This is a genomic window from Lachnospira intestinalis (genome assembly GCF_040095895.1).
Lineage (GTDB): Bacteria > Bacillota > Clostridia > Lachnospirales > Lachnospiraceae > Lachnospira > Lachnospira intestinalis.
This window is the reverse complement of the sequence record NZ_JBBMFS010000002.1, coordinates 57,672-115,342: the sequence shown is the minus strand read 5'-3', so window position 1 is coordinate 115,342 and position 57,671 is coordinate 57,672. Positions and strand designations below refer to the sequence as shown.

The following is a 57,671-nucleotide window of genomic DNA, read 5'->3' as shown; positions in this document are numbered from 1 at the left end:
CAATCTGCGGTGTCCCCGCCATCGCCCGCTTAATACCCGAAAGGCGGAAATTCCCCAGCAGTTTATTATCCCTTGTAAATTTTCTCTCACCTTGAAACACTTTGATATCTACACTTGTCTGAAAATTGCCCGCAGTCGTAAATATCTGGCTGTGTCTTGTAGGAATCGTTGTATTGCGCTCAATCAGACGGCTTGACACACCGCCTACCGTTTCAATTGAAAGCGACAGCGGCGTTACATCCATTAAAATCATCTCAGAAGCCGCAGACCCCGCCATAAGCTGTCCGCCCAGCTTTCCTGCCTGGACTGCCGCACCGATTGCCACACATTCGTCCGGATTAACATTTCTTGAAGGCTCTTTGCCCATCAAGGTCCGCACTTTATCCTGCACTGCCGGGATTCTTGTTGAACCGCCTACCAGCAATACCATATCAATCTGTGACTTTGTAAGCCCTGCATCGTGGATTGCATTTTCAACCGGAATCACCGTCCGCTCAATCAAATCTTTGGTCAGTTCTTCAAATTTACTGCGGGAAAGCTGGATATCCATATGATGTGGTCCGTCTTTTGCCATCGCAAGAAACGGCAGGTTAATATTCGTCGTCATACAGGATGACAGCTCCTTTTTCGCTTTTTCCGCTTCTTCTTTTAACCGCTGAAGCGCTGCCGTATCCTTAGACAGGTTAATTCCCTCCGTCTTTTTAAACTGCTCCACAAGATACTGCACAATGCGCTCATCAAAATCATCACCGCCCAGATGATTGTCACCGGACGTTGCAAGTACTTCAATCACATGGTCGCCGATTTCAATAATGGACACATCGAATGTGCCGCCGCCCAGATCATAGACAAGAATTTTCTGTGCCTGTCCGTTGTCAAGACCATATGCCAATGCTGCAGAAGTCGGCTCATTGATGATACGCAGTACATTTAACCCAGCAATCCGTCCCGCATCTTTAGTCGCCTGCCGCTGTGCATCGTTAAAATACGCCGGTACGGTAATCACGGCATCTGTGACCGTATCCCCCAGAAAATCTTCTGCGTCTTTTTTCAGCTTCATTAAAATAAAAGCAGATATTTCCTGCGGCGAATATGCTTTTCCGTCAATCTTTTTTCTGTAATCCGATCCCATATGACGTTTAATGGAAAAAATTGTCCGCTCTGCATTGACAGCTGCCTGCCTTCTTGCCGGATCTCCCACAAGCATCGTCTTGTCTTTTGCAAAAGCCACAACAGACGGTGTTGTCCGGTATCCTTCCTTATTGGCAATCACTGTCGGCACATCGCCCTCCAGCACTGCAACGCAGCTATTTGTTGTCCCTAAGTCAATTCCAATTACTCTACTCATGACCATCCACTTTCCAATCTTCGTTCTAGCACATAATCCGTAAAAATCATCGTTTGGGGACTTTTAACCCCAATACCACATATATATAATCATACCATAAATCTGCCGGGATAATTATTAATTTAGCGGAAAAAAATAAAAAAAATTATAAAACCGGGATTATCGTAAAACAGCGGTCAATACTCTTTGTGCATTTTTGTAAAATATTTTCTCCAGTTCATCCTCCGAAAGCCCTGTCTGATGAAGTGTTTCATACAGCATGACCATTTTGGCAGGACTGTCAATTTCCATCCGGCTCTCCACCCCGTCAAAATCCGAACCGATTGCCAGCACCTCACTACCTGCAATTTTGCGGATATGCAGAATGTGTGTAACCATATCGCAGATACGGCTTTCACCGTCCGGCGGCTGTGTATCCGAAAGAAAATGCGATGCAAAATTCAAGCCCATAACGCCGCCCGCTTCCGAAAGCTTCCTTATATACATATCAGGCAGATTGCGTGGGTGCGCCGTTATGGCGCGTGCATTGGAATGGGATGCTACAAACGGCATGCCTGTCTTTTTTGCAAACTCCGCCACATTTAAAAATCCGCCGTCCGATAAATGCGATACATCAATTACCATGCCGAGCCGGTTCATTTCTTCAAGCACTTCAAATCCAAACGGTTTTAAGCCCTTCTGCATGATATCCCGGTCTGTGCTGTTTGGGTACCCGATTTCATTTTCATGATTCCATGTCAGGGTTACAAGGCGTACACCGTCTTCATACGCACGGTATAATTTCTGCATTTCTCCGCCCATAACGCCGCCATCCTCAATCGTAAGCAGTATACCCGTGCCTAAATCCTGCATTTTATCGTTCTGCCGGATATCCGGTATATCCCGCCGGGTCAGAACCCTGTACAGTTCTTTTGGGTTGGCATTTAATTCGCGTTTATAAACGGAAACTACACGGTCATACTCTGTCTGTATGGCTTCTTTTCTGTCCACTCCCGTATACGTCCCTGTCGGAATAAAAATGGATGCACACTGAATCACACACCCGCCCTTTTTCAAGGATTTTAAATCTACATTTTTATGATTCCGGACTAGCGTTTCCCCTTCTTTTAACTCTGTGAGCGTATCACAGTGCAGGTCAATATATTTCATAAGCTCCTCTTTTCCAATATGAAAATCAATTTTACATCATATTATCAGACGAAAGAGAATATTACAAATGCGTATTGCTGAAATACCGTCACTACATTTATAAAGTAAAAATGCGTCACGGAAACATAAACTTTTCCGTGACGCTTATTTTCTGCCCTTTGCTGTGCCGGCATCCTCGTTGGGAGCTTTCGCCCCAACTTCATTTCTATTTACTTAACTGAAAATATTAAAATATACTTCTCCCGGTATTACATTGTTCTTACACTGTGTTGTAATACTGCTTACCGTTGCATTGACTGTGCTTCTAATCTGTGCCTGCTTTGAGGAAGACGGTATGGAAGCCGTATATCCGCTTGGCAGCTTGTTAGAAGATGCTCCTGAGAAGCTGAGGATATTGCTGAATTTCTTGAGTGTAAACGGCGGCATATAATAATTGTAGCCGTTGTCATAAGAAATGCAGTTGCTTAAATATGCCGTGCAGGAGCTGTTATTGTTATCAAAGCCTTTACTGCTGTGTCCAAAGGCTAAACAGTTGGTTACGGTTCTTACACAGCTGCTTGTAGTATTCACTGAACCGAACTTAAATCCGTTTGGATTGCCGTCATATTTGCTTTTCCAGTTTGCAATGCTTAAAGTTCCCTGTGTGGTGCGGATAAAGCTGCCGCCTGGCAGAGAGAACTTTCCTTTTTTGTAATTGCTTGCAAAAGAAGAATCCTTCTTGCTGATTAATTCTACTAAAAGTAAATCCGTATCCAGCGCATTTCCGTTATTATAATCGTATTCCCCGGTAAAAATGGTCGGGTCACCGTTGTTCCAGCATGCACAGTTGGTATATGTCAGGTTGTAGGTTAAGCTGTCCTTATCGTAAGAATCCCAGCCGTCATCTGAATTTTCCCATGAATAACAGCCGTAGAATACATTTCCCTTGCCTGCGCCAAGCTTCGGCGCAAAGCCGTCTGCGTTGCCACCAAGTGTATAGACATCACAATTTCTGTAGCTGTATACAAAACGCATGGTATTGCTATATGCACCACCTGTAATCTGCACCCCGGCATCATTGTTGTAACGCACCATGCAGTTTTCAATCGTATTGTTTCCTGCGCTGCTTCCCTTAATCTGGATGCCGTTATCCGGTGCTTTCTGGATAATCAGGTTCTTGATTGTATAATTGCTTCCCGAAATGCGGATGCCGACTTCTGAATCCGTTGTTGCTTTTCCGATATAAGCTGAACGGAATGCTGAAAAGTCTAACACCGGATAGGTACCGTCACTGTTTTTTACACCGATAATAGATACATTGGCATTAGAAGCTTTTAATGCAAGCTGTGCCGTACAGCTGATACTGCTGCCCTTCACATAGACAATGCCGCCGCCCGCTTTTTCAGCCTTTGTCACAGCCGCCGTCAGTTCTGAAAAAGAAGTAACGACTGTTCCGTTGCTGGTATCAGTTGTGGAACTGCCGGAAGATGAACTTCCAGAACCGGATGAAGCAGAACTGTCCACCTGAATCTTGTAAATGTTAATACCGCTGTTTGAGGAATACAGGTACACGTATCCTGATGAACCGGAATAATTATATGAAACCGTTGCAGCCGTTGTGCCTGCATTCATCGTGCCAAGCTTATTTCCAGAACCGTCTGCCACAACGAGTGTTCTTGCCGCACTGCCGGAACTCATACAGGTTACTTTAATGGTGTCTGTTCCCGATACCGGTACTTTGACTGCACGATAGCTTGTCGAACCGCTGCCGCCCAAAGCCAGTGCATATGTATATGCTGTTCCATCCACTGTCTGACTGTTTGCAATCACAGACATGGTCTTTGACGATGTTGCAATCAGTGACAGGTTATCCACTGTTACCGTAGAGGAAATTGTCCCCAGATTTTTAAAACCGGTATTTTTAAAATTCCATGATGTAGAATCAGATGCTTTTGCCGTCATAGGACTGCCTGCAAGCACCATTGCCAGCATACAGACAATACTCATGCCCCATGCCAATACTTTTTTTAAACCCTTTTTCGCTTTCACCTTGTGAAACCTCCTTGTTTTTGCCTGTTTGTTTTTGCGAAACAAAAATCTCATGTGAGAAATGATTTTCCTCTTTATTTTTGCTTTGCCGGCACAATGCAGTCATTGTATTTTTTTACAAACCAAAAGTCAACGGCAATTTTTACAAATATATTTGTGCATTTTGTACATATTTTCTACATACAAAAAGTATTTTCATGCACTTTCTACAATTGATTGTTTTTTGCATTTTTTATTACCTTTAGCGTTTCCAGATACTGCCGTGTTTTACAAAGTTAAAGCTATTTATTTTTGAAAAAGTTTTTTAATGCTATACAATTTTCACAAAATTGCACAGAAAATAATCAAGCCCGCTTTGCGGGCTTAATCTCTTCCCTGTACACACCTATTTTTCATTTCCATGTGGCAGACGGACTCTTAAAAGCTTGCGTTTCAGCATTTTTTTATCAAACGGAATCAGCGGATAAATATAGCTGCATCCTGTCATGGTACGGTTAAAAGCTATCGTTGCCGCTATTAAAAGGATTCCCGCAATATATCCTGCCAGGTTGAATGCCGCCGTCAGACACAGCAGAATAATCCGCATAAATTTCATTGCATATCCCATTTCAAAGCTTGCCTGCGAATACGTGCCTACCGAAACCACTGCCATATACAGCATGGATTCTGCATTAAACCACCCGGAGCTGACTGCATACTCACCTACCACAATACCGGCAACAACGCTGAGCGGTGTTGAAAGCAGGGTCGGCGTATTAACAGCTGCCAGCTTTAATCCGTCAATGGAGAGTTCCAGCAGTAACAGCTGGAAAAACACCGGTACGGTAATCTCATCAGACACTGTAATAAACATCATCCACTCCGGCAGCCACTGCGGATTGTCAATCAGTAACAGCCATGTCGGGGTCAGAAGCATTGTAACCAGTGTCAGCAGAAATCTTGAAATTCTTAAATACGTCCCGATGACCGGTGCAAAATTATAATCGTCTGCCTCTTCAATAATGTCAAAAATCGAAGTCGGCACAATCATGACCGCCGGTGAATTGTCTACCATAATCACAATATTTCCATCCAAAACCGCAGCAGCGGCGGTGTCCGGACGTTCTGAATATTTAAATTTCGGAAACGGATTAATCCATTTATGCTCATATAAACACTCTGCAAGACTTTCTATATTCATTGTCAACGCTTCTACACGTATTGCCTGAATTCGCCTTTTTATGCTGTCTAACAGCTTTTTGTCGACTTTATCCTCCATATAGCAGACAGCAACGTCGGAACGCGAGCGTGTGCCTACCCCCATCAGCTCCAGACTTAATTGGGGATCGCGGATTCTTCTGCGCAGAAGTGCCGCGTTTAAAACAAGTGTTTCCACAAAACCGTCCCTTGAACCACGAAGTACTTTATCCTTCCACGGCTCTGTCACACTACGCATCGGATACGTCCGGCAGTCTAAGGACAGGCACTCTGAAAAGCCGTCAATAAAGCAGACTGTTACTCCCGAAAAAAATGCCGTCAGTGCATCACTCTGCTTAGTAATTTTATTGACTTCTGTATAGGGCATGCCTTTTTCAAGAAAGGAATCCACATCCGATAAATCTTCCGGTTTGAGTGAATAAAAAAACTGCATCAGTTTTTCTATCATATCTTCCTGCACAAATCCATCTATAAAAAAGAATCCTGCCTTTTTTCCACCGATTATAATTTCTCTCGTTAAAATATCAAAATTCTCCTCAATGCGGATTTGTTTTTTCATACTGCGGATATTTTCATCCGCACTGGTTGAAAATTCTGTCCTGATATTATCTGTATTTATTGTCTGCATCGAAATAAATCCTCATTTCATTTCTGCGCTGGTTGCGCTTTTTATCCATAGGATATCCGCCGTCCGTGACTTCATACATCTTTTGAAAAAAAATAACAGAAATCCTATCCGCACGCGGTATATGATTTCTGTTATTTTTATCTTTTTTTAAATTATTGTTTTAAAGTCGCTCTTAATACTCTTAAAGTTCTTCATCGGACTTTTTCTTTCGCTTACTGCCTGCAAATCCTGCCAGCATTGCTGAAACTGCCGCACCGAAAAGATACCATACGGAATGTGTTTTATCTGCTGTCTGCACACTTTCCTGCTGATTTTCTGCTGCATTTTCGGACGGATTATCATTACCATTCTGACTGCCGTCAGCTTCTCCCGTACCGCCCGGCTGGTTATTGTCCGGCTCTGAAGGCGTCGGAGTCGGTGTTGGCTCTGGCGTTGGTGTTGGCTCTGGGGTCGGTGTTGGTGTCGGTGTTGGTGTCGGTTCCGGCGTTGGCGTTGGGTCTGGCGTTGGCTCTGGGTCTGGTGTTGGCTCCGGCGCCGGGGTTATTGTTTCCAGATTTGCCACAGCTTCTATCAGCCTGTGTGCCAGTACGCTGACTTCTTCCTGTGTTGCCGTTGTCCTGTCAAGTGCCTTTGCCACATTTAATGCGGATTCAACTGTGCTGAAATCCTTGTAATCGGCGCTGTTTAAGCCCTCAGCATTCTGAATTGCCCTATCCAGTTCCGAAAAATCTACCGATACTGCTCCGCTTTCTGTGTAATCTGCGGAGGCTGCCGCATATGCCGCTACTGCATCCCAGCCTTCTGCAAATGCCATACCTTCGCCTGCTTCCCTTGCAAAGACCCCGTTGACTGTCAATGCTTCTCCTTCTGCTTTGGCTAGCTGTCGTCTGTCGGTATTAACCGCAAAGCCCGGTCCGTAGGACTGATATTCATAAAAACGTGCTGCACTGTGGGTATTGCCGCTCATATTATCATAGCCTTTTGTCTTAATATGACTGTCCATAAAGCATTTTACATACGTTACACAGGCATTTGACCGCCACGGTCTGCCCAGTGCCACACTATTTTCTGCCACCGAATCTGATTTTTTAAGCAGTCTGCTGTTTATGAATACATAGCCTGTTGTTTTTTTACTTTCAGTACTTGCCGCCGTTACATAGCCTGCCGCATTGGCGACAATATCGCAGTCGTCAAATACTGCCTGTGCACTGCCGAAAATCCAGTCTACATTTCCCTCAATATAACAATTCTTAAAATACTGGCGTCCGCCGCCGTCTGCCTGTAAGGTATCCTGCCATCCGGTCAGCCGTACATTATTAAAAATAAGCTGATCTGCTCTTGTAAGCATTGCAACTGCCTGCTTGCCTTCAATCGTTTCATTCGGATAATCAAAGGTATTCGCAACCGTCAGATTTTCCATGTATGTATGGTGTGCCGCTGCTTCAATCGAAACCGATGCACTGCCTGAGGTTCCGTATGCTGCCCCCGTTACCGGGTCTGTTTTTCCCGAAGCCGCATCATAACACAGCACGGTCTTTTCGCTATCCTCGCCAATTAAAGTGATATACGGCGATGTAATGCTTAATTTTTCGTAATACGTACCGTTCTTTACAAAAATAACTTTCTGTTCCTGATTGTCTGCCGGCACTGCTGCCAGTGCTTCCGCCACTGTTGTATACACCGGTACAGACTCACTGTCAAGCGTTCTGATACCGGAAGCATCTACAACCATATCGTATGATGAAAGTTTAACAAAGTTAAAATTACGGTATGTCTTTATGCCCTGTGTATTTTCAAAGACAACTTTTACTGCATTTCTTCCGTCCTGTAACGGAATCGTTATATCCACCGCTTCTCCTGCTGCCGTTTCTTTTTCAGACAGCAGCCGATCTCCTGCATACACCGATACTTTTCCGGCTTCATCATAGGCAAACTTTAAAGCAGCTTCATTTCCCGTTACCGTATCATTAGACTTTTCAAGCACCGTCATCTGTGCCGCCTGTGAACCGAACATGTATTCGCCTGTGTGCCCTGCCGTTGCCATAATGGATACCGGCGCTGACGGGTTACTTTCGTTATCCCGTCCGACTGCCGCTACCGTATAAAAATACGGGACTTCATTTTCCGCAGTGGTATCCGTAAATGTCGTGCTTTCTGATGTTCCAATCTCTGTATAGCCTTCTGCACGCTGTGTTGAACGGTAAATTCTGTAGCTGACAGCTTCCGGCACAGCAGACCATGTAACCGTATTTGCTGCATTTCCGGATTCTGCACTAATAGACGGTGCTGTCATCGGCAGTACAAAATGTACAGACGAAGTTTCCATAGAATTGCTTTCCTGTCCGCCGCAGACACCTGTAATTCTGAACTGATAGTCACCTGAATTTTCCGGTACATAGCTGTAAGAAGTTTCAGCGGTGGTATCCAGCTCCTTATAAGTTACGCCGTTATCCTGTGATACCTCTACGCGGTACTTTCCGTCTAACTGCGCACCCTCGCCGCTCCATGATACCGTAATGGAAGAACGGTCCTCTGAAATTACCGGTGTATTTACTCCTGTAACAGCCGGTGCTGTTCCGGCATCTTTATAATAATCCTTCTGATTATATAAAATGTTGCCCTCAGCATCCTTTGCCACCCAGTTGGTAATTTCCACATCGGAGCCAACCAGTGCCAGTCCGTATGATACGGCATCTTCTGCTGTCAGTGTCATATCCTTCCACTTGAATTCCTTTTTATCTGAATACGTCTTATTGCCGTTAGCATCGACAAGCAGCGGCTTACCAAGACTTTCAAATTCGGCAAGATAGCCGTTTTCGGTTCTTGTAAAGGTTACGTTATATTTATTATCTGCTGCCACCTCATACTTTGGTGAACCGTTTCCGGCTTTTCCAGTGCCTTTCATCCAATAGCCCGAAAGTGCATCGGTTCCAACCGATGAATCATAGCCCCTGAATCCCAATGAAGCAAACGCATATTTACCCGAAGTCTGGAATGCACCGACAAAAACACCCGTCCTTTTTGCATTCTGACCCGTAATCGAATAATCCTTAATTTTAAGAGTCATGGACATAGATGCAAATGCATCATTTTCCGGCAGTAAAATGTAACTTGTATTGACTCCTGCATCACCTGTACTCTGTGTAATATATCCGCTTTCTGCAGACTGTTCTGCTTTCATTACAGAACCCGCCCCGGTAACAGTTAGCAAATCTGAACCGGATACCTGCGGCTTATATCCGCTTTCCTCCTGACCTGAATTATCCCTATTCTGGTCATACAGTACATTTCCTGACATATCGGAAAGCACCATATCCGTCACTGTGACGTCCGCACTGTAAACTGCCAGTCCGAACTGTGCCATAATATCCGGTGTCAGCGCAGAATCCGAAGCCTTAAAAGTCTTTTCATTGACAGCCGCGCTGCCTTCCTCCTGAAATGTGGCATAATAGGTATTGTCTGCTTTCTTTTCAATGCTTACCGTATAAACAGCCCCTTCTGTCCATGCCTGCTTCGGACTTCCGTTTCCAGCCTTGCCGGAAGCTTTCAGCCAGTACGGTGATACGGCATTTACATCACCTGTACCTCTGAATCCGATTGAATTATAAAGGTAATCTCCGTCCGGCTGGAAAGCACCGGCATACACGCCGGAATATTTTCCATTGCTAAATGAATTGACCTTTAATTTCAACGTCATTTTTGCCGCTTCTTTCGACTGTGGGAATAAAATGTAGGAAACATTTTTTCCTGCCGTTCCCTTATTTCCAACCATACTTGCAGATTCTGCGGTCTGGCTGATTGTCATACTGCCTGCATCCTGTGTCACGGTTACATCTTCCGTATCGCCGTAGGTCTGCAATGTATAATCAATTTTAACATCTTCTTCTGCCTGTGCTGAAATTGTAAGCTTTACACCGGATGTCAGCCTGTCTGCCTTTACAACAATATCTCCGGTTTTGGCATCATAGGTATAATCCTGCTTTGCAAGAACATTTTCTCCTGCTTTAATTTCAATTGCATCCGGAAGATGATATCCGCTGTCTGCCGTAAGCTGCGTTGTAAAATCTGTACCGACTGCCGCATAATCCGCACCGCTTGTTGTAATGTGTTCAAGGTTATAGTCAACATCTGTAAATTCTTCATGAATCGCAATATTTGAAAACTTTGCCGTGCTTAAATTTTCAAGGCTGTTTGCCGCTTTATTCGCATCTACGGCAAATCCCACATAAATGTCTTGTGCCATTTCAATAGTCTTTGAACCGACCTTTGTCCACGTTACACCGTCATCAGATGCATATCCTGTAAAGGTATCGCCGCGTCTTATCAACTTAAACCATGTTCCGTTAAAGTCTGCACCGCTCTTAAAATGCAAATCCCTTACCAGTGGTATTCCCGCTTTTTCTGCACTTGCAGGCGAATCAATCGTTTCAGAAATATCCGAAATTTTACCGTTTGTTTCAAGTCTGCTTGCAAGATAGGTTGACCATGTGGTTTCATTGCTGATTTTAACCATTGACATACCGAGTGCCGCCGTCTTTGAACCGCTCTCTAAGCTTTCACGGAACATCACACCGGTAAATACATGGTTGTCAACGGTTGTTGCTGAATCCAGTTTTGTAATAATTTCTGCATCACCTTTGACAAGCTGATACGTATACTGAAAATCATCGGTTGTGGCATCTGCATAGGTACTGCCGGATACGCAGCCTTCTGATGCGCCTAATTTTCCGGCACCTTTCACTGTCATCACACCATTTTCCAAACTTGCATTTCCCGCTACACCCGGATTGCCAATATCAGTGCTTGTCCACTCGCCTGTGCCAGCTGTGCTGTTAATATGCAGCTTCGATACAGATGACTGGGTCTGATTGCCATCATTATCATAGGCTCTAGCGGTGATATTGTACGTGCCGTCTGTCAACCCCGTATAATCAAAGGTAAATGGTGCGGTATCTGCTGTTCCGACAAGCTGTATACCATTGTAAAATTCTACCTTTGCAATGCTTCCCCCATTGTTTGCCTTTACATCAGCTGTCACTGTTACTGTCTGTCCTTCATCATACTGTGCATTATCCTGTAAATCAAGGGTAATATCCGGATTTGGTGCCGTATAACCGGACTGCTCTACATTTTCAACAAGTCCGTTAAAATATTCTTCTACGTAGGCATATCCGGTTGCCGAATTGATTTTCTTGGAATCACTTGCATCATTCGGATTTAAGCCATGTGCCGTTTCCCATGTATCCGGAATTCCGTCCATATCTGTATCAAATGAAGCAGCCCGTACAGATTCTTTTGCCGGATAGCCGCCGACCTCATCTTCTGTATTCACATATCTTCCCGAATCTGTCCGCGTTTCGGCTACAACTCTCGCATCAATGGCATCACGGTACGGATAGGTTGCACCCGCCTGCGCAAGCACCGGTTCATAACAGTCCGTAGCACTTGTCACGGTGGCACTGTCAAATCCTTCTGCCGTATACGGTGTTTCTGAAACTACAGTTTTATTGGCTCCTTCTGTCACGCCTGACATTTTTGAACCTTTTGCATTGTCAGCGGTAATTTCAGCATTGCCGTCCATGTAGTTGCCGTTTACATAAAATCCGCCCGGTTTTGTGGCTTCACCCATATCAATGACCTGATACCGAACCTGTTCTCTCGTTCCCTGTCCCGGTTTTAAGAAATTGTTGATAAAATTGGTATACGCATAACCACCACCATAGCAGGTGTTATATCCCCAGTTATAAAGAACATTATTGCTTAACTGCAGTGTTGCCGTACTGCCTCCATCCTTTGTCGGATCGCCCATGCATCCGCCGCCGATTCTTGGATTTCTCGATGTATGATTCGCAATCAGGTTATTCTGAAACAATACATTGTCGCCACCAAAAATACCGCCATATCCGTGACGGCCTTTGGAATGTCCTGAAACAGTCAGACTTTCCGATACGATACACCACTGTACTGTTCCGTCCTGTCCGCGGTAAGTTGAAACTGTTTCATCGGTATTCCAGCTAAACGAACAGTGGTCGATCATAAAAGTCTTATTATCCCTTCCCCAGAGTGCATCCATGGAATCTCCGCCGGTATGTACATTTGCCGCACCCGGACGGAAACGCATATAACGGATAATCAGATTTTCAGAATTGCTGATATTTGTATCCCAGCCGGACAGGGTAATACCATCCCCCGGTGCTGTCTGTCCTGCTACGGTAATATTTTTTCTTTCTTTAAAGGTCAGTGTCTGCTTTAATTCTATCGTACCACCCACATTAAATACAATCATCGTTCCGCCTTTATCTTTGGCAAATTCTTCGATGCCATAACGCAAAGACCCTTCTACCGGTGTTTCACCTTTTCCGTAATCCTCCAGTGTTGTAACGACATACACATCATATCCGCGTCCGCCGGTTGCAAATCTTCCACCGCCTTCTGCGCCTGCAAATGCAAGCAGGGTGTTATTTTCCGCCCCATATGCAAATGTTCCCGCCGGCAGGGATATGCCTGATGTTGCCATCAGTCCTGCCAGTGCAAATGCCGTTGCCCTTTTTACGTGATGTCTGTTCGCCCTTCTCCGCTGTGCGCGGTTTTGTGTCTTCTGATTCATTACTAACCCTCCAAATAAATATTTTCCATGATATCAGGGTCAAAAGGTCTAAACCGAATGAGCTTGCTCATAGGTGGGTGCTTTTCTCCCCAACATCTTCCCATATGTGTATCATAATCTTTCACCCCGGCATTTCAAAGATACAATCCATTTTTGTGCAAAATGTATCTTTTGCAATTATTTTTTGCAAAAGTTTTTTGCAAAATATCTTGTTTTTAGTTTTATTTTTCGTTATGATAGACGTGCAGGGTACAATTTTTCATCGTACAAAATGTACTCTGTGTGAAAACAAGGAAATTGGAGTAGTGTGAAAAAGCCTTAAATCAAAACTTTTTCGCACGGCTATATTGTTTCCGAGCGAAAACAAATAGCCATGATTGCAGATGAGAAATCGCCTGCGCGAATTTCTCATCGCATCTTCGCGACAAAGTCGCTCAGAAATGGAGTAGTATGAATGAGCAGTTATTAATATATGGGATTTTACATGAAGCATTTACACGGACAAGTTATGCACCGGAACCGGAAACCGCAGATTTACTGCACCTCCGCTTTCCGTATCCGTTTTTTTGTATCGCTGCATTTTCACTGTCTGGTACATATAAAGCAGAAACAGATTCTTACCGGCGTACACTGGTTTCCATCATTCCAAAATACACCGCCGGACTGGCAGAATTTCCAACATTCTTCTATCGCACGGAAAATCATGAATTTTTACTGCTTTTTAATTATCCTGAAGAATTTGAGCCAGACATCTATATTAAGCAGTCTTATGAATATTTTAAACAGCGGCACAACTGCACAGTCTTTTGGGGCATCAGCCGTCCCTGTGTCAGCCTGTCCGAATTTATCTTTGCAAAAAAAGAGGCACTGACTGCGCTTTCATTTTCGCTGACGGACAGCCATGACGATATTACCGTGTATTCTGACCAATTGTTTTTTACTGCGGGAAATGCAGATCGCTGTTTCTATCCACAGACTGCCGCGGATTTATTAATAAAGGGCATAAAAACCAACAACATTGATTTGATTCGATTTATCCTGACCGTTCTTGAAGATGAAAATACACGGCTTCGCTCTTTTTCTCCCGGACAGATGATTGCTGGGCAAATGCTTGCCCTTCATAATGCCGTAACTGCCACCTTTTGGAGTCTGAATCCGGTAAAGTACGGTTTTTCAGAACAGCTATTTGCTTTCCAGCAGGAAATTATCAGCTGTCAGGGTGATTTTGAATATTATTTTTCACACCTGCATGACCTGTGTCTTTCGGTCAGCTCTGTACTTGCCGGGCAAAGAGTGAGCAAAAAGAAGGAACTCGTTCAGGAAACTGCCGATTTTATCCTGCAAAACTATGCCGATGCCAACTTAAATCTTTCAGGTACGGCACAGCATTTTCAAGTTTCCGAAGGCTATCTTTCGAGTATTTTTAAGGAATACGCCGGTATCTGTTTTGCGGAATACCTTGAAAAATGCCGCATTGAAAAAAGCTGTGTTTTGCTGTCGGACACTGCCTCGACAATTGAACAGATTGCCGAAGATGTCGGCTATAACAGTGTGTATTCTTACCGCCGTGCCTTTAAGCGGCTGTTTCATATCAGTCCGTCCGCTTACCGGGAACAGAAACTGCCGTAAAAAACAAAAATACCCCGAAACAAAAATACCCCGCAGGGACTGTCAGATTTTATCGCTGACAGTCCCCGCGGGGCTTTTCTTTGCTTTTGAACCGACAATGCCTGTTCCGCTTAATGCCAGTAAGGCAAACAGCCATGTAACAGGGGTACTGTCACCGGTTTGGACAGGCGCACTCTGCGGCTGTTCCGGCTACGCTTCTGCCTGTGCCTGCTGTGCTTCGGATACATCTTCTTTTTTCTGTATCGTCACCTCAACACGGTTGCCATCGGCGTCCACTGCCGTAACCTTTACCGGCTGATTACTGCCCTGTATCGTTTAGATTCCATTATCCGCAGTAAGCTGTTTATCTCCTACAAATACTTTCTATAAATTATCATCTTCCACCGTAAACTTTACATTTTCACAATAACTGCCGCCGTCGCTGATTCCGATAAATACAGGCGGCTGTGTGACTTTCTGCACATAAACCTGTACATTTGCCATAGCTGTGTTTCCGGCTTTATCAGTAATCTTTGCATAAACAACCATTCTGCCGTCCGGCTCTACCGTAAATTCTTTTTTGTATAAATTCCACTTTCCGTTTGGCAGTGCATTTAACTGTTCTACACTCTGCTCACCCTCTGCAACATAGTAGACAATATTTGCAATGCCTGTTCCGGTATCGTGTGCCGTAATCTCTACTTTCTGTGTCTTATTAAAGAACTTTCCGAAAGTTATCTGATTCAGCCACTTGTTCCATGTCATGTCCGATATCGTAATACTGCCTTCCGGGATACCTACCACATAGCCTTCGGCACTGACTGCTTTAACCGTAACAGTCTGATTGCCGGTATTTAAAATTTGTATCTGCTTTCCTGTCGCCTGTCTTTCCTGACCGTAGCCTTCTTCCACAGTACCCAGCCTTTTAAACGGTATTTTTTCTTCATACACCTTTCCTCCTTAAATCCTCACATAGTTCTTTTGTATCATCATATTCTATTTATAGTTCTATTATATCATAATGTTTTTTATCTATATATCTAATTTTGTAACAAAAAATGACCTCCGGTCGTCAGATTTTTGCTTTACTTCTAACGACCGGAGGTCTGCTTCATATATTCACTATATGATTTTTATTCTTTTATTTTACTTCTTTTTTCTTTCTGCCTGCCAGCACAACGAATGCTGTCATTGCCGCAAACATCATCAGTACAAATGGAACTGCACGCATGGTGTCCGCAGTTGCAACACCTGTATCCTCTGTCTGTGCATCAGAAGTTGTTGCTGCAGAACCTTCCGTAGACGGCTGTACCGTTTGTGTCGGCTGTACTGTTGTCGGCTCTGAAACAGTCGGCTGTTCCGGTTCTGACGGTGTGGTCGGCTGTTCATTTACTGTCTGATAAACTACCGCAAACGGACTGAATGAGGAAACTTCAACATAAAGTCCGGTATCTGTCAGCTGCGGCATCAGTGTTTCCAGACCATTTTCTGTCAAATGAAGCACTGCAAATGAGTAACCGCTCTTTCCTGTTCCTGCCGGATATTCCAAAGTAACCCCCATCTTGCCGTTCTTAAATGTTACAGTCTGACCTGCTTCATCTGTCAGATTCATTTCCAGATAAGAAATACTGCTGTTTTTCAAAATTTCCGGCATTTCATTTTCGATTGCCGCTTTCATCTGCTGTGCAGCTGTATCGTATGCCTGTCCTTCTTTTACAATATTCAGGCTCAACTTTGTATTCTTTAATACACTGCCGTCTGCACCCACAAATTCAACTGTTTCAGGAACAGTTACTGTACCGCTTCCGTTGACTGTAACCATTGTCTTTGTTTCTGTCGGTATCGCCGGCTCACTTGGCGCTGTCGGCTCTGCCGGTACGGTCGGCTGCTCCGGTGTTGTCGGCTCACTCGGCGTCGTCGGCTGTTCCGGTGTCGTTGGCTGTTCCGGTGTCGTCGGCTGCTCCGGTGTTGTCGGCTCACTCGGCGTCGTTGGCTGTTCCGGTTTCGTCGGTTCACTCGGTGTCGTCGGCTGTTCCGGTGTCGTCGGTTCACTCGGTGTCGTCGGCTGTTCCGGAATCGTCGGCTCACTCGGGGTTGTCGGCTGCTCTGGCGTTGTCGGCCGCTCCGGTGTTGTTGGCTGCTCCGGTTCACTTGGCTGTTCCGGTTCTGCCGTAACTTCCTTACCGTCTACGATAAGCTTTACATCAGAGAAGGTTACATCGGCATTTCTTGCCACGTACATGCCCACATAGACATAATCGGAATCAATAGATGTCAATTTAAAGTCAAATCCACCGGTAATTGTTTCTTCTTTTCCGAATGTGCAGGCATATCCGTCTGTACTGCTTTCAATTTTAACATCAATCACATCACCTGCTGCAATTTCATTTACACAGATTCCTCCTCGTGTTAAAGCACCACTCTTTCTCGCAAAACAGTTCCATACATTTCCCTGTTTTGATAATTTTAGTGGTCCTGCTGCCACATAATCTCCCATCATATCTTTCGTATTCATATCCAGCCATACAGCATCTCTTACCATCAGTCCAAATGAAGCCTGATCATGTACATCGTAAGATAACACTCTCATTTTAGCTGACAGTGTAAATACACTTTTTGCCGGGACTTTATAATAATACATCGCTATACCGTCAGAAGTATCCGTTATTTTTCCCTTTGTACTCTTAATATGGACTGTGTTATTTTCCAGTCCTTCAAGCACATGCGTTGCCTTTGACGGCTTACCGCCAAGGTCGCCAAATACCGAACCGCTCCAGATACCAATCTGTTTCCAAAGCTGACTGACATCTGTAACCGGAGTATATTCTGCTTCCTTATAATCCGGATTTGGCTGCAATACTTCGCTCTTTAACGGTTTTTGGGCCTCCTTAATGTGTTCTGAAAGTCCCGGAATATTCTGTTCTTTCAATATTCTTGTCATCATGTATGCATTATAACGTGCACCATAAATATTCGTATGCGTATTATCTACGCTGGTATCAGAAGACGAGGTCCATGCATGTAAATTCAATGTTTCATCTGCTCCCAGTTCATCATAAAGATTCTTTGTAAGCGTTGTCATATCCACAACGGTTATATCTAAATCCTCACCCATTTTACGAATTGCCTCGGCATAATTTCCTCCTTCAAATTTACCTGAATCCGATGTGATATGCAGATTTGAATCTTCCCATATTCCTGTTGCTGTTCTTCTGACAATCGGTGTACAAAGAACAACTGTAACGCCTTTTTCCTGCGCCGGTTTTACATAATTTACATACAGCGAATTGGCAAATGAACCTTCTGTCAAATAATTGCCATTTGGATTCGTATACCGTCCTTCATCCGCTTTTTCATCATTATGTCCAAAGCCAACAAACAGGTAATCTCCTGCTTTCATTCCCTGCATTAATGTCTGATACTGTTCTTCCTGCACATAGCTTTTTGAGCTTCTTCCTGACAATGCAAGATTTTTCACTGTGAGACTGCTATCAAAATAATGTTCTAACTGTGTTCCCCATCCATACCTTGGATAATAATAGGTGTCATTAAAACTGCATACCGTTGAATCTCCTACGGTCCATACCGTTGCCGCATTGAATGATGGAACATCCGGCTGTTCAGGTTTTGACGGCTGCTCCGGTTTCGTTGGCTGTTTTGGCACCTGTGCCGATACAAAGCTCTTACTGTCACCTGTTGTTCCACTGATTGTTTCCGGCTTTATAACCAGTTTGATAGAACATCCTGTATCCTCCTGCGTAATTGTATAGCTTTTATCCGCATAAGAAGGTACTGCCTTTACCAGTGTTTCTTCTCCTGATGGTGTTATACGATACCATTCCAATACAGATGCATCTGCTTTTTCATTACCACTTAACGTATACAATGCCTTTAAAACAGAACCCGTTTTAAGCTCGCCTTCGATGGCAATATCTTTCACTGTCACTGCCGTGTCTGTTTCCTGTACAAAATAAAACGGCTGCCAGCCCTTAAATGTCTGCACAATATCTGCATATGGATTTTCATTCTTTACTGTGCCTGCCGTTCTAGCTGAAACATCTGCCGCACCGCTTCCTAAAACCGTCGTATTGTATTCCTGATAATTTGCATCTTCCGGTCTGGCACCACTCATTGAATTCCAGCCTACCGCTGTTACTGTATCCTTTGTCTGAAGCTTTGTATTTAAAAATGCAACCGTTGCACTGCTTCTCCATGGTCTTCCAAAATATCCTGCCGCTACATCCCATGCATCATTGGCTGACACATAACAATTTCTGAAAATGTAACCGGTCGTACTTCCATCTGCCGCAGCCGTAATATAAGCGCCCTTTTGTGTATTGCTGTATCCATAATAACTCAGTTCACAGGCATCAAATAAAACATCACCGCCGCCAAAGATATAATCGGTATTGCCATCTATGAAACAGTTCTTGAAATATGCCTGAATATTATTACCTGTATACAGTGTATCCTGACTACTAACAATTCTACACTCATAAAACTCCGACTGTGAACCTTCAACTGCAAGCGCACTTGCACGTTCTGTAGCCTCACCGCTTGCCGCATCAGAATCTTTGGTTCTTTCAAAATTCTTAATATCCGGTCCACCCGGTGTCACACCGTCTGCCAATTCTTCATCTGTAATGTATTTATTAAATGACGATTCAAATGTAATATTCTGTGCGCGAAATGCTGTTGCCGTATTTTTTATATAAACAGCCGCACCCCATTTTTGTGCAGTATTTTTTTCAAATTTGTCATACGCTGCTGCTTCTGAATAATACCCGTCAGCACCAATACTGTAGTATTCGTATCCAATACCATAATACCACGTTAACAGCACTTCTTTTTCCGGTTCATCATTAATAAATGTTACATATGGTGTATCTACAAGAACCTGCTCACGATACACCCCCGGCGCGATATGAACAGTAATACGCTCAGATTCATTAGAAGGATTCATCGCTTTACATGCTTTTACTGCTTCCCGCACTGTCTGATAATTATGCTCTTTCTGGTCATATCCGACATAAATATCCGGTACCCATTCAAGTTTTTCTTTTTTTGTCGTTAAAAATAGCAAATCTCTTGCGACTGCCTGATTTTCAACGACAATATGTGAAACAGTCTGATAGTCCCCTGCCTCTGCTTTTACTTCATATGTACCGTTACGCAGTTTAAGCTGATAACTATTTGCAGAAATCGCTGCATCATATATATACCGGTCTTCCATATTCACAAACTGTAACGCTGTCACTGTATCCGGCACATCCAAACCTGTAAATGCACCTGACACTGTGTAAGTTTCTTTTTTTACGACATGAATATTCTCTTGTGCTGATTGTGTCAGACGGATTTGCGCTGTTCCGTCCGGCTCATAATCGTTAACGCCGTTTAATGTAATCGTATATGTTACATCCGGTTCAATACTTACACTGTAAGCTCCCTGTTCATCCGGTATAAAAACAACATCTTCTTTTTCTGAATTTTGAGGTGCTTTTAAAATAACCCTTAATGCACTGGTATCATAATCTGTATCAAAGCCTGATATGTTTCCTTTTAATTCACACACATTTTTACTTTCCACAAAAAGATTCTGCTGTTTTCCGTTTATTACATCTGTATCCTGCACTGTAATATTTTTACACGCATCTGTGAAACCAAATCCCACATTTTCTGTAAGAACTGCCGTATATGTATATCCCGGTGTCAGGGAAACTTTATACATTCCATTTTTAACCTTTGCCTGCACTTCTTCCAGTGTTTCCGTATTTATAAATTTTACGCCATATTCTACAATATCCGTACCTGCTATATCTACAGTTCCTGTTACCTCAACCGGAGGAATCTGTAAAATTCTGTGGTATACCGGTTTTACATTTGTCGTACTTCCAACATAAATCTGATACTGTCCACTGTACTGTGCAATAAATTCATACCGTTTACAGGCTGCATTTCCAATATCTGCTGTATCGTCCTGTGTTCCCTGTGTCCCTTTATAAAGGAAATGAACTTTGTCGGTTTCTTTTGTATAAGACCCCATATATGCCACAATTTTATCTCCGGCACATACATCATTTAATGTAACACAGCGTCTTGTATTTCCACCTTTTCCATTGCATTTCCATACACCATCAGAACAATATCCGTCCTCGTATGAAAATGTCGTATAATTCACACCGCCTGTGACAAATTTCAACGCATTGACACCGCCCTGTATGCTGTCTCCATTTTCGTATTTTACTGCAAGTGTACCAAAATTCACTATCTTATCTGTATTAACCGTCCCATCCAGTGTACCATTTTCACCTATAAGACCATTGGCATCCCATGCTGCCTGTGTGATATTGTTATGATATATTTGTGTATCCTCTTCCTGCTTTGCTCCAAAATCCCACACTTCAATCTGTCTTGTAACTTCCGGTCTCTGAAGTTCGGATGGAGTCACAAGAATATACGGAATATATGTATTTGCTGTCAGCGTAACTGTTCCGGCATTTCCCGTATACTCAAAAACAATTCGATCCGAACCGTCGGTCTGGGATTCACTATAACAATTCTGTGTCTTTGAAGACTGAACCGTCTGGTCAAGTGTTCCGGATTCAGTATTAAGTTTAATATCACCACCCCACCGGCAGCCTCCAATCATAATGCTGCAGTCTCCCGGTACCTGAATCGTAAATTCCGTTTTCCCCTGCATTCCATGTGTTGAATCCTTATACCGTCCGGGTGTCCGAACCTCCATCAATCCTATAACACCTGTATTCAAAGCAGGTTCTGACGCACTGCTGTCTAAATTGTAAAGCACACTATCTTTTATCCTGAAATCATAATAATAGCTGGTATTCACTGCCATCTGTGCTGCTGTCATTCCATCAGCCACCATTATAGACTGTGGTATATAATCATCTGCAAGCGGTGTAATCAGAATTTCCGGTATATACGATCCCGGTGAACTCACGGTAACTGTTCCCGCATCTCCCACATAACAAAAGCTTACTCTGTCCTGACCACTTGTATCAGCCGGATTATAACATTTTGCTGTTTTTGCTGCTTTAGACACAGCATCCAATGCTCCCGTTGTTGTTTTTAATACAAACTGGTCATTCTGTCCTGTAAACTGACATCCTCCAATTGTAATCATACAATTTCCAGCGACCTTAAACGTCATCTGTGCCTGTCCGTTCATGCCATGATCTGTACTATGGAATTTTCCCGCCTTCTCCACGGTCATCAATCCAAATGTGCCACATTTCATTTCCGGATTAGCACTTTCTTTTGATGTATCATAGATTTCACTGTCTTTGTTTTGAAAATTAAATGCATATGCAGTTCCTTTTACTGGTTCTGTTACCAGAAATCCGTCTGCGTATGTATATTCTTCAGAATCCGCAGCAAAAATGGCATAATCGCCTGTAAATACTGATGTTATCATCATCAGAAGCGTTAATGCCATGCTGATCCATCTTTTGGTTGTTTTTCGCAACTTCATTTGTAATACCTCCTATTCTTTATTTTAAATTTATACTGCGGATTATAATTGCATCGCATTCATTTTGCAATATATTTTATAAAACTATTTTTCTTTTCTCTGTTTTAAACGTTTTTTTGCTCATTTGATTGTTAATATTTCACAATTCTTTTGTAAATTTTAATATTTTTTTATTACTTTTGTTGTTCCGCTTGTACAAAAAAATTATATCCATTTTAATAAAATAAATTTTTCCACCTGTATATCTAATTTTGCAACAAAAATATTAATTCTATATATATGCCCTATCATTTAAATAGGTTTATTTTTAAAATCAAAAGCACCCGGAGAAAATCGTTTTACCGACTCTCTCCGGGTGCTTCTATTTTAGATTCTGTCTGTTAAGACGAATCTTTTTTACTTATAAAGTTCTACTAACTTCAGTAAGTGCTGGTAACGTGCATTTGCAGTCTTTTCAGATTCAGCAAAGAGTTTTTCAGCTCTTTCTGGGAATGGCTTAATCAGTCTTGTGTAACGAGCTTCGTTATTTAAGAATTCCTGATATGAACCATCACCTTCCTTAGAAGTTAATGTGAATGGATTCTTTCCTTCAGCCTTTAATGCAGGGTTGAATGAGAACAGATTCCAGTATCCGGCCTTAACAGCCTTCTTCATTTCATCCTGGCAGTGGTTCATACCACCCTTAGCGATACCGTGAAGTTCGCAAGGAGCGTAACCAATGATTAATGAAGGACCGTTGTAGCTTTCAGCTTCAGCAATTGCCTTAACAGCCTGTGCAGGATTAGCACCAAGAGCAATCTGTGCTACGTATACGTAACCATAGCTCATAGCGATTTCTGCAAGACTCTTCTTGCTGATTTCCTTACCTGCTGCTGCGAACTGGCAGACTTCACCGATGTTAGAAGCCTTTGAAGCCTGTCCACCTGTATTAGAATACATTTCTGTATCGAATACCATAACGTTTACATTCTCACCTGATGCAAGTACATGGTCAAGACCGCCGAAACCGATATCGTAAGCCCAACCATCACCACCGAAGATCCATACAGACTTCTTAGCGAGGTAATCTTTCTTTGCAAGAACTTCCGATGCAAGAGGACAACCTTCTTTTGCTGCCTTTTCTACTTCCGGAATCAGTGCTGCAACATCTGCTGCATTCTTCTTTGTATCATCCTTAGATGCAAGGAAGTTTGCTACAGCTGTCTTTAATTCAGCAGATGCCTTTTCAGAAGCTGCCATTTCTTCAAGTTTAGCAATAGCCTGATCTCTTAAAGTCTTCTGTCCAAGATACATACCGAAACCGTGTTCTGCATTATCTTCAAACAGTGAGTTTGCCCAAGCCGGACCCTTTAAGGAATCTTTATTTACTGTATATGGTGATGTAGCTGCCGGACCACCCCAGATTGAAGAACAACCTGTAGCGTTGGAAATGTACATCTGCTCACCAAATAACTGTGTAATTAATCTTGCGTAAGATGTTTCTGCACAGCCTGCACAGCTTCCTGAGAACTCAAGGAGTGGCTGGTTGTACTGAGAGCCGATAGGAGTAGCATCTGTAAATACAGGCTTAATCTCCTTCTTGCCAACATTTGCTACTAAGTAGTCAAATACCGGCTGTTCTTCTGCCTGTGATTCCTGTGGAACCATCTTTAATGCGCCCTTAGCGGCTGCCGGACATACAGTTACACATTCGCCGCATCCCATACAGTCTAATGGAGATACAGACATTGTAAACTTCATGCCTTCAGCTACTGCATGCTTAGAATCAGCAAGCTTAATCTGTGAAGGTGCTGCACTTACTTCACCTGCATCCAGAATAAACGGACGGATTGTTGCATGAGAACATACGAATGCACAGCTGTTACACTGAACACAGCTTGTAGGATCCCATTCAGGAACCATAACGGCTGTTCCTCTCTTTTCGTATGCAGATGCACCTGTTTCAAACTGACCATCAGCAATATCCTTAAATGCAGATACAGGAAGGCTGTCACCATCCATTAATCCGATAGGATCTAACAGTTCGTTGACCATCTTTACAGTAGCCGGACGACCTGTACGGTTGATTGTCTTCTTTTCTTCTGTTGCATTTGCCCAGTCAGCAGGTACTTCTACCTTATGTACAGCATCTACACCGGCATCAATTGCCTTGTAGTTCATTTCTACAACAGCGTCACCCTTCTTGCTGTATGACTTCTTAGCTGCTGCTTTCATGAATTCAACTGCCTGATCGATAGGCATTACGTTTGCAAGCTTAAAGAATGCAGACTGTAAAATTGTATTTGTTCTCTTACCCATACCAATTTCAATTGCTTTGTCAATTGCATTGATTGTGTAGAGCTGGATATTGTTCTTCGCAATATACTGCTTTGCTTCTGCATTCAGATGTTCAGCGAGTTCTTCGTCTGACCACTGGCAGTTAATCATAAAGATTCCGCCCGGCTTAACATCCTGAACCATCTTGTATCCCTTTGTGATGTAAGATGGGTTATGACATGCAACAAAGTCAGCCTGATTGATATAGTATGGACTTCTGATTGGGTTATCACCAAATCTTAAGTGGCTGATTGTAATACCGCCAGTCTTCTTAGAGTCATACTGGAAATATGCCTGAATGTACTTATCTGTATGGTCACCGATAATCTTTGTAGAGTTCTTATTCGCACCTACAGTACCATCACCGCCAAGACCCCAGAATTTACATTCAACAGTACCCTTAGCAGATGTAATAGGAGCCGGCTTAACTTCCGGTAAGCTTAAGTTTGTTACATCATCTACGATACCGATTGTAAATCTTGCCTTTGGAGCATCTTTTTCAAGTTCTTTGTATACAGCGAATACTGATGAAGGTGGTGTATCCTTAGAACCAAGACCGTAACGGCCGCCTGTTAAGATAACATCATTCATACCGGCTTCACGAAGTGTTGCTGCTACATCAAGATAAAGAGGTTCACCTAATGAACCAGGTTCCTTTGTTCTGTCGAGTACCGCAATCTTCTTAGCAGTCTTAGGAAGAACCTTTAAGAGGGAAGCTGATACCCATGGACGATACAGTCTTACTTTTACAAGACCTACTTTTTCGCCCTTTGCTGTTAAGTAGTCAATTACTTCTTCAGCTACATCGTTGATAGAACCCATTGCAATGATGACTCTGTCTGCATCCGGTGCACCATAGTAGTTGAATAAATCATAATCTGTACCTAACTTTTCGTTAATCTTCTTCATGTACTTCTCAACAACTGCTGGAAGTGCATCATATGCTGAGTTACATGCTTCACGATGCTGGAAGAAAACATCACCGTTTTCATGTGAACCACGCATAGCCGGATGTTCCGGATTCAAGGCATGTGCACGGAATTCTTCTACTGCTTCCATATTGCACATTTCCTTTAAGTCTTCATAGTCCCACTTTTCAATCTTCTGAATCTCATGAGATGTACGGAAACCGTCGAAGAAGTTAATGAATGGAACTTTGCCTTCGATTGTTGCAAGGTGTGCAACCGGGCTTAAATCCATAACTTCCTGAGGGTTTGTTTCAGCAAGCATTGCGAAACCAGTCTGACGACAGGCGTAAACGTCACTATGGTCACCGAAGATATTCAGGGACTGTGTAGCAACTGTACGTGCTGATACATCAAATACACAAGGAAGCTGTTCACCGGCAATCTTGTACATATTTGGAATCATCAGAAGAAGACCCTGTGATGCAGTAAATGTTGTTGTTAATGCACCTGCTGCAAGTGAACCGTGTACTGTACCTGCGGCACCTGCCTCTGACTGCATTTCTACCACCTTTACTGTATTACCAAAAATGTTTTTCTGTCCTGCTGCTGACCACTGGTCAACAACATCTGCCATTGGACTAGAAGGTGTGATAGGATAGATACCTGCAACTTCTGTAAACGCATAAGCAACGTGTGCAGCAGCTGTATTACCATCCATAGATTGTTTTGCTCTAGCCATTTCTTTGTAATCCTCCTTAAAAATATTGTGGAATTGTATCATTCCGATTATCTATATTTTAGTATTTCTTCGACAAAATGTAAAGGCATTCTTCTAAATTATCTATTAAAATACATAATTTCTTTGTAATGCCTTTACAATTTTTGTTTATTTTCACTATCGTTTGTGTATACAATATACTGTATCAGCTTCTTTTTATAACCTTTTCTGCCAGTTTTTCCAATGCCTGTCCATCTGCCTTTTTCATGACTGACCGGATTGTTACCATATCCTCACAAATAGTTATATTCTTCATATTCTCCAGATATGACTTCATCAGCCTGCCGGATACCGGACCCCACGAACCATTTTCAATCACTGCCGCATAGCGGTTCTGGAAATTCTTCATTTTTAAATGATACAAAAAATCCTCCATGCATGGCATTAATCCACCATCATACGTAATGCCCGCAAGCACCAGCGCATCATAACGGAAGCTGTCCGCAACCGCTTGGGCCATATCTGCTCTTGCAAGGTCAAAAACAGCAACATTTTCTTCACCCTGCCCCTTCAATATAGAAGCAAAATGTTCAGCCACATATTTTGTATTGCCGTGAATTGATGAATATGCCACCACGACGCCCTTTTCTTCCGGCTGATAACTGCTCCATTTTGCGTATTTATCCAAAAAGTATTCCAGACCACCGGTAAGCACCGGTCCGTGCAGCGGTGCAATTTTTTCAATATCAAGTACCGCTGCTTTCTTTAAAAGGCCCTGGACATTAGCACCGTACTTGCCGACAATATTAATAAAATACCTTCGTGCTTCCCCTGTCCACTCATGCTCCAGTACGTCCTGTGCTTTTCCTGCGGCATCATAAGTGCAGCTCTGTGACAATGCACCGAATCTGCCAAATCCGTCCGCTGAAAATAAAATCTTATCGGCTTCATCATATTCGACCATGACTTCCGGCCAGTGTACCATTGGTGCCATCACAAAATGCAGCGTATGTCTGCCAAGCTTTAACGTATCGCCTTCCTTGACTTCTAATATAGAAAGTTCTTCCGTATCCAGTTCAAAAAACTGTGGCAGCATGGCTACTGTTTTTGCATTTGCCACAACAACCGTTTCCGGATACTTTACCAGAAATTTCCGGATATTTCCGGCATGGTCCGGCTCTAAATGCGAAACAACCAGATAATCCGGCGCTTTTCCACCAAATGCTTCTTCCAGATTATCAAACCACGCATCTGTCGCCCGGTTATCCACCGTATCCATTACTGCAATTTTGCTGTCCTTAATCACATAGGAATTGTATGTCACCCCGTCCGGTATCCGGTACTGGCTCTCAAACAAATCCAATGTCGTATCGTTTACACCTACATAAAAAACATCTTCTGAAATCTTCCAAACTGCCATGCCAATCCTCCTTGTTTTTGCTTTTTTACTTTTTTTGTCATTATAAATCTTTTTTGTGTTAAAAACAAGAACGTTTCCTATTTTTATTAAATTTAAAAGAAAAACTTTACAGATATTTTATACATGAAGCCGTCATCTGATTCAAAAAACACCGCAGAAAAGTTTATCCTCTTCTGCGGTGTCACTCAATTTATTCTTTATATTATAGTAGTTTTACAACTTAGTCATCTGCGCCCTGTAAAGCATCGTAGCCTGTTTCTCCGGTACGAACCTTTACGACATCTTCCACATCGTATACGAAAATCTTACCGTCACCGATATGTCCGGTGTAGAGTGCCTTCCTTGCTGCATCAATAACATCTGCAACAGGAACTTTTGAAACAACCATTTCGACCTGAATCTTAGGAAGAAGCTGCATATCAACTTCAACACCTCTGTAGTATTCCGGTGCGCCTTTCTGTGTACCACAGCCGAGTACCTGTGTCACTGTCATACCTGTTACGCCGATGTCGTTCATTGCCTTCTTTAACTTTTCAAACTTAGACTGCTTTGCAAGGATTTCAACCTTTGTAATCTTATTTTCCTTTTCAGGAGAAGTCTTTACAACTGCCGGTACGGCATTTTCCATCTTTTCAGAACCGAAAACTTCGATTTCATCATCAGATGCGATTGTTAAATCATTTGCTGCAAATTCAAATCCTGAGTAAGCACTTGCAAGACCATGTTCTGCGTAATCCAGACCCTTGATTTCAATATCTGCCGGTACTCTTAAACCGATTGTGTGCTTTAATACTTCAAATACGATAATCATTGTTACGCCAACCCATGCGCAGACTGTAACAACACCTAAAAGCTGGATACCGAGCTGCTTAAATCCGCCGCCGTAGAAAAGACCTGCTCCAACACCGTTCTGACCTGTTGAGAAAAGTCCGACACAGATCGTTCCGAGTAAACCATTTGCAAAATGAACACCGACTGCACCAACCGGGTCATCAACCTTACATACTTTATCAATAAATTCGATTACCAATACAACTGCGATACCTGCGATGATACCTTCAATGGCTGCACCGTACATATCAATACAGTCTGTACTTGCTGTTACGATAACAAGACCTGCTAATGTACCGTTTAATGACATGGATACATCCGGCTTCTTATAACGGATCCATGTAAATAACATTGTTGTTACGGTTGCTACGGCTGCTGCCATATTTGTTGTAGAGAATACTGAACCTGCAAGCGCACCCATTGTCATTTCTGAACCATCGGCTGCATTTGTCAAACCTTCCATTGCTACGGTTGAACCACCGTTAAATCCAAACCAGCAGAACCACAGGATAAACACACCAAGTGCTGCCATTGTCAGATTGTGTCCAAGAATTGCTCTTGGCTTTCCGTTCTTATCGTACTTACCGATACGAGGTCCTAATACTGCGGCACCAATCAGAGCTGCCATACCGCCTACCATATGTACTGCACAGGAACCTGCGAAATCGTGGAAGCCTAATTCTGATAACCAGCCGCCGCCCCATATCCAGTGACCGGATACCGGATAAACAATCAGTGAAATAATTGCACTGTAAATGCAGTATGCTTTGAAATCTGTTCTTTCTGCCATTGCTCCGGATACGATTGTTGCTGCTGTTGCACAGAACACTGTCTGGAAAATGAAGAATGCGTAAAATGGAACACCGTCCGGTGTTACTGCTGAGTAATCACCTCGTGTAAATAAATCAATTCCACCAAATATTGCGCTGGATGATCCAAACATAATACCAAAACCGATAATCCAGAAAATCGGAGTACCGATACAAAAGTCCATTAAGTTCTTCATAATAATGTTACCGGCATTTTTTGCTCTTGTAAGACCGGATTCAAGTATGCAGAAACCTGCCTGCATAAAGAATACCAGTGCGGCGCCTACCAGCACCCATACTGTATTAACTGCTGAAAAGTCCATAACCATTTCCTCCCTTAATTCCATCTTCTTTGTCATGTCTTCTGGTCAGGTGGATCCGAGCCTGTCCGGATTATTGAAGCTGCAATCCTTTTTCCGTACCGAAAATTTCTGTTTTTTGAAATTTTACCCATATACGAAAAAAAGACGTGTAACCGATTATTTCTAATCTGTTACACGCCTTTGTGCATCGCTGTTCAATTTATGTTGCTTATTATACCGCCTTTATTTTATAATTATTGAAAAAATCGGACATTTTCTCTTGATTTTTTTAATTTTTGTTTTATTATTTTTTTATACACCACCTATTTTTAAGTTTTTGCGGATATTTACTTGCTTTCCGTACTGCAGGACAGGATTCCCCACTACGGCGGCAAAGCAAATTTTATAAATCCGTTTTTACAAATTAATTTTACAGATTGGAGTTTTTCACATGCACACCGGATACACACTCATTCAGCCTTACGTATTTTTAACCTTAAACAGCCTGCTTACCAACGAGCATCTGCTTTCTTCTCCGGCGGATTTATTCTGCTATGAATTCAGCGGCGATGTTTCTTTAAAATTTGTTGCATCACCATATACAGAATTGATTATCGGACAGCGCCCTGACGGCAGCTGCCGCATTTTTTGTATCCGCACCGCTGATGAACCGTTGATACTAAAACTCTCCGGATTTTCATACTGCTTTGGTGTGCGGTTTGATGAAAGTCTGTATTACCGGCTTCCGGGACATCCGTTTCCTTTTCCGGCTGACCTGCTCCAGACCATTTCCATGTCTGATTCTGATATCTTTTCAGGTACGGTTTCTTTTTCCGAGCGGATACAGCGTTTTCTTTCCGCATTAAACAAAACCGGAAAAACACCAGCCTGCCCGCCCGCCGCCACACTCATCCATCAGAGCATCAAAAAAGCTGACGGCGATATCACCGTCAGCGAACTGGCTGCGCGTACCGGCTATTCCTGTCGCCATATCAGCCGCATTTTTACGGAATATTTCGGATACAGCCCGAAAACCTTTTGCCGGCTGTTACGCTTTCACCATACTCTTTATGAAATTTTTCAGGACCCGCATCGCAATAACTCCGAATTTATCACGCAAATCGGCTATTCCGACCAGGCACATTTTCAGCGGGAATTCAAAACATTTATGGGCGAAACACCGCGCCGGTTCGGCCGCCGGTTAATCCAGCAGAAATTCTGACATTACAACGTTGCTGACTTCCCTGCCCCGCTTTGTAAGAAAAATTCTGCCGTTTTCACGCACCAGCAGACCGAATTTCTGATTTTTTTCAAGCACCTGTGCATAAATATCATCTACTGTTTTTCCGAATTTTCCCAAAAAATCCGCCTCGGAAATGCCGCTGTTTTTGCGCAGTCCCAAAAAGAACATTTCTTCCATCTGCTCCGGTACGGAAAGTGTATGCTGTTCGGCGCGTACCGCCGCCAGTGCCTTACTTATGACTTCTTTCTTTTCTTCCAGCTCCGCCATAGTGTCTATATAAAGTGCAAGGCTGTCCGTATTGGTGTAGCGCTGTTCGCAAAGCAGTGATGCCGCGCCTGTCCCGAAGCCGAGATAATTTTTGCGTTCCCAGTAGGAAAGATTATGGCGGCATGCCTTTCCTTCTTTTGCAAAATTAGAGATTTCATACTGATGGTAACCGTTATCCGCAAGCCGCAGACACGCCGTATCGTACATCTGACGTTCTGTATCTTCATCGGGCAGTGCCGGATACCGGTCTAAATGTTCGTAAAGTGCCGTGCCTTCTTCCAGTATCAGACTGTACATGCTGATATGCTCCGGCTTTAATGCAAGAACCGTATCCAGCGTGTGCAGAAAACTTTCAAATGTCTGACCAGGCAGTGCCGACATTAAATCAATATTGATATTGTCAAAGCCCGCCGCCCTTGCCGTTTCATAGCTTTTCACAAATTCTTCCATGGTATGAATCCGTCCCAGCATTTTTAATTCACGGTTATTGGCGGACTGTAACCCGAAACTGATCCGGTTTATGCCTGCCTGTCTGTACACTGCCGCTTTTTCTTCATCGAGCGTGCCAGGATTACATTCTATCGTAATTTCCGCATTTTCCGCAAACGGAAAGCTTTCCCGCAGGGTATCTGCCAGTGCTTTGACATGTCCCGGTGCGAGGATACTCGGCGTTCCACCGCCAAAAAACACGGTATCCACCGTATACGGATTTTCCGAAAGCAGCTTCGCCGTCTGATAAATCTCCGTCTGCAAAGCCTTTACATATTCCGCCTGTGTTTTTTCATCTGCCGGTGCAGACAAAAAATCGCAGTACGCACACTTGCGCACACAGAACGGAATATGGATATAAATGCCGCCCCTTTTTTCGTTACTGTCTGTCTTTTTCATGCAGTTATCTTCTATTCCTCGTCTAATTTCAAAACGCTCATAAATGCCTTCTGCGGAATCTCTACGTTTCCGACCTGACGCATACGTTTCTTTCCTTCCTTCTGCTTTTCAAGCAGCTTCTTCTTACGTGAAATATCACCGCCATAACATTTTGCAAGGACATCTTTTCTCATTGCCTTTACGGTTTCTCTTGCGATAACACGGCTTCCGATAGCCGCCTGAATCGGAATTTCAAAGAGCTGTCTCGGAATTTCCTGCTTTAACTTTTCGCACATCTTTCTACCACGTTCTTCGGCATTGCCGGAAAAGACGATAAATGAAAGCGCATCGACTTCTTCTTTGTTAATCAGGATATCCAGCTTCACAAGAGAAGAACGCTCATAGCCTTTCATCTCGTAATCAAAGGAAGCATATCCTCTGGAACGGGACTTTAAGGCATCAAAGAAATCATAAATAATTTCATTTAACGGCAGATCATACTTTAACAAGGCTCTGGTCTGCTCAATGTATTCCATGCCGTTGTAAATGCCGCGGCGCTCCTGACACAGTTTCATAATCGGTCCGACAAATTCTGTCGTTACCATGATTTCCGCAGAAACCATCGGTTCTTCCATATATTCAATTTCAGACGGATCCGGCATATTGGACGGATTCGTCAAATCAATAACCTCTCCGTTTGTCTTATGCACCTTATAGATAACACCCGGCGCCGTTGTTACTAAATCCAGATTGTATTCACGCTCCAGACGTTCCTGAATAATCTCTAAATGCAGTAATCCTAAAAATCCACAGCGGAACCCGAATCCCAGTGCAATCGAGGTTTCCGGCTCAAACTGTAAGGACGCATCATTTAACTGCAATTTTTCAAGTGCCTCTCTTAAATCCTGATACTTGGCGCCATCTGCCGGATACAGTCCGCAGTACACCATTGGATTGACCTTTTTATACCCAGGAAGCGGCTCAGCACACGGATTGTCATTGTCCGTTACCGTATCACCGACACGGGTATCCTTAACATTTTTAATGCTTGCCGTAATATAGCCTACCATACCGGCGGAGAGTTCTTCACATGGAATAAACTGACCCGCACCGAAATAACCGACCTCTACGACTTCTTCCACAGCGCCTGTCGCCATCATGCGGATTTTTGTTCCACGCTTTACCTTTCCTTCTTTAATCCGGCAGAAAATAATAACACCCTTATAAGAATCATACAAAGAGTCAAAAATCAATGCCTGTAACGGCGCATTTTCATCGCCTGTCGGCGCCGGAATCTTTGTAACAATCTGCTCTAACACTTCTTCAATATTAATACCGTTTTTCGCTGAAATCAGCGGTGCATCCTGTGCTTCAATACCGATAACGTCTTCAATTTCATCAATAACACGCTGCGGCTCTGCACTCGGCAGGTCAATTTTATTAATAACCGGAAAAACGTCCAAATCGTGATCTAATGCCAGATAGACATTTGCAAGGGTCTGCGCCTCAATCCCCTGTGCCGCATCTACGACAAGAATCGCTCCGTCACAGGCAGCAAGCGCTCTGGACACCTCGTAGTTAAAATCCACATGTCCCGGTGTGTCAATAAGGTTGAAAATGTATTCTTCCCCATCATTTGCCTTGTATACAATACGCACGGTCTGCGCTTTAATCGTAATACCGCGTTCTCTTTCCAAATCCATGTTATCGAGTACCTGCTCCTGCATTTCCCTGCTGGTGAGCAGTCCCGTCTTTTCGATAATACGGTCTGCCAGTGTTGACTTACCATGGTCAATATGTGCTATAATACAAAAATTTCTAATATTTTTCTGATTGATTTTCGCCATTTTTACTCTCACTTATCATTTTATTTCCGGCTGTTTAAATACTCCATAATCCCGTCTGAAATCGCAGACGCCGTTTCTTCCGACTTCTCGGTAATCAGCCGGTTGTCATTTGCATTGGACATAAAGCCCAGTTCCACAAGGCAGCTTACACAGCGGGTGTTGCGGTTGAGCCTGTAATCTTCCTCTGAATCCGTCATCGAACCGCCCTTGACACCGCGGCTTTTAATACCTGCTATGGCATCTAAACGCGTTGTAATCGTCTCTGCCAGAAATACATCATCTTCCGGCATATCATGATGAATCCACGTTTCAACTCCGTTTATGGATGGATCATCCTCATAAAGATTTCTATGGATAGATACTAAAACATCACACGAAGCATTATTACATATTTCGACCCTTTCATCAAGTCCCAGATAGGTATCAGCATCTCTTGTCATCAAAACTTTCACACCCACACTCTCTAAATGTCTTTTTACCAGTCTGGCAATAAGCAGTGTTTCATCTTTTTCATAAGCGCCTGCATAATCTGCTCCACAGTCACTGCCGCCGTGGCCGGCATCAATACACACTAGCGGACGGTCATCGGCTTCTTCCTCGTAATACGCTTCATAATATGCCGCCTGTGCCTGCTTTTTTTGTTCAGCCACACCGCTGACCGCTTTTCCGGCAAAAGCCACTGCACAGACTGCACAAATCACACCGGACACCACTACAGCCGGTCTTTTCAGCCTGTACCTTTTTCTTTTTTTTATTTTTTTCATCCCAATACCCCTTTTTCCTCTGTTTTTATTTTCCATGGATTTACGGCAAAAGTCAATCACTTTCTGATAGTTTCATTATCTTCAGAATGCACATGGATAAAAAGCCTGCCATAACCTTCTGATTTTAAAAAATCATTCTGCATGACAGGCTCTCTATATTTATTTACGAATTTTTTACCAGTTCTTTCTTCAGTCTTTTCATTATTTTTTTCTCAAGCCGGGAAATGTAAGACTGCGAAATTCCCAAAAGGTCAGCGACCTCTTTCTGTGTCTTTTCCTCCCCGTCCATGGAACTGAGTCCATACCGCAAATCGACAATAATCCGCTCCCTCTCGGATAATTTACCGATTGCTTTATTTAACATGCTTTTTTCCACTTCTTCTTCTAAATCACGGTAAATAATGTCTTCTTCCGTACCTAAAATATCCGATAACAGCAGTTCATTGCCGTCCCAGTCTACGTTGAGCGGTTCGTCAATGGATACTTCCGCCTTGGTCTTGCTGTTTCTGCGCAGATACATCAGAATTTCATTTTCAATGCACCGTGAAGCATATGTTGCCAGTTTGATATTTTTTTCAGGATTGTAAGAGTTGATTGCCTTAATCAATCCGATTGTTCCAATCGAAATTAAATCCTCCACGCCTACACCCGTATTATCAAATTTTTTCGCAATGTATACCACCAGTCTTAAATTGTGTTCAATCAGCTGTGACTTTGCAAACTGGTCATTCCCCGTTCCCAGTCCCGCAATTGCCCTTGCTTCTTCTTCTGCTCCCAGCGGCGCAGGCAGCACATCACTTCCCCCGATATAATGTACGTCTCCCTGCTTTAACATCATCATGTTTTTAAATGTCGGAACCATTTTAAACTGAAAACGATCCGGAACAGATACTTTGATTACCATAAAAACCTCCTCATTTACTTTCCTGTTTTACCCCTTTAAAAGCTGTGCATTCACAAGAAATTCATATTCTCCGTCTGATGAAAGTGTCTGCGCCGTCAATCCAATCAGCGCATCTTCCACCTGTATTTCTTTTTTGCCGTAGCATATGTACATGGTATCTGCCGTAATTACCTCAAGCATTCCGCTGTCACACCCCAGTGACCGGAACGGAATTACATGATACTTTACTTTCGTGCAATCATTTATTTCATGAAGAACTTCCAAAAAGCTGTCTTTCTGCGCGATACACACCGGTCTGTGAAACAGCGGATCCTGTAAAACATTTCCCGTATCCACAAACCCTTTTATATAAATCTTTCTCCCCCTTAAAACACAACATACACGACACAGTTTGTCGGAATACACTTTAATTCTTACCAGCTGCCTGTATAAAAGCAGCAAAAAGCCAAAGGATACTCCGAGAAATACCATCAGTTCCCTGTCACGCACAATTACCTGTCTGATAATATATCCTGCATATGTATAATAGTACAAAACGTGCATTACACCCCCCAGCATAAATGCAGCAGCATACAGCGCAAAAAATCCTTTTATCAGTTCCGCGAATGCAACATTCCCTGCACAGATTCTTACCATACCCATGCCAATACAAATATAGGTCACTATATTTGCGGCGAATTTGTATTCCTGCGGTACCAGACATACAATAACGGCTCCCATTGCTCCAAAAGTGGCGGAAAGTATCATCCGCAGATATGTGGCAGCATATCTGCACAGGCTGTTTACTACAGCAATCACAATGAAATCCATTATAAAGTTGATACAGAAGAATACATCCAGATAAATAACGATTGAATTATCACCTCCCAAAACGTATTATAGATTGTTCGCCCTGCGAATTTTGTCGTTTTTGCGTTAAAAGGAAAATATTTCAAAAAAATAAGAGATACCTTCAATTTTCATGAAAGTATCTCTCTGATTCACCAAATTTTATTATCGGTCTTTTTTCTGTAAAAATGTCGGGATATTAATACCCTTTTCCTTTACACTGCTTGTTACCGGTGCCGCAGGCTTTAAGCCCGGAAGCGGAGCAACCGGTGCTGCCGGTTTAACCGCAGATGCAGGCTTGTCCACTGACGCAGCCGGTGCACCTGAATATGTATAAGCCGGTTTTACTGCCGGTCTTGGAGCCTGTGCTGCCTTTGCGCCGAAGCCTGCCAGCGCATTGTTTACATTCGTATCTTCCAGACCTGTTGCAATAACGGTGATTGTTGCCGTATCCGTACAGCTTTCATCATACATTGCACCAAAAATAATATTGGCATTCTCACCTGCGAGTTCCTGAACATAGCTTGCAGCTTCATTGGCTTCAATCAAGCTGATATCGCCTGAAATATTGATAATAACGTGTGAAGCACCTTCGATGGTTGTTTCAAGAAGCGGACTTGTAACTGCCTGCTTTACAGCTTCCACTGCCTTGTCATCACCTGTTGCCGTACCAATACCGATATGGGCAACACCCTTGTTAATCATAACGGTCTTGACATCGGCAAAATCCAGATTGATAAGACCCGGTACATTAATCAGATCCGTAATACCCTGCACTGCCTGCTGTAATACTTCATCTGCTTTCTTTAAAGCATCCGGCATCGTTGTTCTTCTGTCTACGATTTCAAGAAGCTTGTCATTCGGAATGACAATCAGTGTATCTACATTATCTTTTAATTTTTCAATTCCTGACAGCGCATTGGTCATACGCGTTCTGGCTTCAAACTTAAACGGCTTTGTAACAACACCGACCGTAAGGATTCCCAGTTCCTTGGAAATCTTTGCAACAACCGGAGCTGCACCGGTTCCTGTTCCGCCGCCCATACCACAGGTAACAAATACCATATCGGCACCTTTAATGGCCTGTGTCAGTTCTTCTACATTTTCCTCTGCTGCCTTTTCACCAATCTCAGGCTGGGCACCTGCACCCAGTCCCTTTGTCAGCTTTTCACCGATCTGAATGGCTGTCGGCGCTTTGCATAACTGCAATGCCTGACTATCTGTATTAATTCCAATAAATTCTACACCACTGATATTTTCATCTATCATTCTGTTGACCGCATTATTACCGGCGCCGCCAACACCGACAACGATAATCTTCGCTGCCGAATCTGCTTCGTTTGTCATAATCTCTAACAAGGGTACCTGCCTCCTAACATACTTTCGCATTTCTGCACTATGACTTATTCTATAATTTTTGTTGCAAAATAGCAATAGCTTTTTCTAATTTTCTTTCTTAAAAATAATAGAAGCAGTTGTTCCGTCATAATTTTCAAGATGAAGCGTTCCTTTCATTCCGGTAAGCTTTTCTGACACCTGTTTTAATGCATACAGCTTATCATTGCAGTCTGCGGCACTGCCAAGCATAACCTTTACATTCCCCATATAAAGACTGACATTATACGAAGAATCAAAATACACCTTTTTTACGCCCAGCTGGTATTTATCAAATGCCTGTGTCAGTTCCAGAATCTGTGAAAAGACCGCATCGTTACCGACCTCGAGTTTGGCATCCAGTACAATCGACTTAAAATCCAGTCCCGTAATCTGCGGTACATCTTCATAATTTTCCGAAGAACTCTCCACCACAATCCCGTCTTTATCAAAATACATATTACAGCCCATGTAGCTGATATAACCGACAATCGCTTTTTCATAAACTGCAACGTTCATTTTATTGGGCCATGTCACTTCCACATCATATTTCTGTATAAACGGAATATTTTTATTCTTTTTGCCAAACAGCGTATAAATCAGCGCATTGGGATGTTCTGTTCCAAAAATGCACTCAGTCATCTGCTGCTGCGTATAATGCTTATTGCCGGTATAAGTAATATCCGTTACCATAAAACCCGCATAAATGCCGCCTCCTGCCAGCAGCAGCGCAATGACAATCCCCGCCAGTATCCATTTTAATTTTCCTTTATTGTTTTTTCTGCCTAACTGTTTTCCCATTCAATCTCTGCTCCAAGTCCTTTTAAATTTTCACATAAATCCATATACCCGCGCAAAATATAGTCTGCATCATGAATAACCGTTGTTTCCTGTGCTGCCAGTCCAGCTGTGATAAGTGCCGCCGTTCCTCTTAAATCTTCTCCGTATACTTCGCTTCCCTTCAGCGTTTCTACGCCTTTTACAAGCACGCTGTCCCCGGACAGTGTAATATCCGCACCCATTTTTTTGAGCCATGGCACAGTCTTAAAACGGTTTTCAAAAATCTGTTCTTTTAAAATCAAAGTGCCCTCGCCCACACTTGCCACAGAAAGTACCATGGACTGCATATCCGTCGGAAAATCCGGGTAAGCACCGGTACATATCTTATGAAGATTCACCGGACGGTGATACATCTGCACCAGCATGGCTTCTCCCTCCATACGGATATCCATGCCCATTCCGGTAAATACATCTAAAAATCCGCGGCACAGTGACGGTGTCACACCCTGTAAGTAAACACTGCCACCACAGGCAGCTACCGCCGCCATATAGGTTCCGGCGACAATACGATCCGGCTTTGCAAAAAATTCTGCGGACTGTAAAACGCCTTTTCCACGTACCCGGATGCACTCTGTCCCTGCACCGGTAATCACTGCACCACACTTTTCAAGATAGGCGCACAGGCTTTCAATTTCCGGTTCCTTTGCCGCATTGTAAAGCACAGTCGTTCCACACTGTGCCGCTGCTGCCATCAGGGCATTCTCTGTTGCACCCACACTTGGAAAGCGCAGGGTGATTTCTGACGGGTGAAGTCCCGTTGTTTCCATTTCAATAAAATCTTCTGACACGCTCCATGATGCCCCAAGGCATTTGAGGGCATGCAGATGAATGTCTAACGGACGGCTTCCGATGCTGCACCCGCCCGGATAAGCAAGCCTTACTTTCCCGAAACGCGCCAGCACCGGTCCCATTAACACGGAAGATGCCCTGAGCTGCTTTGTATCCTCTGCTTTAATTTCCTCGTACTCTGCCATGCTTGTATCAATGACAAGGCACCCTTTTTTGAAATCCGTCTTACAGTGCAGATGGTTTAAAATCCCACACATTGCACGTACATCGGCAATATCGGGACAGCCCCGTATTACCGTAACGCCCTCATTCATCAGGGATGCTGCCATCACCGGAAGCACTGCATTTTTCGCACCGTGGATACATACACTGCCAAACAGCCGTTTTCCGCCATTTATTACGATTTTTCCCAAAATAAAAACCCCCGGAGAAGCTATATTTTATTATATTCGCCAGACTCCGGGAGGTTGCTATCTTTCTAACCGTATTTTACTTGAAATATTTAAGACAATCCCCATTTCCAGCAGCAAGAAGAAACTTGCCGTACCGCCGTAGCTGATAAACGGCAGTGAAACACCGGTATTCGGGATAAAGTTGGTTACAACGGCAATATTTAATACCACCTGTACCGCTACATGGGCAAATACCCCTGCTGCCAGCATTGTACCGAATAAGTCTGGTGCATTCTGCGCAATGTGGATAATCCGCCACAGCATCAGTGCAAATACTAAAATAATGCACATTGCCCCGAACAGTCCGAGTTCTTCACAGATAATGGAAAATATCATATCGTTTTGTGATTCCGGGATAAAACCCAGCTTTTGCAGACTCTTTCCGAGTCCCTTTCCAAACAGTCCGCCCGAACCGATTGCATAAAGTCCCTGCACGGTCTGGTAGCCGATTCCACTGGAGTAATTTTCCGGCTGAATCCACATAAGCAGACGATTCATACGGAAGTTTTCTGTCATGCCCTGATGCGCAATGCCGAGCAGCCAGTTATATAACGCTGCCACACCGCCCGCGCCAAGTCCTGCGAGTACCACGAAAAATTTGTATTTCGGATACGCCACAAAAATCATGACGAAAGCGATTGCCAGAATAATCAACGCACTACTCATATTGCTGGAAATCACCATAATCAGGATTGCTTCAAGTCCTGCAATCAGTACAAATAAAAAGAAATTATACAACAGGCTTTTAATCTTTGACCCTGCCGCACATACTGCCGCAGACAGCATAATAATCACGGCCGTCTTTGACACATCCGCAGGCTGCACGCCAATCGGACCGAAACGGATCCAGCGCGTTGCACCGTTGGCAGTTTTACCAAACGGAATCAGCGCCAGAATCAATAACAGCGACAGTGCAAAAAACGCCGGTGCGATTTTCCTTAAAACATGGTAGTCTAACCGGTACATAATATACATCATAATAAAGCCCAGCACATCAAAAATCAGCTGTTTTTTAAAATAGTACTCCGAACTGCCGTATTCCATCTGTGCCGTGTAAGAACTGGTACTGTAAATCATCACCAGTCCGAATCCAACAATAAATATAATGACAAATAAAAGGCTATAATCAAAATACCTTTTATTGGACATCTTTTTTACCTTTCTTGCCATATCACTCCCCCTTTCCGGGCTGTTTTTTGAACCTTTAAAGGGCATTTACATATTCTTTAAACAGTCTGCCGCGCTGTTCATAGTTATCAAACATTCCCCAGCTTGCACATGCCGGTGAAAGCAGTACGGCATCGCCGTCTTTGGCATTTTCCGCACAGATATCCACAACTTCTTTTAAGGACTCTGCCTTAATGATATTGGTAAAGCCGTACTTTTTAGCCGTTGCTTCAATTTTGTCACTGGTCTGTCCGATTAATACCAGAAGCTTGACACGGTCTTTAAATGCTTTGACATATAAATCAAATTCTGAGCCTTTATCATATCCGCCGCCGATTAAAACCGTCGGTCTTGTCATCGCTTCAATCGCCTTGACTGCCGCCTCCGGGTTGGTTCCCTTGGAATCATTGTAATAGCGCACGCCGTTTTTTTCTGTTACAAATTCAATCCGGTGTTCCACTGCCTTAAACTGCTTAATCTGTTCTACAATAATTTCATCCGGGATACCGGCTGCCTTTGTAATGCAGACTGCCGCCATGACATTTTCATAATTGTGTGCGCCAATCAGATTCATGTCGTGGACGTTCAGCAGTTCCTGCGACCGGATGCCGTCTGTATAGCAGATCATATCGCCTTCCATATAAGCGCCTCTGTCCGGCTTTGTAAATCTTGAAAACCACACAACCTTTGCTGTTGTATGCTCCCCGAACTCCCGCAGGTAATCATCGTCAAAATTCAGTACACACACCTCTGACCCCTTCTGGTTCATCGCAATCTTTTCCTTTGTCTGCACATAGCAGTCCATCGTATAATGGCGGTTTAAATGATCCGGCGTAATATTTAAAATGGCACTCACAAGCGGGTGGAATTCATGCACGGTTTCCAGCTGGAAGCTGCTGATTTCCGCCACGGTATAAGAATCTTTGTTACTTTTTAAAACCTCTGTTGTATAGGGATTGCCGATATTACCGACTACGAAAGTATCCTTATGATATGCTCCTACAATCTGTCCTACAAGGGCTGTTGTCGTTGTCTTCCCATTTGTTCCGGTGATTGCAAGGACTTTTCCTTTATCGAATGCATAAGCCAGCTCTACTTCGCCCCATACCGGCACGCCTGCCGCTTCAAATGCTTTTACAACCGGGCTGTCAATCGGCACACCCGGACTGATAACCAGTAAATCCGAACTGTCCGTTAATTCTTTTGTCAGCTCTCCCAGAACAATCTCTGCTTTGTATGTACCTAATTTTTTTTCAATATCCTCTATCTTTAACTTTTCGTTTCCGTCATACAGCACAACTTCTGCACCGACTGCATTCAGCAGTCCCACTGCGCCGATTCCACTGATTCCGGTTCCTACTACTGTCACTTTTTTACCCGAAAATTCCATCTTTTTCTCCTTTTTCCCTGCATTTTGCAATTAAATTTTATTTTACTATCAATTCGGGTATATTTCAAGGTATGGAAGGATATTTTCAAAAAGTTCCCGAATCACGGGTGCTGCGATTGTACCACCGTAATATACGCCCTGCGGTTCATCAATCAGGCACATGGCAATCACCCGCGGATTGTCAACACTTGAAAAACCGACAAAGGAAGCGATGTATTTTCCCGAACCACGCGGCAGTTTTTGGGAGGTTGCCGTTTTCCCGCCAATGGAAAAGCCTTCAATGTACGCATTTTTTCCGCCGCCGTCCTCAACAACCTGACGTAAAATGTCTTTCATGGTATTGCTCGTTTCCTCTGTAATGGCATCGGTTACGGTTTCATAACAGAATTCCTGTACGGTTTCTCCGTCTGCGCCCGCCGCCTTTACCGCAAAATGTGGTGTCACCAGTTTGCCGCCGTTGACAATTGCCGCCGCCGCACGCAGCATGATAACAGGTGTAATCTGAAACGACTGCCCGAAAGACATTGTTGCCAGCTCTACTTCTCCCACATTTTCAATTTTATGGATAATTGTCGAAGCTTCGCCCGGCAGATCAATTCCAGTCTTTCCCAGAATACCCAGCTTGCTTAAATACTCATAAAACCGTTCATTACCAACCCGCCGTCCCCACTCAATAAATGCAGGATTACAGCTGTTTATGTATGATTCCTTCCGTCTGTTATATACTTGTCTTTATACGTTTCTCTATATCTGCCCGTCTGTTTTCTTTGTCTGTTTATCCTGATGTATTCCTGTACTTACATCCTCCCAACAGCCTCCATTTTTGCCCATGCTGACATACCGGATTCTGCCCTGCTGTTTTAATTCTTTTAACTTTTGCAGGATATTTCCCCGGGAATACCCTGTATATTCTGCAATTTCCGCTGTGGTCAGCCGATTTTGGCTTAAAAAAAGCTGTTCTATCTTTTGAATACTCTCCTGCCTTTTTTTCATTTTGGCATGGATATGACGGTAAGGCATCATCCGGCACGCTCCTGTCCGGTAGCAGACACACAGGCGGTTATCGGGATAAACGGTTATTTCAGACAGCGTGTTTTGTACCACCGCCTGACGGACGGCTTCCTGACCTTCTTCTGAATACAGATACTGACGGATAGCAAAAAGCCGCTGCCCGGGCTTTGCCGTATCGTTTCGTTTTTCCTGCTCTGTCATCTGATTTATCTGCTGTGCCAGCATTTCCGATGCCAGTTTATAATCACTGTCACTCACAATCCCGTCCATATACTTTTGAAGCAGGTTCTTTTTCTTTTCCCGTAACCGCCCATATTCCATGCAAAAGTCTTTACTGCACGGGTTCTTTTTTAAAACTTTTTCCAGCAATAAAAGGCCGTTTTCCGTCTGCGTTTTTATGCTTTCCATATCTTCTTTTTGAAACTGCTCCCACAAAAGCGGTTCCAGTTCTTTCTCATAAACTGTGATATTTTTACAGACTGTGCCATCCGGATTTTTCTCAAGCTGTCTGCCGCACATCCAATACACATTTCCTGCACTTCCTGTTCTTTTGCAGTACGCACATCCGCATTTTCCGCAGACGATTTTAAGGCAGTGCTGCGGCAGCGGGCTTCTTTCTTTCTGTTCTTTTGCCTGACTTTTGCTTTTCCGGGCATTTAACGCATCATTTGCCGCCTGCCACAGCTTTTCGCTCACGATTGCAGGGATTCTGTTTTCATGATAAATCCACTGCTCCTTTGGCAGGCAGCACTGTTTTTTTAATTCAAAATCATAATGCGTTTTATGCATTACAGCTGTTCCCTTATACAGTGGATTCTGAATCAGACGTCTTACGGTCACATCACTGACCGCACCGTTTTTGCGGTTTCTCATGCCCATCGCATACAATTCCTTTGCAATTTTCCTGCCGCCTGCACCGCCTGCGGACATCGCATAGATTCTGCGGATATAGACGGCTTCCGTTTCTTCTATTCTATAACCATCTTTTTCTTTTCTGTAGCCGTAAACATTATTGTTGACGGTTAGTTTCCCATCTATTTTCTTTTGCCGCCTTTTATGGGCATTATTAACCTTTTGGCTTAATTCTCTGGAATACTGCTCTGCAATGAGCGCTTTGATACCGGAAAGAAACGCATCCTGCGGCTCATAAAACTTTCTTTCCAGATACAGATACAGTCTGACACGATGTGCTGTAATGTGCTGAATAAATTCATGCCAGTCCCCGGCGTTGCGCATCAGACGGTCAATTGACTTAATTACAATGCAGTCAATCCGCTCCTGCTGCACATCCGCCATAAGACTGGCATATTGCGTTCTTTTTTTCGTTGTTGTTCCGCTTTCCTGTTCAATGTACTGACAGCAGATTACTCCGCCTAATGCCTGTACGATTTCCACAGACTCTGCCGCCTGTGTTTCAATGGCACGGTTTTGTGCCTCCTCTGTTGTAGAACACCGGTTGTAAATGGCACAACGCATTCCAGACAATACTTTTTCCTCACTCATTGTCTGCACCGCTTTCGATGTACTGCACTGCCATAAACCACTCCTCATACGTAATATACTGCTTTTCTAAGAGCAGCTGCATAATGGCTTTTTCATTTTCCTGATTCATCCGGATTTCCATGCCTGTATAGACTTACTATATTCTACGCAGGCAGAATCCCGATTATGAATGACGGTGCTGAACCGGCTTTGTATTTGCCGTTATCGGAAGAATCATATAGTCATTTGCCTGTAAATACTCGATAATTTCCGGCAATGCTTCCACCGTTGTTGTCTTTGCACCGGCATCGTGCATCAGTACCACATATTCTTCACGGCTTCCGATTTCAGACAGGACATTCTGTACAATGGTATCCTTATCCACACATTTTGCACTGGCATCCCCTGAACTGACATTCCAGTCAAAGTATACAAATCCCTGTTCATTCAAAAAATTGATACAGTCTGAAATATCGCAGTTGGCTACTTTATTGCTTGAACCGCCCGGAAATCTGTAAAACCACGTTGTCACACCGGTCTGCTCATATAACCACTGCTGCATGTCTAAAACATCTTCTTTAAAGCTGTCAATAGATGCATACACCTGTGAATACTCATGAGAAACAGAGTGAATTGCCAGCGTATTGCCGCTTGAAACAATCCGTTTTAAGCTTTCTTCATTTTCTTCTCCCGGACTGCAGATTGTAAAAAATGTTGCTTTGACACCATACTGGTCCAGAATATCTAAAATTCTGGTTGTATTCGGACTTGGACCGTCATCAAATGTCAGATACACTTTTTTGCATCCCGGATATTCTCCTTCACCGTCTGTCTGCGGTGCTGCCGCCGTTGTCGTCTGCACTTCGGGCAGTGTTGTTTCTTCCTCAGCAGTCGTTGTTTCTTCTTCGCTTAACTTCTCTTCGGCAACCGTTGTTTCTTCCACGGCTGCAGCCGTTTCCTCTGCCACTCCCGCAGATACTTTCTGGGTATGTTTTTTAGAAGCTGCATGAACGGATACGGACACCAGCAATACAATCAGTACTAATACGGATACTGCAAGAATTACTGGTTTCTTTTTTAATCTCACTTTTTGTCCATGCAGACGAAGTTCTGGTCTTTTCACTCTTTTCATTTTTAAGTTCCCTCTTTCATTTTCTGGCTATAGACAGTATAATACGAAAATTTAAAAATACAAGACACAATTTCACTTTTTTCGACAAATTTCTTCCCCCGGACTTTATTTTATTTTTCCGGACAGAAACGCTCCTGTTCATGACAGTTTCCGTAAAGGTCTGTGTACCATGACCCGTTGTTTTATGACAACGGATTGTTCTATCCCCGACCTTTGTATTGCCGCCGCACGTATAGGAATCACTTAAATGTGCCACACCGGTTTCAAGTGCCGCCGTTGCCGTTACCATTTTAAAGACCGAGCCGGGTTCGTAGGTATCATTAATGCAGAAATTCCGCCACATCATATTGAGTAAATCCATTTTGGATTTGCTGCTGTCTTCTTCCGTTATCTCTATATTTAATTCATACGGTGTATTTAAATTATATTCCGGTGCATTAACCATCGCCAGCAGTTCACCATTCTGCGGATTCATCACGATAATTGATACACGCTTTGCCCCTTTTGCTTCTAATGTGCGGTCTGCAAGCTGCTCCGCATAAGCCTGGATATTGTAATCCAGACTGGTGTATAAATCACTGCCCGCAACCGGTTCTTTTCTGCTTTCTTCCGCCCCTTCCAGTTCAATGCCCCACGCATCCGTCAGTGTCAGAATCTGACCGCTGTTACCGGAAAGCAGGGCATCATATTTTGCTTCCAGTCCTAAAATGCCCTGATTGTCACTGCCTGTAAAGCCAAGTACTCTTGATGCCAGCGTTTCATACGGATAGTAGCGCTTATAATCTTCATCGACCTTGACACCCGCCATATTGTATTCCCGGATTTTATCCCCGGTTTCTTTGGAAACATTGGTCTGAATCCGCTCAATAGACGATACTTTTTCCACGCGCTTACGTACCTGTGCTTCATCCAGTCCCAATTCAGATGTCAGCATATGAATTACCGCTTCGGCATCCTGTATCTGGCTGTGAATAACGGAAATCGTACAGACTGTTTTATTATCGGCCAGCACAATGCCATTGGTATCTAATATTCTTCCGCGGGATGCCTTAATCACACGTTCCCGCTCATGCAGTTCTTCAGCTCTTGAAAGATAATACTGTGCCTGAAAAATCATGACATAGCCCAGTCTGCCAATCAGCAGCAGCATTGCCAGAAACACACAGGCTCCACAAATCATCAGTTTTTTCCGGTGTCTTGTATGCAGCCTGCCCATTGGGTCGTTTTTGCGCTCATCAATAATCTGCCAGCGCTTATCGTCCCTGTAACGTTCCTTCTGTCTGCGTATTCTTTGGGTTTCGCTTTCATTTTCCCACGGTTTCCACATAAAAATAACTCCGGATAAACGTTATTACATCTTATTAACGTCTGCCCGGAGTTATACTTTTTTATGGTGTTGCTGATGTACTATCCTGCACATTGGTATTCGGAACGGTAATGCTGACTGTATTTTCGTCTTCACTGTCTGCTGCATCCACCGGCTCTGCCTCTGCATCTTTGAAAATATTCATGTACGGAAGCAGTTCCTCTAAAATATCATGGCTTAAAATCAGCGTATCTGAAGTAGTTCCACTCGTTCCCGTTGTTCCGTCCGGTTCATCAATCAATACATAAACCATCACCTGCGGATTATCCACCGGTGCGAAGCCGATGAAAGATACAATCCATTTTAAATCCTCTCGTTTGCCCTTCTGCGCCGTACCGGTCTTACCGCCTATTGAATAACCGGTAACACCTGCTTTTTTTGCAAGTCCGTCATCAACCGTGGATTTTAAATACTTACGCAGCAGCTGCGATGTTGAAGCCGTTACTGTCTGACGCACCAGTGTTGGTTCAAAGGTCTTTACAACTTCACCCGTATCTTTTTCAATACGCTTTACAATATGCGGCTGGTAGTAATTTCCACCATTAATTAAAGAAGAAAAGGCTGCCCCCATCTGAATCATGGTTACATTGATATTCTGTCCGAATGCATTGGTTGCAACGTCTGTTTCTGACATATCGCTCTTTTTTATAATACCGTTTTCCTCTGACGGAAGATCGATTCCTGTCTTACTGCCAAAACCAAACAGTCTCTGGTACTGGGCGAATTTCACACCGCCAAGGCGTGCGGCAATATCCATCATTGCAGGGTTACAGGACTGCATCAGCGCCTGCTCCAGTGTAATATCCCCATGCTTGCCGGTTTTATTATATACATGACAGCGGATGGTATAACCTCCGATTTCTTCATAACCGTTACAGTAAAAGACATCCCCGTCATATGTTACGCCCTCTTCCAGTCCCGAAGCGACGGTGAACGGCTTAAAGGTCGAACCCGGTTCAAAGGTTTCTGAAATACAGTAATTTCTCCAGATTTTATACAGCGAATTTGTCATGTCTTCATCGGACATCGTTGCCAGCTGTTCCTGGGAATACGAACTTTCAAGACTTCTTGGATTGTTCAGGTCAAAATACGGATAACTCGCCATGCCCAGCACTTCTCCGTTGTTCGGATTCATTACCAGTACCGCTGTTGCACTGGACGGCTTTTCTTCATTATATGCCGCAATGTGTTTTTCAATAATCCGCTGTACATTATAGTCAATGGTTGTCACAATATTGTTGCCGTCTACGGCATCTTTGGTTGTTTCCTGCACATCAAGATTATCATTGACATAACTGTAGGATACGCCGTCTGTTCCTGAAAGTTCATCATCATAATAGCTTTCCAGTCCCAGTTCACCGCCGTTTGCCGCACTTGCAAAACCAACAACATCACATGCCATAGTTGAAAATGGATATTTTCTGACATAGGAATTTTCAAACCACACACCCTTGATATTCGGATTATTTTTTGTATCTGCAACAAGTGCCTTAAAATCAGCAATCTCATCCGAAGTCAGTCCCATCGCCAGACGCTCGTACTGGGAATCTTTCTTCACTGCCAATGTCTGTTCCAATTCCTGACGGTTTAACCCAAAACACTGTACCAGCGCATTTAAGGTCGGTTCTTTATACTTCTCATCGGAAAGCACCAGCTTCGGATCTAATATAAGGTTGTACACTCTTTCGCTGTACGCAAGAATATTTCCATTCGAGGTCAGAATCTGTCCCCGCTTATACGGAATTGTTGTTGACGTATACGTCTGATGGTCTAACACAGCTTTGGAATATGCATCACCGTGATTATAATTAATCCATGCGATTCTTCCTGCTAAAACTGCCAGTGCTGCCATAACACACAAAAAAGCAATGCCGGCTTTTTTGTGTACTTTTTTGAGCATTGCTTTTTTTCTTCTGTATTTATTTCGTTTTGCACGTTCCTGACTACTTTCTACCATTTATGTATCTCCAATGTATCTTTTTAGTCTGCATTCGGAATATTCTGATACTGCTTTACATATTCACTCTCGCCTGCTGCGTAACGGATAACCTGTCCTTTTGCCGGATAAACCATTCCCAGTTCATTGACCGCTGTATCATAAATTGCATCATAGTCGATATCGGCTTCTGCCTGTGCTTCACGTTCATCATTCTGTGAGGTCAGGGTATTTAACTGCATTTCCAGATCAGATACTGCGGCTGCATTAGTCTTTACCTCAGACTGTAAATTCAGATACTGGTAGCACAGTCCGAACATCACAGCTACCACTGCCGTTACTGCCACTGTATAAAGAAAGTTCATCTTATTGGCACGTCGTATCTTTCTTTGCTGTTCCCGTTTTCTTTTTCGTTCTTCCTCAAGCTGTTCAATACTTGTCGGATCATTGGAATAAGGTTCTGCTACCTGCAGTTTTCTTACCGTATTTCCCTGAACATAACCGGTTCTTTTTTCATACTTTATGGTGTTTCCATAACTTTTGCGCGCCATTTACTTTCCTCCCTGCTGACTTTTTTTACGTTTGTAAAACGTTACACACTTTTAAGCTTATCTCCTGCGTTCAAACACACGCAGCTTTGCGCTTTTTGCTCTTTTATTTTCTTCAAGCTCTTCTTCTGACGGAAGAATTGGCTTTCTTGTAATTACTTTTCCCTTAGATTTTTTCCCACATACGCACACCGGGAAATCCGGTGGGCAGGTACATGGATTTTCATTATTTTTAAACTGCACCTTTACAATCCGGTCTTCTAACGAATGGAATGTAATAATGCAGAAACGTCCTTTGTCATTTAAATGTTCAATCATGCTGTCAATTGAATTATTCAATACGTCCAGTTCATGATTCAGTTCAATCCGTATCGCCTGAAATGTCTTCTTAGACGGATGTCCTCCAACAGCCCTGCATTTCATTGGAATCGCCGCCTTGATAATTTCATTTAACTCAAATGTAGTTTCTATCGGCTTTTCGCTTCTTGCTGCCACAATATGCTTTGCGATATTCTTTGCAAATTTATCTTCACCATAATCCCGGATAATGCGGTAAAGTTCCATTTCGTTGTATTCATTCAAAATATCTTTTGCCGTCATCTGCTGCCGTCTGTCCATACGCATGTCAAGCGGTGCATCCGTCTTATAGGTAAATCCTCTTTCTGCGGTATCTAACTGGTAAGAAGACACGCCCAGATCCAAAAGAATCCCATCGACTCTTTCAATTCCTAAGTCCTTCAATACCATATCCATATTACAATAATTATTCCGTACAATGGTGACTCTGTCTGCAAACGGCTTTAACCGTTCACCGGCTGCTGCAATTGCCGCCTCATCCTGATCAATGCCGATGAGTCTTCCTTTGGATGAAAGCCTGCTGGCAATTTCATAAGAATGTCCGCCACCGCCCAGCGTTCCGTCCACGTAGATTCCATCCGGTCTGATATTTAAATTGTCAATCGTTTCCTGCAATAATACAGACTTGTGTTTAAATTCCATGTTTTTCTCCATTTTCAAAACGCATCTTTTTACGGGCAGTCTAAATAGAAAATCCTAAACTCTCCATATTCTCCGCCACTTCATCCATATCGTCATCATAGCTTTCAATACATTCCTGCCAGCGTTCTTTACTCCAGATTTCCACGCGGTTGGCAACCCCGACCATCACAACTTCTTTTTCAAGTCCCGCAAATTCACGAAGAACCTGCGGCAGAAGAATTCTTCCCTGTTTATCAACTTCACAGGATGCCGCTCCTGCAAGGAAAAAACGTGCAAACTGTCTGGAGTTTTTATTGGTCAGCGGCAGCGACTGAAGCTTTTCTTCAAATGCCTGCCATGCATCCGGCGGATAAACAAAAAGGCAGCCGTCTAATCCCTTGGTTACGACAAAACCGTCCCCTAAGGCATCGCGGAACTTTGCAGGAACAATAACTCGTCCCTTACCATCAATTGTATGGTTGTATTCACCCATAAACATGATTGTTGTTCCTCCGTCTACCACTTTTTACCATTTGCCACCACTTTCCACCACTTTAGAGTCAATTCTATACTTATTTGTGGAAAAATACAAGTGTTTTTTTAGAATTTAACGCACTAAATTCACAGTTTTTCCGCCTGTCTGAAAGTTATCCACCAGATTTGACATTTTCCGCGTATTCTGCACCCTGATGACTGCTTTTTTGCTGTACCTGCCTATCGGAAAGATTTCATTTTTTTCTAAAGTTGGCACTACCATGTTGAATTCAATGCTTTTTTATAGTAAAATATACGGTTGTATCTGACATTTTTAAAAATCAGGGGAAATCCCCATAAAAACAAAGGAGATAGAGATTTTATGAAACTCGGTATTGTAGGTTTGCCAAATGTCGGCAAAAGTACGCTTTTTAACTCATTAACAAAAGCTGGCGCTGAATCTGCCAACTACCCGTTCTGCACCATTGACCCGAATGTAGGTGTCGTTGCCGTTCCGGATGAACGTTTAAACAAGCTTGCAGCATTATACAATTCTGCAAAGATTACCCCTGCCGTCATCGAATTCGTTGATATCGCAGGGCTTGTAAAGGGGGCTTCTAAGGGTGAAGGTCTTGGAAACCAGTTCCTTGCCAATATCCGTGAAGTTGATGCCATTGTTCATGTTGTCAGATGTTTTGAAGATTCCAATATTGTCCATGTAGACGGTTCTATCGACCCGCTCCGTGATATTGAAACGATTAATCTGGAGTTAATCTTTTCGGATATTGAAATTCTGGAAAGACGTCTTGCAAAACAGAAAAAAGCAGCTTACAACAATAAGGAAATTTTAAAAGAATGTGATTTAATTGAGCGTCTGATTGCTTTCCTTGAAGCCGGAAATCTGGCTAAGAATTTTGAACTGGAAGACGATGATGAAGCAGCACTCATGAAAGAATATAACTTATTAACAGCAAAACCGGTCATCTTTGCTGCCAATGTTACAGAAGATGATTTACCGGATGACGGTGCTTCCAACAAATATGTAGCTTCTGTACGTGAATTTGCAGCAAAGGAAAACTGCGAAGTTTTCGTTATCTGCGCGCAAATCGAACAGGAAATCTCCGAACTGGATGATGACGAAAAGAAAATGTTCTTAGAAGACTTAGGCATCAGTTCTTCCGGTCTTGATAAGCTGATTGCCGCAAGTTACCGTATCCTCGGTCTGATCAGTTACTTAACTGCCGGTGAAACCGAAACCCGTGCATGGACAATCGTTAAAGGTACGAAAGCGCCTCAGGCTGCCGGAAAAATCCATAGCGATTTTGAACGCGGCTTCATCCGTGCCGAAGTTGTCAACTATCAGGATTTATTGGACTGTGGTTCTTATACAGCCGCCAAGGAAAAAGGACTTGTCGGTCTGGAAGGAAAAGAATATGTTGTAAAAGACGGCGATGTCATTTTGTTCCGCTTCAACGTATAAGCAAAAAAATATGCCTGTCAGATACCCGTGTTACTTGACGCATCTGACAGGCATATTTTTTGCTTTTACATCAATTCCTTGAATTTTTTTACGTTTTCGGCAGCATCGCCTTTAAAGACGGCTGAACCGGCTACGATGATGTTGGCACCGGCATCAAGGGCGGCTCTGACGTTGTCAGTGTTGATTCCACCGTCTACTTCGATGTCTGCATGAAGCCGGTTTTCATCAAGCAGTTTTTTGATGCGGCGTATTTTATCGAGGGATTCCGGGATGAATTTCTGTCCGCCCGCGCCCGGTACGACACTCATCACCAGTACCATATCGACCTGATTCAGATACGGTTCTATGGCTGATACCGGAGTATCTGGATTTAAGGTGATTGCAGGCTTTACGCCGAGCTGGCGAATTGCCTCTAAGGTTGCTGCAACGTCTTTGCAGGCTTCGACATGTACAGTGATGATATCTGCTCCGCAGTCTGCAAAGTCTTTGACATAACGGATGGGTTCATCTATCATTAAATGCACATCAAACACCCTTTTGGTGCAGGAACGGATGGATTTGATGACCGGCATGCCGTATGAGATGTTTGGTACGAACTGTCCGTCCATGACATCTATATGCACGTACTCCGCGCCTGCTTTGTCGATAGCTGCAATTTCCTCTCCCAGTTTTTTAAAGTCCGCCGATAAGAGCGATGGTGATAAAATATTCATGTTTCTTTTGATTCCTTCTTTAATACTTTTTTTGTTCTTTTAATTCCTGATACATTGTAGTATAACTCTCATAGCGCATTTTATGAATCTTTCCATCAGAAACTGCCGCTTTTACGGCGCAGTCCGGCTCATTCATATGCACACAACCGTTAAACCGGCAGCTGCCCTCAAGTGGTTCAAATTCTGGAAAATAAAAACGCAGGTCTTCTTTTTCCAACTCCGGCAGATTCATTGAAGTAAATCCCGGTGTGTCCATCAGATACGACCGTCCGCTGATATGAAATATCTCGGAATGTCTTGTCGTATGGCGTCCTCTGCCGATTTTGCTGATGTCGCCTGTTTCCATCCTTGCATCAGGAAGTAAAAGATTGGTCATAGAGGACTTTCCCACACCGGAAGGCCCTGCAAGTACCGTTGTTTTACCTTCAAGAATCTCACATACTTTATCAATTCCTGTTTTTTCATAGGTACTGGTAAAAACAATCTGGCAGTCCGCGCCTGCGTAAATCTCCCGCAGACGCTCTTTTTCATCTGCTCCGATTAAATCTTCCTTATTAAAACAGATCACGGTCGGTACGTTCTGATAATCCATCATCACCAAAAAGCGGTCCAATAAATGAAAATTCGGCTCAGGATTTGCTGCCGCAAAAATAACCATTGCCTGGTCTACGTTTGCTGATGCCGGACGGATTAATTCATTTTTTCTTGGCAGAATCTCCGTAATATTACCTTTTGCCTGTTCTTCATCGAGTACTTCAATTGCAACCAAATCGCCGACCAGCGGCTTTACTTTGCGGTTTCTGAAAATGCCCTTTGCCTTACATTCATAAATGGTATCCGTTTCTTCCGCATAAACATAATAAAATCCTGCAATGCCTTTAATAATCTTTCCCTGCATACACGCTCCTGTTACTGTGCCGTATTACTGCCGGAAGCTGCCGTTGTCTTGACGGCTGCGGTTGTAGACTGGCTTGCTGCCGTTGTTGCAGGTTCTGTTGCCTTCTGATAGTGGCTGACTACGATTGTTACGGTTGTACCGCTCTCTAAAGATTCGCCTGAATTGTAACCCTGTGCCGTTACCAGTCCGTAGGTACCGGAGGTGGACTGATATGTTACAGACGGAACGAGTCCCTGGTCTTTGATTGCCTGCTTTGCAGCATCTTCTGTCAGACCGATAACATTTGGCATCTTTGCATAGCTGACCTTTTTACCCTGACTGACTGTAATTGTTACGGTATCTCCTTCTGATGCCGATGCATTTGCAGAAGGCGACTGGCTGATAACATTCCCCTGTTCTACAGAATCGCTGTAATCATATTCCACATCTACCGAAAATCCTGCACTCTTTAATGTTGATGTTGCCTTTGACTCAGACATACCGACAACATTATTGACCTTTACGCTGTCAGGTCCTGAACTGATGGTTAATGTAATCGTTGTATTTTTTGCAACGGATGTACCCTGCTTTGTACCCTGGGAAATGACATTGCCTTTTTCAACGGTTGAGGAAGCCTGATAACTTGCCTTATAGCCGAGTCCGACCTTATTTAATTCTTCCTTGGCTTCGTCTTCTGTCTTGCCGACTACGTTTGGAACAGAAACCTTTTCGGAAGAGGCTGTTGTAGCATTTGCCTGTGTCGTCTGCGCTGTTGTTTTTTCACTCTTTCCGCCAAATGAAACACCGCCTACCAGCTTTACAATCACAAATACAGCAATAATTAAAATAACCGCAATGATACCGACACCAATCCACTTTGTCATCTTATCAAGTTTATCGTTATTCTCATCGTCAATATCCAGTGTTTCATCATCATCGTCGTCATCATCTTCATCATCTGTAAGTCCGTCTGATAAATCATCGTCATCATCATTAAGATAATCATCTTCAATGTCGTCTTCCTCATCGGAAGAATTCTGTGGCTGCTCTGTCTGCTGTGCATACATCGGTGCAATTTTAACAAAGTCTTCTTCCGGCATGACAAGGGACTTTTTCAAATCCGCAATCAGATCAGACACCGTCTGGTATCTTCTCTCTGTTTTTTTCTGTGTACATTTTAAAACAATCTTATCCACGCTTAACGGTACATCTTCCGCAATCTCCGACGGCGCAGGAATTGCATCCTGAATGTGCTGTACGGCTACCGCGACGGTTGTATCACCGTCAAACGGCACTTTTCCGGTAAGCATTTCATACAGTGTGATACCAAATGAATAAATGTCGCTGCGCTCATCCGAATATCCGCCTCTTGCCTGTTCCGGTGACATATAATGCACAGAGCCCATGGCTGCTGATGAATTAATTGTACTTGAAGTTGCTGCTTTGGCAATGCCAAAATCCGTTACCTTAACCTTGCCTTCTTTGGAAATAATAATATTCTGTGGCTTAATATCACGGTGTACAATATGGTGCTTATGTGCTGCTTCCATACCGTTAGCAACCTGAATGGCAATGCTGACTGCCTCTTTATAAGGAAGCTTTCCTCTTTTTTCAATATATTTTTTCAGGGTAATTCCCTCAACCAGCTCCATGACAATGTAGTGAATTCCGTTTTCTTCGCCTACATCATAAACATTGACAACATTCGGGTGTGAAAGCCCTGCTGCCGACTGTGCTTCGACCCGGAACTTGGATACAAAACTGGTATCCTGGCTAAATTCCGGCTTTAAGACTTTGATTGCAACATAACGGTTCAACTTATGGCATTTTGCCTTATAAACATCAGACATACCGCCGTTTCCGATTTGCTCCAGAATCTCATATCTGTCCGCTAAAAACATTCCTTTTCTTAACATCCTACCATTTACCTTTCCTGTTACGGTTCTATAATCATTACAGTAATATTATCTTTTCCGCCGTTTGCATTGGCTGCTGCGACCAGATTTTTCGCAGCGGTTTCAATATCCGGGGCAGACTTTACAATCTTTAAAATATCCGCATCCTCAACCATATTGCTCAGTCCGTCCGTACACATAAGAATACAGTCATTTGGCTTTAAATCAACGGAAAACATTTCGGCCTCCACGGTATCATACCCGCCAATTGCCCTTGTAATAATATTTTTCTTTTCATGATTGCGTGCCTGTTCCCTGTTAATCTCACCCATGCTGACCATTTCTTCCACTAGAGAATGATCCCTTGTAATCTGTGTAATTTCATTTCCTAAAATATATAACCGGCTGTCTCCGACATTGGCAACCCGTAAAATATTATCATACACGGTTGCCGCTACCAATGTCGTTCCCATTCCTTCATAATCCTCTGATTCCGCTGCCTTTTGTAATAACCTGCGGTTGACCTGTGTTACGGCATTGTTAATAATCGAAACCGGGTCTTTTAGCGTTGAATCCTGCACAAGCGATACAAATGTTTCTACTGTATATCTTGATGCCATGTCCCCCGCCTTATGTCCTCCCATTCCGTCTGCTACCAGAAACAGATTCGGCAGACTGCCGGTTTCAGTCAGCGAATAATAAACGTAGTCCTGATTGACACTTCTCTCCCGTCCTACATCCGTAACTGCCTGAACCTTCATCATTTCCTCCATTCCGCTGTAATTCATTATTGTTGTGATTCCATATAGCTCTTTCTTAATTGTCCACAGGCACCATCAATATCTCTGCCCATTTCCCTTCTTATTGTAACATTTATTCCGTTTCTTTCAAGCTTATTTTTAAAAGCCGCTATTGCCTGCTTTTCGGACTGCCTGTAATCGCGTTCCTTAATCGGATTGACCGGAATCAGATTCACATGGCAGTTCATGCCATGTAAAAGTCCGGACAACTGTTCTGCGCACTCCTGTGTGTCGTTGACACCTTTGACAAGACTGTACTCAAAAGAAATGCGTCTTCCAGTCTGTTTTAAATAATACCGGCAAGCTTCCATAATCTGCTCAATTGAATATTTATTGGCAATCGGCATCATGGTCTTTCTTAATTCATCATTCGGTGCATGAAGGGAGATTGCCAGCGTAATCTGTAACTGCAGGTCTGCAAGTTCCCGTATCTTATCCACCAGTCCACAGGTCGATACCGTTATATTTCTTGCGCTGATATGTAGCCCCTTGTCTGAATTGATTAATTTTAAAAACTGTACCACATTTTGAAAATTATCCATCGGTTCTCCCGAACCCATAATGACAATGTTGTCAACCCGCTCCCCGGAAATCGTCTGGATCCGGTATATCTGGTCTAACATTTCCGACGGTGCCAGATTACGCACCATGCCGTCCAGTGTCGATGCACAGAAGCGGCAGCCCATGCGGCAGCCCACCTGCGAAGAAATACACACGGAATTGCCGTGGTGATATTTCATCAGGACACTCTCAATTAAATTGCCGTCATACAGCTTGAATAAATATTTCGATGTGCCGTCAATCTGTGATACCTGCACCCGCTCTGCGGTCAGTGCCGTCAGGCGACAGTTTTCTTTTAATGTTTTTCTTAAACTTTCCGGCAGGT

The 57,671-nt window shown here is 43.3% G+C and carries 36 protein-coding genes and 1 pseudogene (2 of these 37 cut by a window edge); 4 read left to right on the top strand and 33 right to left on the bottom strand.

What is annotated here, in order from left to right; translation table 11 throughout:
• The 5 genes from dnaK to WMO37_RS02720 all read right to left on the bottom strand — a co-directional run.
• A protein-coding gene (gene dnaK / locus WMO37_RS02740) for a molecular chaperone DnaK (RefSeq protein WP_227089229.1) crosses the window boundary here: on the bottom strand, positions 1–1,348 show its 5' portion. Its footprint begins 401 nt before the window's first position; only the first 1,348 of its 1,749 coding nucleotides appear in the window; it begins with the start codon at positions 1,346–1,348; its stop codon lies off the left edge, out of view.
• A gap of 159 nt (positions 1,349–1,507) precedes the next feature.
• The gene (locus tag WMO37_RS02735) at positions 1,508–2,497 is read right to left on the bottom strand and encodes a dipeptidase (protein ID WP_349154267.1); all 990 of its coding nucleotides are present in this window, start codon (positions 2,495–2,497) and stop codon (positions 1,508–1,510) included.
• Between the two features lie 213 nt (positions 2,498–2,710).
• Positions 2,711–4,525, bottom strand: coding sequence for a right-handed parallel beta-helix repeat-containing protein (locus tag WMO37_RS02730; RefSeq protein ID WP_227089227.1), 1,815 nt, complete (start codon positions 4,523–4,525; stop codon positions 2,711–2,713).
• Between the two features lie 385 nt (positions 4,526–4,910).
• Positions 4,911–6,350, bottom strand: coding sequence for a spore germination protein (locus WMO37_RS02725; protein ID WP_022433425.1), 1,440 nt, complete (start codon positions 6,348–6,350; stop codon positions 4,911–4,913).
• A gap of 181 nt (positions 6,351–6,531) precedes the next feature.
• Positions 6,532–12,957: a pectinesterase family protein gene (locus WMO37_RS02720; RefSeq protein ID WP_349154266.1), complete on the bottom strand. Its 6,426-nt coding sequence runs from the start codon at positions 12,955–12,957 to the stop codon at positions 6,532–6,534.
• A gap of 450 nt (positions 12,958–13,407) precedes the next feature.
• On the opposite strand from WMO37_RS02720, the gene WMO37_RS02715 reads away from it, so the two are divergent.
• Both WMO37_RS02715 and WMO37_RS02710 read left to right on the top strand, forming a co-directional pair.
• Positions 13,408–14,586 carry a helix-turn-helix transcriptional regulator gene (locus WMO37_RS02715; RefSeq protein WP_022433427.1) on the top strand — a complete coding sequence of 393 codons (1,179 nt, stop codon included), beginning with the start codon at positions 13,408–13,410 and terminating at the stop codon, positions 14,584–14,586.
• Positions 14,587–14,683: 97 nt separating this feature from the next.
• Complete coding sequence (locus tag WMO37_RS02710; protein ID WP_349154265.1) at positions 14,684–14,884, top strand: hypothetical protein; 201 nt, start codon at positions 14,684–14,686, stop codon at positions 14,882–14,884.
• Positions 14,885–14,949: 65 nt separating this feature from the next.
• Here WMO37_RS02710 and WMO37_RS02705 read toward each other — a convergent pair whose 3' ends face one another.
• The 5 genes from WMO37_RS02705 to WMO37_RS02685 all read right to left on the bottom strand — a co-directional run bounded on the left by WMO37_RS02705 (position 14,950) and on the right by WMO37_RS02685 (position 29,382).
• Positions 14,950–15,516 carry a hypothetical protein gene (locus WMO37_RS02705; protein WP_349154264.1) on the bottom strand — a complete coding sequence of 189 codons (567 nt, stop codon included), beginning with the start codon at positions 15,514–15,516 and terminating at the stop codon, positions 14,950–14,952.
• A 190-nt stretch (positions 15,517–15,706) separates the two neighbouring features.
• A complete protein-coding gene (locus WMO37_RS02700; protein WP_349154263.1) occupies positions 15,707–22,057 on the bottom strand; it encodes a pectinesterase family protein in 6,351 nt (2,116 codons plus the stop codon).
• Positions 22,058–22,453: 396 nt separating this feature from the next.
• The gene (nifJ, locus tag WMO37_RS02695; RefSeq protein ID WP_022433431.1) at positions 22,454–26,020 is read right to left on the bottom strand and encodes a pyruvate:ferredoxin (flavodoxin) oxidoreductase; all 3,567 of its coding nucleotides are present in this window, start codon (positions 26,018–26,020) and stop codon (positions 22,454–22,456) included.
• A 184-nt stretch (positions 26,021–26,204) separates the two neighbouring features.
• Positions 26,205–27,419 carry an FprA family A-type flavoprotein gene (locus tag WMO37_RS02690; protein ID WP_349154262.1) on the bottom strand — a complete coding sequence of 405 codons (1,215 nt, stop codon included), beginning with the start codon at positions 27,417–27,419 and terminating at the stop codon, positions 26,205–26,207.
• Positions 27,420–27,639: 220 nt separating this feature from the next.
• Positions 27,640–29,382, bottom strand: coding sequence for an ammonium transporter (locus WMO37_RS02685; protein WP_349154261.1), 1,743 nt, complete (start codon positions 29,380–29,382; stop codon positions 27,640–27,642).
• Positions 29,383–29,812: 430 nt separating this feature from the next.
• Here WMO37_RS02685 and WMO37_RS02680 point away from each other — a divergent pair, with 430 nt between their 5' ends.
• A complete protein-coding gene (locus tag WMO37_RS02680; RefSeq protein WP_349154260.1) occupies positions 29,813–30,583 on the top strand; it encodes an AraC family transcriptional regulator in 771 nt (256 codons plus the stop codon).
• Here WMO37_RS02680 and hemW read toward each other — a convergent pair.
• The 18 genes and pseudogenes from hemW to mraZ form a co-directional block, all read right to left on the bottom strand.
• Positions 30,563–31,759, bottom strand: a complete 1,197-nt coding sequence (hemW, locus tag WMO37_RS02675; RefSeq protein ID WP_022433435.1) for a radical SAM family heme chaperone HemW — start codon at positions 31,757–31,759, stop codon at positions 30,563–30,565. The genes WMO37_RS02680 and hemW overlap by 21 nt on opposite strands.
• A gap of 11 nt (positions 31,760–31,770) precedes the next feature.
• Positions 31,771–33,585 carry a translation elongation factor 4 gene (lepA, locus tag WMO37_RS02670; RefSeq protein WP_022433436.1) on the bottom strand — a complete coding sequence of 605 codons (1,815 nt, stop codon included), beginning with the start codon at positions 33,583–33,585 and terminating at the stop codon, positions 31,771–31,773.
• 20 nt (positions 33,586–33,605) lie between these two features.
• Positions 33,606–34,349 (bottom strand): N-acetylmuramoyl-L-alanine amidase family protein, encoded by a 744-nt coding sequence (locus WMO37_RS02665; protein ID WP_349154259.1) that lies wholly within the window; start codon positions 34,347–34,349, stop codon positions 33,606–33,608.
• Positions 34,350–34,512: 163 nt separating this feature from the next.
• Positions 34,513–35,253: an RNA polymerase sporulation sigma factor SigE gene (gene sigE / locus WMO37_RS02660; RefSeq protein WP_022433438.1), complete on the bottom strand. Its 741-nt coding sequence runs from the start codon at positions 35,251–35,253 to the stop codon at positions 34,513–34,515.
• Between the two features lie 27 nt (positions 35,254–35,280).
• Positions 35,281–36,123: a sigma-E processing peptidase SpoIIGA gene (locus tag WMO37_RS02655; RefSeq protein ID WP_227089218.1), complete on the bottom strand. Its 843-nt coding sequence runs from the start codon at positions 36,121–36,123 to the stop codon at positions 35,281–35,283.
• 123 nt (positions 36,124–36,246) lie between these two features.
• On the bottom strand, positions 36,247–37,440 hold the full coding sequence (ftsZ, locus tag WMO37_RS02650) for a cell division protein FtsZ (protein ID WP_022433440.1): 1,194 nt from the start codon (positions 37,438–37,440) through the stop codon (positions 36,247–36,249).
• Positions 37,441–37,524: 84 nt separating this feature from the next.
• Positions 37,525–38,256: a cell division protein FtsQ/DivIB gene (locus tag WMO37_RS02645; RefSeq protein ID WP_349154258.1), complete on the bottom strand. Its 732-nt coding sequence runs from the start codon at positions 38,254–38,256 to the stop codon at positions 37,525–37,527.
• Positions 38,241–39,497: a UDP-N-acetylglucosamine 1-carboxyvinyltransferase gene (gene murA, locus WMO37_RS02640; protein WP_349154257.1), complete on the bottom strand. Its 1,257-nt coding sequence runs from the start codon at positions 39,495–39,497 to the stop codon at positions 38,241–38,243. The genes WMO37_RS02645 and murA overlap by 16 nt, the downstream gene beginning before the upstream one ends.
• A gap of 57 nt (positions 39,498–39,554) precedes the next feature.
• Complete coding sequence (locus WMO37_RS02635; protein ID WP_349154256.1) at positions 39,555–40,706, bottom strand: FtsW/RodA/SpoVE family cell cycle protein; 1,152 nt, start codon at positions 40,704–40,706, stop codon at positions 39,555–39,557.
• Between the two features lie 34 nt (positions 40,707–40,740).
• Positions 40,741–42,093, bottom strand: coding sequence for a UDP-N-acetylmuramoyl-L-alanine--D-glutamate ligase (murD, locus tag WMO37_RS02630; RefSeq protein WP_022433444.1), 1,353 nt, complete (start codon positions 42,091–42,093; stop codon positions 40,741–40,743).
• A gap of 48 nt (positions 42,094–42,141) precedes the next feature.
• Complete coding sequence (locus WMO37_RS02625) at positions 42,142–42,768, bottom strand: penicillin-binding transpeptidase domain-containing protein (RefSeq protein WP_496111643.1); 627 nt, start codon at positions 42,766–42,768, stop codon at positions 42,142–42,144.
• Between the two features lie 69 nt (positions 42,769–42,837).
• Complete coding sequence (locus tag WMO37_RS02620; protein WP_349154255.1) at positions 42,838–44,607, bottom strand: recombinase family protein; 1,770 nt, start codon at positions 44,605–44,607, stop codon at positions 42,838–42,840.
• A gap of 163 nt (positions 44,608–44,770) precedes the next feature.
• On the bottom strand, positions 44,771–45,718 hold the full coding sequence (locus tag WMO37_RS02615) for a polysaccharide deacetylase family protein (RefSeq protein ID WP_349154254.1): 948 nt from the start codon (positions 45,716–45,718) through the stop codon (positions 44,771–44,773).
• Positions 45,719–45,854: 136 nt separating this feature from the next.
• Positions 45,855–46,934 (bottom strand): annotated as a pseudogene (locus tag WMO37_RS02610) (peptidoglycan D,D-transpeptidase FtsI family protein); the annotation flags it as partial.
• Between the two features lie 172 nt (positions 46,935–47,106).
• Positions 47,107–49,041 carry a peptidoglycan D,D-transpeptidase FtsI family protein gene (locus WMO37_RS02605; RefSeq protein WP_349154253.1) on the bottom strand — a complete coding sequence of 645 codons (1,935 nt, stop codon included), beginning with the start codon at positions 49,039–49,041 and terminating at the stop codon, positions 47,107–47,109.
• 23 nt (positions 49,042–49,064) lie between these two features.
• Positions 49,065–49,571: a hypothetical protein gene (locus tag WMO37_RS02600; protein WP_022433451.1), complete on the bottom strand. Its 507-nt coding sequence runs from the start codon at positions 49,569–49,571 to the stop codon at positions 49,065–49,067.
• Positions 49,572–49,628: 57 nt separating this feature from the next.
• On the bottom strand, positions 49,629–50,567 hold the full coding sequence (gene rsmH / locus WMO37_RS02595) for a 16S rRNA (cytosine(1402)-N(4))-methyltransferase RsmH (protein WP_349154252.1): 939 nt from the start codon (positions 50,565–50,567) through the stop codon (positions 49,629–49,631).
• 40 nt (positions 50,568–50,607) lie between these two features.
• Positions 50,608–51,045: a division/cell wall cluster transcriptional repressor MraZ gene (mraZ, locus tag WMO37_RS02590; RefSeq protein ID WP_349154251.1), complete on the bottom strand. Its 438-nt coding sequence runs from the start codon at positions 51,043–51,045 to the stop codon at positions 50,608–50,610.
• Between the two features lie 357 nt (positions 51,046–51,402).
• On the opposite strand from mraZ, the gene ychF reads away from it, so the two are divergent.
• The gene (ychF, locus tag WMO37_RS02585) at positions 51,403–52,500 is read left to right on the top strand and encodes a redox-regulated ATPase YchF (RefSeq protein WP_022433454.1); all 1,098 of its coding nucleotides are present in this window, start codon (positions 51,403–51,405) and stop codon (positions 52,498–52,500) included.
• Between the two features lie 65 nt (positions 52,501–52,565).
• On the opposite strand, the gene rpe is transcribed toward ychF, so the two are convergent.
• The 5 genes in view from rpe to rlmN are tightly spaced (at most 26 nt apart) and all read right to left on the bottom strand, a layout consistent with a single transcriptional unit that may run on beyond the window.
• A complete protein-coding gene (gene rpe, locus WMO37_RS02580; RefSeq protein ID WP_349154250.1) occupies positions 52,566–53,213 on the bottom strand; it encodes a ribulose-phosphate 3-epimerase in 648 nt (215 codons plus the stop codon).
• Positions 53,214–53,232: 19 nt separating this feature from the next.
• The gene (rsgA, locus tag WMO37_RS02575) at positions 53,233–54,111 is read right to left on the bottom strand and encodes a ribosome small subunit-dependent GTPase A (protein ID WP_349154249.1); all 879 of its coding nucleotides are present in this window, start codon (positions 54,109–54,111) and stop codon (positions 53,233–53,235) included.
• A gap of 11 nt (positions 54,112–54,122) precedes the next feature.
• The gene (pknB, locus tag WMO37_RS02570; protein ID WP_227089209.1) at positions 54,123–56,006 is read right to left on the bottom strand and encodes a Stk1 family PASTA domain-containing Ser/Thr kinase; all 1,884 of its coding nucleotides are present in this window, start codon (positions 56,004–56,006) and stop codon (positions 54,123–54,125) included.
• A gap of 20 nt (positions 56,007–56,026) precedes the next feature.
• The gene (locus tag WMO37_RS02565; RefSeq protein ID WP_349154248.1) at positions 56,027–56,746 is read right to left on the bottom strand and encodes a Stp1/IreP family PP2C-type Ser/Thr phosphatase; all 720 of its coding nucleotides are present in this window, start codon (positions 56,744–56,746) and stop codon (positions 56,027–56,029) included.
• 26 nt (positions 56,747–56,772) lie between these two features.
• Positions 56,773–57,671 carry the 3' portion of a dual-specificity RNA methyltransferase RlmN gene (gene rlmN, locus WMO37_RS02560; protein ID WP_436970247.1) on the bottom strand. The gene runs 157 nt beyond the window's last position, so only the last 899 of its 1,056 coding nucleotides appear in the window; its start codon lies off the right edge, out of view — the gene reads right to left on this strand; it ends in the stop codon at positions 56,773–56,775.

What these genes read in the sequence shown, in the direction of transcription:
- WMO37_RS02605 (WP_349154253.1), bottom strand. Translation starts at nt 49,041, where the DNA reads ATGGTAGAAAGTAGTCAGGAACGTGCAAAACGAAATAAATACAGAAGA.
- WMO37_RS02645 (WP_349154258.1), bottom strand. Translation starts at nt 38,256, where the DNA reads ATGGGAAAACAGTTAGGCAGAAAAAACAATAAAGGAAAATTAAAATGG.
- WMO37_RS02615 (WP_349154254.1), bottom strand. Translation starts at nt 45,718, where the DNA reads ATGAAAAGAGTGAAAAGACCAGAACTTCGTCTGCATGGACAAAAAGTG.
- rsmH (WP_349154252.1), bottom strand. Translation starts at nt 50,567, where the DNA reads ATGGAATTTAAACACAAGTCTGTATTATTGCAGGAAACGATTGACAAT.
- nifJ (WP_022433431.1), bottom strand. Translation starts at nt 26,020, where the DNA reads ATGGCTAGAGCAAAACAATCTATGGATGGTAATACAGCTGCTGCACAC.
- hemW (WP_022433435.1), bottom strand. Translation starts at nt 31,759, where the DNA reads ATGAAAAAGACAGACAGTAACGAAAAAAGGGGCGGCATTTATATCCAT.
- WMO37_RS02710 (WP_349154265.1), top strand. Translation starts at nt 14,684, where the DNA reads ATGCCTGTTCCGCTTAATGCCAGTAAGGCAAACAGCCATGTAACAGGG.
- sigE (WP_022433438.1), bottom strand. Translation starts at nt 35,253, where the DNA reads ATGGTAATCAAAGTATCTGTTCCGGATCGTTTTCAGTTTAAAATGGTT.
- WMO37_RS02735 (WP_349154267.1), bottom strand. Translation starts at nt 2,497, where the DNA reads ATGAAATATATTGACCTGCACTGTGATACGCTCACAGAGTTAAAAGAA.
- rpe (WP_349154250.1), bottom strand. Translation starts at nt 53,213, where the DNA reads ATGAATATTTTATCACCATCGCTCTTATCGGCGGACTTTAAAAAACTG.
- WMO37_RS02565 (WP_349154248.1), bottom strand. Translation starts at nt 56,746, where the DNA reads ATGAAGGTTCAGGCAGTTACGGATGTAGGACGGGAGAGAAGTGTCAAT.
- rsgA (WP_349154249.1), bottom strand. Translation starts at nt 54,111, where the DNA reads ATGCAGGGAAAGATTATTAAAGGCATTGCAGGATTTTATTATGTTTAT.
- WMO37_RS02600 (WP_022433451.1), bottom strand. Translation starts at nt 49,571, where the DNA reads ATGGCGCGCAAAAGTTATGGAAACACCATAAAGTATGAAAAAAGAACC.
- lepA (WP_022433436.1), bottom strand. Translation starts at nt 33,585, where the DNA reads ATGGCGAAAATCAATCAGAAAAATATTAGAAATTTTTGTATTATAGCA.
- WMO37_RS02665 (WP_349154259.1), bottom strand. Translation starts at nt 34,349, where the DNA reads ATGAAAAAAATAAAAAAAAGAAAAAGGTACAGGCTGAAAAGACCGGCT.
- mraZ (WP_349154251.1), bottom strand. Translation starts at nt 51,045, where the DNA reads ATGTTTATGGGTGAATACAACCATACAATTGATGGTAAGGGACGAGTT.
- pknB (WP_227089209.1), bottom strand. Translation starts at nt 56,006, where the DNA reads ATGTTAAGAAAAGGAATGTTTTTAGCGGACAGATATGAGATTCTGGAG.
- WMO37_RS02720 (WP_349154266.1), bottom strand. Translation starts at nt 12,957, where the DNA reads ATGAATCAGAAGACACAAAACCGCGCACAGCGGAGAAGGGCGAACAGA.
- murD (WP_022433444.1), bottom strand. Translation starts at nt 42,093, where the DNA reads ATGGAATTTTCGGGTAAAAAAGTGACAGTAGTAGGAACCGGAATCAGT.
- WMO37_RS02700 (WP_349154263.1), bottom strand. Translation starts at nt 22,057, where the DNA reads ATGAAGTTGCGAAAAACAACCAAAAGATGGATCAGCATGGCATTAACG.
- ychF (WP_022433454.1), top strand. Translation starts at nt 51,403, where the DNA reads ATGAAACTCGGTATTGTAGGTTTGCCAAATGTCGGCAAAAGTACGCTT.
- WMO37_RS02725 (WP_022433425.1), bottom strand. Translation starts at nt 6,350, where the DNA reads ATGCAGACAATAAATACAGATAATATCAGGACAGAATTTTCAACCAGT.
- WMO37_RS02685 (WP_349154261.1), bottom strand. Translation starts at nt 29,382, where the DNA reads ATGGACTTTTCAGCAGTTAATACAGTATGGGTGCTGGTAGGCGCCGCA.
- WMO37_RS02715 (WP_022433427.1), top strand. Translation starts at nt 13,408, where the DNA reads ATGAATGAGCAGTTATTAATATATGGGATTTTACATGAAGCATTTACA.
- WMO37_RS02620 (WP_349154255.1), bottom strand. Translation starts at nt 44,607, where the DNA reads ATGAGTGAGGAAAAAGTATTGTCTGGAATGCGTTGTGCCATTTACAAC.
- WMO37_RS02680 (WP_349154260.1), top strand. Translation starts at nt 29,813, where the DNA reads ATGCACACCGGATACACACTCATTCAGCCTTACGTATTTTTAACCTTA.
- WMO37_RS02690 (WP_349154262.1), bottom strand. Translation starts at nt 27,419, where the DNA reads ATGGCAGTTTGGAAGATTTCAGAAGATGTTTTTTATGTAGGTGTAAAC.
- WMO37_RS02635 (WP_349154256.1), bottom strand. Translation starts at nt 40,706, where the DNA reads ATGGCAAGAAAGGTAAAAAAGATGTCCAATAAAAGGTATTTTGATTAT.